This window comes from Kocuria atrinae C3-8, from assembly GCF_000286355.1.
Classification (GTDB): Bacteria; Actinomycetota; Actinomycetes; order Actinomycetales; family Micrococcaceae; genus Kocuria; species Kocuria atrinae_A.
In genome coordinates, this window is the sequence record NZ_AJXN01000024.1 from 1 (window position 1) to 52,696 (window position 52,696).

A 52,696-nucleotide genomic window follows, 5' to 3' on the forward strand; every position below is an offset into this window, starting at 1 on the left:
CGGTCCTCGCGGCTGCCTGAGCGTCGGGACGAGTCCACGAACACGCAGCGGGCCGTCTCCCCCAAGGCGGCGCGCCGCATGGGACGCGGTCTGTCCTTCACCGTGATTCTTTTGGGCGCACTGGTGGGCCTGGGGCTCATGGCCATCGGCTTCTCCGAGGGCTGGATCGTGGGCGCCACCCTGGCGCTCCTGGGCGTTGTTGGATACGTGATGGTTCAATTCCAGATCATCCCCCTGTTCCGCGACCCTGACGCGGTGGCGATCCACAGCCGCTCCAAACTGTGGCTGATCCCGGGGTTTCTGCTGCTGATCGGGCTCCTGGGCATCGGTGGGTCATTCCTGGTGGAGCCGATCATGGGCAGTTCCATCCCCGAGGGCCTGGTGGACGACTACATCCTGGCGTTCATCGTGGCCGGAATGACCATGGTGGTGGGATCGGTACTGGGGTTCGGACTGGTCGCGATGGCCATGCTCACCCGCCCCGATGACGACGACTCCCCTTTGCGCCCCACCGACTACGCCGAACAGGCACGCCAACGCGATCGGCAGCGCGACCGCGACAAGCGCCCCAACTACTACGATTCGGATTGGATCCGGCGCGGCCCGCGCGACTGATCCACACACCCTCGCCGGACCCGGCCAGAGAAGAAAGTTCCCCAGATCATGCAGACGCCCTCCTCCGCGAATACCGTGCCCTGGCTGACAGAGCACGAGGACGCCGCTTGGCGCAGTTTTCTGGCTCTGTCACAGGGCATGGAGCGCGCCATCGACCGGCAGCTCCAGCGGGACAGCGAGCTGTCGAGTTCCGAATACCACGTGCTCGTCCCCCTGTCCGAGTCGAAGGACGGCAGCCTGCCCTCCCGCGATCTACTACGCCACCTGGACTGGGAACGCTCCAGGCTGTCGCACATGCTGTCCCGCATGGAGAAGCGCGGCATGGTGTGCCGCAAACCCAGCCCGCAGGATGCCCGCGGGCTCATCGTCGAAATCACCGAGCACGGGCGTCAAGTGATCAACGGAGCCGCCCCCTCGCACCTGAACATGGTGCGCGAGGCTTTCGTGGACAATCTCAGCACCGAAGAAATGCAGGCGCTGGTGAACATGGCCTCCAAGGTTCTCCCGCGCCTGGAGAAAATGAACCTGATCTGATTTCCCATCTACCAGTGGGCATCCCGGGGATGTACCCCAGGGGATGCCCTGACCGGGTGAGACGATATCGCTCTTAAACAGGGGACGGGTCCTGTCGCTTGGGGGAATCGACAGGACCGTCGGACATCCCGAATCGGGGGAGATACGGGACGCCGGCCAGTCGGGGGAACTTCCGGGCGCGCTTGGGGGGATGCACCCGGGCCTCTTCGACTGACATCAACACTGTAGGCGTCATTTACATCCAGATGCAAGTAACAACCGCGGTGATTCTCATGACTTCACATTATGACTACTCAATAGTAGGAAATCCTGATACCGAGTCGCAATTGTTGCAGCATTCCAGCGAATCGCGGCGCGTACCGTGATCTGAAATCTCAAACTCCGCGCGACACGCCCAACGGCGACCACGCAAAAGCACCCCGATCCGAAGAATCGGGGTGCTTTTGTGAGAGCTCAGCGATCACGCGTGATCGCTACAGGCTGAGAGCTACTTACTTGCTCTCGTCCTCCTTGGCGAGCACGTAGTTGTACTCGACCTGGTTGCCTTCGCCGCCCTGGCGCCCCTTCACGTCCAGCATCAGCTCGGGCTTCACTGCCGAAGCAATGTCATCCTCGTTGTGCGGGTCGCCCGGGAAGTAGAGCTGCTGGGTAACCAGCTGGTAACCGGGAGCGGAGACCTTGATGTGGATGTGGGCCGGACGCCATGCGTGCCAACCGGCTGCGCCGATCAACTGGCCGCAAGCGCCGTCGGTCGGGATCTGGTAGGGCGCCGGCTGCGTGGTGTTGATCTCGAAGTGGCCGTTTTCGTCTGCCTTGACGGTGCCGCGGAAGAGCCACTCGGGCAGGCTAGGAGCGTACTGGGAGTAGAAACCGGCAGCGTCTGCGTGCCAGATCTCAACCTGTGCGTCCTTGATGGGGTTGCCCTCGGTGTCGGTGAAGTTGCCGTGGAAGAGCAGCGGGGTGCCCTCTTCGCCTTCGCGCATTTCCAAAGTTGCCGGAGTGGACATCTCGGGAGCGTTGGGGACGTAGTAGGGGCCCTCAATGGTGCCGACACTGCCGGGACGTTCCTTGGAGTTGACGTCCTCCACGGTGTGCTCGAGCCACACGTCGAGGAACAGAGGCCACTCGCCGTCGGTGCCGACCTTGATCAGCCACGCCTTGAGTGCGTTGTACTCCTCGTAGGTGACCTCGTGCTTGACCACGATGTCGTTGGCGGCCTGGATCAGCTCACCTGCGAGCTGGGAGACACGCTCCTTGGGAACATCGAGCTTGGCCAGCTTGCCGGACTGGGTGAAACGCTCAGTGGCGAGCGAGCCGGCCTCGACTGCGGTGCCTTCGTTTTCCTTGCGGGTTTCAGTCATGGTGACCTCCACTTTCTCATCATTGAAAAGCTGTACGCCCCGGGGGTGATGTGCGAGTCCACCGGTAGCAAGAGTGTGCAAACCTGTGGTGAGTGACACACCGTGACGCTTGTCTCAAGCTTACGAACCGAATCCATATCTTACAAATATGTAATCAGGGCTTATTGATTATGTAAGACGATCAGACACCCCCTTACCTCACCCTAGGGTTTACCCTGATGTGAGTGGGGTCACTAGAGGGAAGAATGAGACATACGCAACCTGTGGTTCACCTGCGGGTTTTAAGCAGTACCGCCCGCACCACAAGATGCGCCGGGTCCACCCGGTGCACCGAAGTCCAAGGAGTTACGTCATGACCGAAACCCTCAGCCACCTTCACCAAGTACTCGAAAACGCGCTCGTCGACGACCGCGAACAGGGCATCATCCGGGCCAACCGTGAGATCTTCACCGACCCGGAGATCTTCGAACTCGAGATCAAGCACATCTTCGAAGGCAACTGGGTGTACCTCGCTCACGAGTCCCAGATCCCCAACGTGGGCGATTACTTCACGACCTACATCGGTCGCCAGCCCATCGTGATTACTCGCGACAAGGAAGAGAAGCTCAACGCTCTCATCAACGCATGTGCACACCGCGGTGCCATGCTGTGCCGTCGCAAGACCGACAACCGCACCACCTTCACCTGCCCGTTCCACGGCTGGACCTTCCGTAACACCGGCGAACTGCTCAAGGTCAAGGACTCGCGCAACGCGGGCTACCCGGAGAACTTCAACAAGGAAGGCTCCCACGACCTCACCAAGGTTGCTCGCTTCGAGAACTACAAGGGCTTCCTGTTCGGTTCGCTGAACCCGGACGTCCTGCCCCTCGAGGAGCACCTGGGTGACGCCACCAAGGTGATCGACTCCATCGTCGACCAGTCCCCCGAGGGCCTGGAGGTGCTGCGCGGTTCGTCCACGTACACCTACGACGGCAACTGGAAGGTCCAGATGGAGAACGGCGCTGACGGCTACCACGTCACCGCCACCCACTGGAACTACGCCGCAACCACCTCGCGTCGTACCGCCGGTGACTCCACCAACACCACCAAGGCCATGGACGCCGGCAAGTGGGGCAAGGCCAAGGGCGGCTTCTACTCCTTCGAGCACGGCCACCTGCTGCTCTGGCAAGAGTGGGGCAACCCGCAGGACCGCCCGTTGTGGGACCGCCGCGACGAGCTCGTTGAGAAGTACGGCGAAGAGATGGCCAACTTCATGATCAACATCTCCCGCAACCTGTGCCTGTACCCGAACGTGTACCTGATGGACCAGTTCTCCTCGCAGATCCGCCACGTGCGTCCCATCAGCGTGGACAAGACCGAGGTCACCATCTACTGCATCGCCCCCAAGGGTGAGTCGGACAAGGCCCGCGCGCACCGCATCCGCCAGTACGAAGACTTCTTCAACGCGACCGGCATGGCCACTCCGGATGACCTCGAGGAGTTCCGCTCCTGCCAGAAGACCTACCTGGCCTCGGCCGCTCCCTGGAACGACATGACTCGCGGCGTTGCCCACGAGATCTCCGGTCCGGACGAGCAGGCTTCGGCACTGGGCATGGACAGCGTGATCGCCTCCGGTGTTCGCACCGAGGACGAGGGCCTGTACCCCGTGCAGCACGGTTACTGGAAGCAGGTCATGGAAAAGGCTGCGGAAGAGCAGGACAACGATCCGGCTTCTGCCTGATCCACGCCCGGCCATTCCCTGACACGACGAAAGATTGCGAGACCATGACTGAAACGTTGACCGAAGAACGCACGTCCACCATCGAAAAGGTGCGGGCCTTCCTGTACCGCGAGGCTCGTCTGCTGGACGACCGCGACTTCGATGCCTGGATCGAGTGCTACGACCCGAGCGCCTCCTACTGGATGCCCGCCTGGGACGACAACGGCGAGCTGACCGAGGATCCGCAGCGCGAGATCTCCTTGATCTACTACGACAACCGCGGTGGCATCGAAGACCGCGTGTTCCGCATCAAGACGGACCGTTCCTCGGCCACGTCCCTGCCGGAACCGCGCACCGGTCACAACATCACGGATGTCGAGATCCTGGAGCAGAACGGTGACGAGGTGAAGGTCCGGTTCAACTGGTTCAACCTTTACTTCCGTTACAACGTGACCGAGACCTACTTCGGTTACAGCCTGTACACGATCAACATGGCTGGCGAACAGCCCAAGATCATGGACAAGAAGGTTGTCCTGAAGAACGACTACATTCACCACGTAGTCGACATCTACATGATCTGAGTCCACTCGCTGTGACGGACGGTCCGGTGCCCGGCCCCCGCCTCAAGGGTCCGGGCACCGGTGCTGTCCGTACCGATTGGCCCATTCACACATCACAGCTATTGCGGTGAACGCACCCGTCCCATGACCACGGCTCACCGCTAGTAGGAGAAGATCACCCATGCCGAACCAGGTTGCACTAACTTTCGAAGATGGCGTCACCAAGGTCATCAAGGTCGATGACTACGAAACCATCATGGACGCGTCCTACAAGGCACGCATCAACATTCCTTCCGACTGCCGCGACGGCGCGTGCGGTACATGTAAATCCTTCTGCGAGTCCGGCGAGTTCGACCCCGGAGACTTCATCGAGGATGCTCTGACCGACGAGGAGTTCGAGAAGGGTTACATCCTGACTTGCCAGACCATGCCGGAATCGGACATGGCCGTGAATATCCCCGCGACCTCCGAGTCGGCCAAGACCTCGGCCTCCTCGTACACCTCGCGGATCACGCAGCTGGACCGTCATTCGGAGACCACCACGTCCTTCACGCTGGAAATCGACAAGCGCTCTGAACTGGCTTACCTGCCCGGCCAGTACGTGAACCTCAAGATCCCCGGTGCCGATGTGGAGCGCTCGTACTCCTTCTCGAGCGGCCCGAACACCGAGGCTGCGTCCTTCATGGTTCGTACCGCTCCCAAGGGCGCGATGTCCGAGTACTTGCGTGACCGCGCCGAAGTGGGCGATGAGATCACCCTGTCCGGCCCGTTCGGTTCCTTCTTCCTCCGCGACCCCAAGCGTCCGCTGCTGCTGTTGGCCGGCGGCACCGGTTTGGCGCCGTTGCTGTCCATCCTGGAGAAGCTCTCGGAGAATCCGCCGGAGCACGCCGTGCACCTGATTTACGGTGTGACCCGCGAGGAAGACATCGTGGGCTTGGACTGGATCGAAGAGTACAAAGCCAAGCTGCCCAACTTCACGTGGGACTACATCGCCTCCGAAGATGGCACCTCGGCCCCGCACACCGGTTACGTCACCCAGATCATCGAACCGGGTCACCTCAATGACGGCGACGTGGACATCTACCTGTGTGGCCCCCCACCCATGGTCAACGCCGTAGCCAAGTGGCTCGAGACCGAGGGCGTCGAGCCCGCCAACTTCTACTTCGAGCGCTTCGCACCCAAGGAGAAGACTGGAGGCGACGCCGAGACCGGCGCACCCGCCAGCCCCGAGGATGTTGCAGAGTCCGGCGATTCGATGTCCAAGTCCGAGGCAGTTTCCTCCATGGAAACCGGTCGCCTCTCCTTTGCCAAGGAAGATTCCTTCGCGCAGTTGGACGCCCGCATGGGTCTTGAGTTGGCCATCACCGAGCTCATGATGCCCAAGATCACGGACGAACAGGTCAAGAACCTGCGCCGCCTGGCCGAGGCCACCGCGGATTGCGTGGCAGGCTCCGAGGTCAAGAAGCCCGAGGACTTCGTTCGTTACAACGAGGAGTTCCACGAGTACCTCTTCACGGTCTCTAACAATCCCTCGTTGCTGGAGTCCTACCGTCGCTTGGACCTGACCGATCAGATGCAGGCCACGTTCGAGTCCGGAACCGTGATCTTCGATCGTGTCATCCAGGATCACGAGGACTTCGTCGAGGCCTTCGAGAAGAAGGACATCGAGCGCGCACGCGAGGTCATCATGCGCACGCCCGTGACGCCAAGGAGACCATGGAAGGCGCCATCGACAAGAAGGAGTCCGAGTGACCCATTTGCCCGAACCGTTCAATGCGCTGAGCCCGGGCCGTTTCAACGGCAAGGTGGTGCTGGTGACCGGTTCCGCCCAGGGCATCGGACAGCGGGTCGCAGAACGTATCGGCGCCGAAGGCGGCACCGTGGTTCTGGTGGACCGTTCCGAGTTGGCGGAGCAGGTTGCCGAGGGCATCAATGAGTTCGCCGCGAAGAATGGCTCCGAGGGATCTGCAAGCGCGGTGACCGGTGTCGATCTCGAGCAGTTCGCCGGTGCTGAGCAAGCTGTGTCCGCAACCCTGGAACGTCACGGTCGCGTGGACATCCTGATCAACAACGTGGGCGGTGCCATCCTGATGCGTCCGTTCGAGCACTTCGATGCCGAACAGATCCAGAAGGAGATCAACCGTTCGCTGTTCCCCACGTTGTGGATGTGCCGCGCGGTGCTGCCCGCCATGTTGGAAGCCGTTCCGGAACCATCGTGAACGTGTCCTCGAACGCGACGCGCGGTATCAACCGCGTGCCGTATTCGGCGGCCAAGGGTGGCGTCAACGGCATCACCCAGGCACTGGCCATGGAGACCGCCGGCCGCGGTATCCGCGTGATGGCCACCGCCCCGGGTGGCACCGAGGCTCCCCCGCGCAAGGTACAGCGCGGCCCCGGCCCGGAGGGCGAACAGGAGCAGGCGTGGGTCAAGGACGTGTCGATCAGGTCACCGACTCCACGTTCTTCAAGCGCTACGGCACCCTGGACGAACAAGCTGCACCCATCGTGTTCCTGGCCTCCGACGAGGCCTCCTACATGACCGGGTCGGTGGTCCAGGTCAGCGGTGGTGACATGGGCTGAGAGCCCCCACTGGTATCGCGCCGGTAAGTCGAACAGACTTACCCGGCGCGTACAGTATCCGCAGGTAGTGACCGCTACCCACGACCGTCAGGAGTGATTGTGAGCCAGTCCCCGCAACCCGTAGTGCCGACTCACGGCACCATGCATCGCGTGTTGATCGGACTGGATCCCGCTCTGGAACGCCTGGGCGATCTGCTCAGGGACTCCCGCCGCGGCCGTGTGAACACCGTGGTCATCAACGGTGAAGCGGGAATGGGCAAGACCTCACTGATCACCGAGTTCCTCACGCACGTCAGGAACGGAGCGCGCCCTCCCAGGATTCTCAGGGCCCAGGGAGATCAGTGGGAGGCCCAATTGCAGTTGGCCGGGTACAGCCAGCTGATCATGACGTCCCCCGTCCGTTCGGGCAAGGGCTACGACATCGACATCGCCCAAACTCCCGTGGGCTCCCAGGCGCTGAGTCCTGACCGGCTCATGAACCACGCGGCCACGCTGGGCACCCACCTGGAATCGCTACAGGAACGTTCCCCCGTGCTGGTGATCGTAGACGACGCCCACTGGATCGACGAGGCCAGCCTGCGCATCCTGTCCTTCGTCCTGCGCCGGTTACATGCCAAGAAAGTCATGTTCGTGCTGGCACTGGACCGTCAACAGGCGCAGGGAATGCCCGCCACGGTCTTGGACCAGCTCACCGGCCACGAGGTCCAGCAGATCACCTTGGAACCGTTGGATCCGCGCGGCACCCAAGAATTGGCACGACGCCGCTTCAACATCGACCTGACCTCGGCCTCCAGTTACGAGCTGGTCCGGCACACGCGGGGTAACCCCCAGCAGATCAACGAGTTGCTGCGCGAAATGCCCCGGGACACGTGGCATTCCTGGTTCCCCGATCTCCCGGCCAGTAGCCGCGTGCGAGCTCGCGTGGCCAGCATCATGGCCGCCGCCTCCGAGGACCTCATCAACGTGGCGGAGTCCGTGTCCCTGCTGGGCGACGAGTCGTCTCTCACCGAGATCGCCGAGGTGTGTGGCATCACGGATCAGGACCGCATGCTCGCCGCATTGGACGAGGGACATCGCGCCGACCTTTTGACCCTGGAACTGAACCAGGCCAGTAGCCAGGTGAAGTTCTTCGAGCCCTCCGCCGCCGGTGCCATTTATGAGCGCATGCTGCCCAGTCGCCGCGTGGAACTGCACCACCGAGCGAGCCGCGCCGTATTGGACGAATCCCGCAGGTTGGGGCACCTGGTGAGCTCGGCGCCGTCGGCGAATCCCGAACTGGCCGCCCGCCTCGAGGTCTTCGCGAGCGAGCAGGCCGCGCAGCGCCTGGCACGACGCCGCCAACGCCCTACTGTCCGCCTCGCGCCTGACCGACGACACCAGGCTGCGCAACAACCTGCTGCTGCGCGCCGTGGACGCGATCATCGGTTCGGGCAACATTGCCGAGGCCAAGGCCTGGCCGCCGCGGTGGACGACATGCAACCCTCCGCGCTGCGGTCATCGGTCCTGGGGTACCTGTCGGTGGTCACGGGCCAGAATCGCAGCGCCGAGAACCAACTCGGTGCCGCGTGGCGCAGTGTGAACATCAAACAGGAACCCGCGACCGCCGGTCAGATCGCCCAGCGTCTGGTGCTGCGCGGAGTGGCTCAATGGGACGGCCCGGCCATGATTTCGTGGGCCGAGAAAGCCATGTCCCTGACCGAGCCCACCACGCCGGCCTATATCGAGACCGAGGCGATCTACGGGCTGGGGCTGTTCGCGACCGGTCAACTGAAGGAAGCCCGCAAGGCCTACGCCAAGGCCTTCGAACGGTGCGAGGAGAACGCCCAGAAGCAGCGCATGGAAATGGGCGCGGGTTGGCTCGCGCTACGTACCGACGAGGTGGAATCCGCGCAGGCCCAGTTCGAATCCGCCGGACCCACCAAGTTCCGCGGCGGCTCGCTGCGCATTTCACTCTGGTCCGAAGCCTGGCTGGCTCGCACGCAACTGGTCCTCGGCCACTGGGACGCCGCCGCGGCCACCATTTCTCGTGCGGCCCCTCAACTGGAGACGGCGCAGATGGATATGTTGCGTCCCCTGCTGTACTGGACCGCCGCGGAGCTGTACTCGATGCGAGGCGACTGGCAACTCGCCCGGCATTACGTGTCCCTCGCCGCGGTCCCGGCGGACAGCTTCCTGTGCATGTCGGTGCCTTCCCTGTTGGCCAAGGCGCGTTTCCACGAGGCCCGCGGTGACTACGAGGGCTCGCTGGAATGTATGACCAGAGTGGCCGAACTGGATCCGTGGACCAACACCCGCGTCTCCTTCTGGTCGTGGCAGGACACCTACGTCAACGCCCTGGTCATGACCAACAAGCTGGATCGCGCCCAAGAATTCCTGGACGAGTTCGAGGCCATTGACCGCCCCGAGCACATCCCCACCGATCAGGCGCGCCTCAAATGGGCCCGCGGCCGATTGTTGGCGGCCCAGGGCGATCCCGACGCCGCCCGCGACTATTTCGAGGACGCCCTCCACGAACTCAGGGCCCTGAATCGGCCCTACCTGCACGCGCGCATCAGTTTCGCGTTCGGCCAGTCGATGCGCCGGGCGGGCAAGCGACGGTTGGCGTCCTCGGTCCTGCGAGCGGCCCGCGATCTCTACGAGATGTTGGGCGCGCACACCTACGTGCAGCGCTGCGATCGCGAGCTCAAGGCCACCGGCGTGGACCAGGGTGCGGCACCGGATCCTGCGGATCCAGTATTGGCCGCCGTTCAGCGTGAGCGCGTGCAGCTCACGCCGCAGGAAACCGCTGTGGCGGAACTCGTGGCCGGCGGCTCCACGAACAAAGAGGTGGCCAGCCACTTGTTCATTGCCGAGAAGACCGTCCAGTACCACTTGACCCGGATTTATACGAAGTTCGGCATACGCTCACGCAGCGAGCTCGCCGCGCGGTACCGCGACAACGAATAATCCCCGCCGCGCTCACCACGGAGGTGAGCGCAACGGGGATCTCCGTGCGACGTGCTTACTTGACGTCGGAGGGGTGCTTGGCCAGCGGAATCACGGTGATGTCCATGTACGGGAACAGCGGCAGGTTCTGCAGGATGTCGTGCAGTTCGCCGTTGGACTCCACATCGAACACGGAGTAGTTGGCGTATTCGCCCACCACGCGCCAGATCTCGGGCCACTTGCCCGAGCGCTGCAGTTCCTGGGAGTAGGCCTTTTCGGTGGCCTTGATCTCGGCGACCTCGTCGGCCGGCATATCGGTGGGAATGTTGACGTCCATGTGAACCAGGTACTTCAAGGAGTTCTCCTCACGTGTTGGGTTGTACTTGTTCGCCCGCCGCGCCCCTCGGGGACCGAGGTGCCGATGCTTCGGCCGACGCGCGGGCGAGATGTCGCAGGGCCGCGGTCACGGCCCGGCTGAAACTCAGTTGCTGCGGTAGTGCGCGAGCTTGTCCTCGTCGATCGCCGTGCCCACACCGGGGACGTCACGGACGAAGATCTTGCCGTCCTCGATGCTGAGCGGCTCGGCCAACAGGTCGTCGGCCATGTCCAGGTAGTTGGACAGCTCGCCCGCGCGCTTGGAGGTGTGTGCGAATGCAGCACCGAAGGTCACCGAGGCAATCGTGCCCACCTGGGTGTCGATCTGGTTACCCACGTACACGTCGATGCCCATGCCCTGGGCCATGCCCAGGATCTTGGTGGCCTCGGTGAAACCGGAGCGGGCGGTCTTGATGGCCAAGAAATTGGCGCCACCAGTGAGGATCTCACGCGCTGCGGTGCCCAGGTCCGGTGCCGATTCGTCCGCGGCGATGGGGATGGGCGAGTTGGTGACCAGGCGGCGTCGTCCGAGAACCTCGCGAGCGTCGTCGGGCTCCTCCAAGAACTCCATGCCCAGGTCCGCAGTCTGACGCAGCACCTCGGCGGATTCATTGGCGGACCAGCCGCGGTTCGCGTCCATGTAGAGGTGCGCCTCGGGGCCGAGGCCCTCTCGCAGCACGCGGGCAGCCTCGATGTCCAGCGAGATGGGGTGACGGCCCGTCTTGAGCTTGAACGTGTTGATGCCGTGCTTCTCGCGGAATTCCAGGGCGATCTGCAACAGTTCCTGGGCCGGCTTGAAGCCGAGCATGTGCGACACCGTCATGTGATCGGTGTAGCCGCCCAGCAGTGAGGACACCGGCTGGTTCAGGTACTTGCCGATCACGTCCCACACGGCGATGTCCACGGCGCCCTTGGCCGTCTGGTTGTGCACCGTGCGGTCCATGATGGTCTGCATGCGGTCACGGGCGAAGATGTCCAGGCCCGCCAGCTGGGGCGAGAAAATGTCCTCGACCACGGCGACGATGGACTTCTGCGTCTCGCCGTAGGTGTACGGGCGTGGCGGCGTGTCCGCGACACCCACGATTCCCTCGTCCGTGTGCACACGCACCAGGACGTGATCGGCCTCGTCCACCGAACCCGATGCGAAGTGCAGGGAACGAATGTAAGGAATCGAATAGGGGACCGCCTCGATGCGGGTGATTTTCATGCTTGGCCTTTCGTGCCAGGGTTTGCCTCGCTGACATCCATCACGAGGTTCACAAAGTTGTGCAAAAGGGTGGAGCGGTCTTCCCGGCGCCACGCCACCGCAAGCTCACTGTCGGGGGAATCTTCGAGGGGGGCGTAGACCACGCCCTCGAGCTGGAAGGAACACACGGCCTGCGGCACCACGGCCACTCCCCCGCCGGCTGCCACGAAGGACAGCATGGTGGAGGTTTCCTTGGCCACCTGGCCGATGCGGGGCTGGAATCCCCCGTGACGGCACAGCTCCGAGACCATCCGGTACATCACCGATTCCGGCGGGTACGTGATGAAGGGTTGTTCCTGTAATTCGTTGATGGCCACGGGGCGTCCTGTGGCCAGCGGGCTGTGCGAGGGCAGGGCCACCACGAGCTTCTCGCGGGTGACCACCCGGTATTCGATCTCCGCCGAGGCCACGGGCGGGCGCAACATGGCGGCATCCAGGGTGTGGTCTCGCAGACCCGCTTCCATGGCGGGGGTGAGCATTTCGCCCTGCAAGGTCATGGACAGCCCGGGCAGCGCTTGCTTCACGTGGCGCACGATCTTGGGCATCACGCCGTACGTGGCCGAACCGGAGAACCCCACGCGCAGCACACCGGTGGCACCGTTGCCCACCTGGTACACGTCCGCCTTGAGGGTTTCGACCTCATTGACGATCTTGCGACCGCGATCCAGCAATTCCTGCCCCGCCGCGGTGAGATCAACGCGACGCGTGGTGCGGTCCAGCAGTTTGACGCCCAGCTGTTCCTCGAGCTGGCGAATCTGCTGTGACAGGGGCGGCTGGGCCATGTGCAGCCGCTTGGCTGCGCGGCCGAAGTGACGTTCTTCGGCCACGGCTATGAAGTAGTTCAGTTGTCGAAGCTCCATGTGGTCCCGCTTCTTCCCGACATTGTTTCATTAGAATCGTATCTACAATCGGGCAGATTAGGAACATGTTTCTATAAAATCAACCGAATTTTTGGGATGCGTGCCACAGTCGCCGCCAACCGGCTCAGGTGCGGTCGCGCAACACGTGCTTCTGAATCTTGCCGGTCGTGGTGCGGGGCAGCTCGTCCACCACCTCGACCGAGGCGGGCAACTTGTAGCTGGCCAACCGCTCCTTGAGCTGGTCCCTGATGTCCTGTCCCGTCAGCTCCGGCGCGTTCGGGAAGAGCACCACGAAGGCCCTGCCGGTCTCGCCCCACTTCTCGTCCGGAACGCCGATGACCGCGGCTTCCTGCACTCCGGGGACATCCAACAGGCGTTCTCGACCTCCGCCGGGTATACGTTCTCACCGCCGGAAATGTACATGTCCTTGATGCGGTCCTTGATGAACAGGTAGCCGTCCTCATCCTCCACGGCGATGTCACCGGAGTGGTACCAGCCGCCCTCCAGGGCCTTGGCCGTTTCCTCCGGCTTGTTCCAGTACCCGCTCATCACGTTGGGGCCGCGCACGATGACTTCACCGGGATCCCCCGGGGCCACGGCATCACCCAGCGGATCCACGAGCTTGGATTCGGTGAAGAAGTGCTGGCGACCAGCGGAACCCAACTTGCTCACGCCGTCGCGCGGTTCGAGCATCCGCACCCCGGGTGCGGTCTCGGTCATGCCGAAGCCCTGCATCACGGCCACGTCCAGCTCGGCCCAGGTGCGCAACATGCGCTCGGGCAGGGGTGAACCACCGACCATGAACGCGCGCACGGACGAGAAGTCCGCGGAGTCGAATCCCTCCGCGTGGGACAGTGAATCCAGCATCGCCGGGACCATGAAGGAAGATGTCACCCCGGATTCCTGGATCTCACGCAGCACGTCCGGAGCCCGGAACTGCCGTTGAATGATGATGGTGCCACCCAGCATGAACGTGGGGAGGGCCATCATGTTGAGCCCTGCAATGTGGAACAGCGGCGCGACCGCCAGGTGCACCTCGTCCTGGCGCAGATCCTGGCCGATCAGGGCGTTGACGTACTGGTAGAACAGGTTGTTGTGGCTCAGCATGGCACCCTTGGGCTTTCCCGTGGTGCCGGAGGTGTACATGATCAGCGCCAGCTCGTCGAGGTCCAGCTCTTCGTCGATGATGTCTTCGCCGCCGGACTGCAGGAACGTCTCGAACTCCCGCCCGGGGCCGCCACCGTCAACGCTCAACCATGTGTGCACATCCATGAGCTCCGATTCCAGAGCCGTGGCGTTCTCGCGCTGATCTTGCCCGAAGGCCACCGTGGTGGCACCGGAGTCGCGCAGGATGTAGTCGACCTCGGCCCGCCGCAAACGAGGATTGACCAGCACCGCCGCCGCGCCCAGCAACCCGGCCGCAAAGAAAGTCTCGAGCAAGGACGGGTGATTGAACCCCACGTACGCCACCCGGTCACCGTGCCGCACTCCGGAATCGCGCAGCGCGTTCGCCAGTTTGCGGACCCGCAGTTCGAATTCCCGGTAGGTCACGGACTGCCCCTCGAACACCAGAGCGGTCGCGTCCGGACGGACCATGACGCGGCGAGCGGGCCACGTGCCAATTCCAAGGTTCACGGTTTTCCTCCTCAGCTCCCCGGGGAGCACAGCACTGCGACGGATGTCACGTGCAAACCATGGAATCGTCAATCGTTGCGATTGTCAATAGTTATTGATCGCACACAAATTCCCCCATCCCGCATCACGGCACCGCGTGATGCAATGGACACCATGACGGACCGGACACCCCACGCCAAGGACCAGACCAAACAAGAACTCACGCCGAACACCAGCGGTTCGTGGGCGAGCATCGTGAAGTCGCTGGTGATTCCCCGTCCCATTGCATGGATCTCCACGCGCTCCGCCTCCGGCGTGGACAATCTCTCCCCACACTCGTACTTCACCATGGTCTCTTCCGACCCGGCCATCATTCAGTTCGTCTCCACCGGGGTGAAGGACACCCTGCGCAATGTGCTGGAGACCCGCGAGTTCGTGGTCAACCACACCCCCATGGAGCTCTTCGAGAAGATCAACGCCACCGGCACCGATTACCCGCCGGAGATCAGCGAGTTCGACGCCGCCGGTCTCACCAGGGAGCCGTCCCGCACGGTTGCTGCGCCCCGGGTCGCGGAATCACCGGCGAGTATGGAGTGCGTCCTGCACGGCGAGCCCTTAGGCGTGGGCAACGGTTACGTGGTTTTCGGCGAGGTCCGGCACGTGGCCGTGAGGCCGCACGCGCTCGGCGAGCGCGGCCCGGACGCACGGCGGCTGGATCCGATCGCCCGCCTGGGTCACGACGAATGGGCCGGCCTGGGAGACATCCGCTCGATCCGGCGCATCCCGTACGACAGCATCAAACATCCCGTCGACGGCGATCCCACCTGACGCGCCACAGGACCCGACGCTGCACAGAGGCCGCGTCTGGTCCGAACAAGACATGACGACGCCGCCGCGAAAGTCTCGCGGCGGCGTCGTCAATCGTGGTGGTTACGGCTCGGAACCGGGCCGGACTGTCTTCACGACCGGACCCGCCGGACTCAGCGGTCCAGCAACTGCTCCTCAACGATCTTCTCCTTGACCGCGCGGCGCAGTGTCTTGCCGAGCATGGTGCGCGGCAGTTCATCCATGGCCACGATGCGCCGCGGCACCTTGTACCGGGTGACCTTGTCGTAGCAGTGTTCGCGCAGCTCATCCTCGTTGAGAGTGACCCCTGGAGCCAGGATTACGGCGGCCACCACGGACTCGTTGCCGTTGTCGTTAGGAATGCCGACCACCGCCGTGTCCTCCACTGAGTCATGGAGCTTGAGGGCGGTCTCCACCTCGGTGGGCGCCACGTTGAAGCCACCGGTGATGATGACCTCCTTGATGCGGTCCACCACGCGCAGGAAGCCTTGCTCGTCCACGGTGACGATGTCTCCGGTGCGCAGCCAGCCGTCCTTGGTGAGCAGCTTGGCCGTCTCTTCCGGGCGCTTCCAGTAGCCTGGGTGACCTGGGGTCCCTTGACCCACAGCTCGCCTTCCTCGCCCATGGCCACGTCCTGGCAGGTTTCCGGGTCCACCAGGCGAATGTCCGTGCTCGGGAAGGGGATGCCGATGGAGCCGGCCTCCCGGAGATCGCTCAAGGGGTTGCAAGACACCAGGGGCGAGCACTCGGTCAGACCGTAGCCCTCGATAAGCATGCCACCCGTGGCATCTTCCCAGGTCTTGACCAGCGGGACCGGCAGGGTCATGGCACCCGAGACCGCCACGCGCACTCCGGACAGGTCCTTACCCTGCTCCTTCGCCTCGTCCAAGACCTTCTGGTAGACGGGCGGCACAGCAGGCAGCACGGTGGGCATCGACTTCTTCATGGCCTTGAGGATCAGATCCGCGCGCACGGTGGGGAACAGGACGAGCTTGGCGCCCAGGGACATGGCAAACGTCATGCCCAGGGTCAGGCCGAACGCGTGGAAGAGCGGCAGCACACCGTAGACCACTTCCTCAGACGTGGTGCCGAGCCAGTGCTGGCCCATGACCGCGTTGGATTCCAGGTTTCGGTGGGTGAGCATCGCACCCTTGGGCGTGCCCGTGGTACCCGAGGTGTACTGCAGCAGGGCAACGTCCGTGGCCGAAGGACGCCGGTGATCGGCGCGAATGGGGTCGGCGCTGATCAGCTTGCGCCACGCAACGGTGCCGGGGGCAGCCTCGGTGAGCTCCGCACGCTGCTGCTTGAGCTTTTTGACGGGCAACTTGAGCGCGGTCCGCATCACGAAAGGCATCGCGGCGGTGATGTCCACGGATACGATGTGCTCGATATTGAGATCCTTGGGCATGGACGTGATGCGCGAGGCGATCTTGTCCCACACGATGGCCACGCGAGCGCCGTGGTCCTCGAACTGGTGCCGGAGCTCGGGTGCGGTGTACAGCGGGTTGTGTTCGACCACGATCGCGCCCAGGCGCATGGCTGCATAGAACGCCACGATGTGCTGCGGGCAGTTGGGCAGCACAATGGCCACGCGGTCACCGGCTTCCACGCCCATGAGGCGCAGCCCCTCGGCCGCGCGCTGGACCTGGTCACCCAGTTCCGCATAGGTCATGCCGGCACTGAAGAACTCGATGGCGGTCTTGCCGCCGTGGCGGGCCACGGACTTCTCGAGCATGTGGATCAGGGAAGTATCGGGGAGGTTGAGGTCTCGCGGGACATCGGGGCTGTAACTCCGGGTCCACGGACGGGTTGCCAAAAAATCTCGGGAGGTCTCGCTAGCCATGGTTTCGAGGTTACCCGTTCCCGTGGCGGCCCTCACAGCCGACCGTCCCTCTGCCCACGGCCAGGTCCACGCGTCCGGCACGGGTGAGTCGATAGACTTCGCACAGTTGATACCGCCGCTCCCATGGACGAATCGAGCCCCCATGTCACCCTCTTCTGCATCACGTGATCCGCTGGACAACGGCAACGCACCCTGGACCGATCAGCACACCGCCCCGATCGAGCCCACGGACGCGGAGAAGACCAGGCCGCTCCCCCACGCGGATGCCGCAGGGTCCTCACGTTCGGGCGTGGCGTCCGGGCGGTTGCACCGCCCCGATCCGGACACCGGCGTCATGGAGCCCATCGGCGACGAACACCTCACCCCGCAGGATGAGCGCGTCACCGCAACCGCCGCGTGGGACACCGTGCGCCCGGCGGTTCCGGCCGCCACTGCCGGAGCTACCAAGCGACTGACCTCGGACGAGATGCGTGGCGCGCAGAAGAAGCGTTTCGGCGGAATGCAATTGCTCCCGGGACTCTTCGGCTGGTTGGCGGCCCTGTCCGTGAGCGGGGTGCTCCTGCTGGCCTCGGGCCTGTTCGGCCCCCAGTGGGGCATCGAAACCACCAACGGAATCGGTCGGGCCCTGGACCACGGTCTGCTCAATCCCCAGGACACCGCGGGCTGGTTCGCATTGGCCGTGTTCGCGGTGGTCGAGTTCCTCGCCCTGCTGGCCGGAGGCTACGTAGCCGGGCGCATGGCGCGGTTCTCGGGCGTGGCTCAGGGTGTCAGCGTGTGGCTGTGGTCGTTGTTGGCACGCGCGATCGCCTCCGTGGCTGCACTGCTCTGGGCAGATACCGTGGGATTGGCACCGCACAGCCTGGCCGCGCAGTCCGTGATCGGTCCCATCCTGGGATGGGGACTCGTGGCACTCGCAGCGGTGGTGATCCTGGACCTCGTGGCGGCAATCCTCGGTGGCATGTGGGGCATGCGCTATCACCGTAAAGTCGACGCGTGGACCAGTTCGAATGTAATTAACAGCTAGACTCGCATCTGTAGGGGGTCCCGGGGGTCGGGATCACCCTGGGGAGTACTTGGAGGTCTAAGCCCATGCCGTCCACTCTTGTCGCCATTGTCGACGATCATGAAGTGGTTCGCGAAGGTGTCCGTCTGGTGTCCATGACATCGCAGGCGGACGTCAAACTCGTGGGCTCTTCGGACTCAGTTTCCACCCTTCTGGACCAATTGGGTCGCGATCCGGAAAACCCTGCGCTCACCGCGCACGGGGCGAAAAGGATCGAGTGCGACGTAGTCCTGTTGGACCTTTCACTCGCGGACCGGTCTCGACCGGCCACCAACGTGGAGCGCCTGCGCAGCGCCGGCATGAAGGTGCTGATTTTCAGCATCGGCGAGAATGCCGCGCTGATCCGCGAATCCTTGCGAGCCGGCGCCCTCGGCCTGGTTCGCAAGTCGGAGCCGCTCGAGCACGCCATCGAAGAGGCGCGAAACATCGCCGATGGCAAGCCCGTAATCACCAAGGAACTGGCCGCCGCGATCGACGGTGACGTGGAGTTCTCGCGCGCCGCCCTCTCACCTCGAGAGCAGGAAACCTTGCGCCTGTACGCCTCCGGGTTCGCTCAGGTTCAGGTGGCACGGCGCATGGGCATCAAGCAGTCCGCTGTGAAGACCAACATCGACCGCATCCGCGAGAAGTACGCGCGAATCGGGCGTCCCGCTCCCACCAAGATCGACCTGCGGATCCGCGCCATCGAAGACGGACTGGTCGAACCCGAAGCGGATATCACCACAGCCGAAAAGCACCTGTAGCGATTCCGCGCCACTGACCCAAGGTGCGGAATGAACAAACACGTCGCCCCCAGATCGGGCCGTAGCGGGACCTACCGAAAGGTCCCCACCCGGCTCCGACGGAAAAAGTTCTTAGCTGCCACATCCCCCCAAGAGCTCGGTCTCAACTCGTACCGCGCCTACTGGCTGTGGATGATCGGCATTGCGCTGCTCACCATCTCGATGTTCGTCGAGGCGCTGCCTATTCTGCGGCAGCAACAAGCGGCCTTCGCCCCTTGGTACACCGTATTCCTGGCTGCAATTCTGGTGATCTCCGCGCTACTTGTGGTGTTCGGCATCATGCATTCCGTGCAACCCTGGGTGCTGCTGACACTGGCCGCCGTGGTGGGTCTGGGCGTCTTGACCATGCCTCTGGCCTGGAACGGTGGGGTCTTGCTGCAGTACCCGTGGATCAGCGGCTTCATCATTGTGAGCCTGAGCAGCATCACGCTCGCGTGGAGTCCCTGGGCGGCGCTTCTCTACCAACTGTGCATAGAACTCGCCTACGGGCTGATCATGTTCCAACTCATTCCCGTGGACTCGCGCTCCGACTCCCTGGCCACGGTGATGTTCCTCCGGATCAGCTACGGACTGATCTCGATCCTCGTGGTCGTAATCTCCAAGCGCGCCGTGGAGAACTTGGACCAGGACTACACCGAAGCTCTCTCCCAGGAACTCGCGCTCACCCGTAGCCGCTCCGAAACGGCGGACCAGGAACGTATGGACCGGTTGATCCACGACAACGTGATGGCCGCCCTGCTGGATGCCTCACGTGCGGAAGGGCCCCTGGCCAAACGAACCCGTGAACTGGCCACGCGCGCTCTGGAAGTACTCGACGACGAGAACGATCGGTTGTCCGGTAAGACCACCACCATGGTGCACGTGCTCATGGACGAGCTCATGGAATCCTTGTCTCCCTGGCGCTCTCGAGTGCGCTTCAGCAACCTTCGCTCCCACATCCGACCCGTGGGTGAACCTCGCGTCTTCGTGCCCACGTTCGTGGCCCAGGCCTCACCCAGGCCATCACGGAGGCGGTGTCCAACAGCGCCCGGCACTCGGGTACGGACGTGACCTACGTGTCCATGGACGGCGGCCAGTGCCCGCCCACCCCCATCAATCCCGAGGCTTCTACCTACGCTTCACCATCCGTGACGAGGGTCGTGGCTTCGCCCTGCACGATGTGGACACCCAGCGCCTGGGCGTCGCGTGTCCATCGTGGAGAACATCGAAACGGTCGGAGGGGACGTGGAGCTGCGTTCCTCGCCCGGTCGCGGCACCGCGGTGATCCTCACCTGGCCCAAAGATGCGCTGTCATGAACAGCTCCGGGATCAGCCCCAAAGCTCTCACCGCACTGTCCCTTCTGGGCTTTTCGGGTTCATTCGTCATCGGAGTGACCGAGGTGGAATCCGCCCGGGACCCGAACGCGATGATCCTCTCGCTGGTGTTCTACGCCGGGGCCGCGCTGATCATCGCGGCCCCCCGGTGGGCCACCCAGCAAATGCCGCTGCTGTCCACCATGTCGGCCGTGCTGCTGTTCATGCTCGCCGCGGAACAGGGCTACGAAGCAACCGTTCCCGTGCCGATCGCCGGGCAAGCGCCGTGGTTCGCCATGGGGTTCACCGTGATGATCTTCGCCCTGTGCTTGCGGCAACGCTTCTGGTGGGCGGTGCTGTTGTGGGTTGTCATCACACTCATGTCCCTGCGCCGCTGGATCGTGGTCCGTGACAACTTAATCCCCACGGAGAGCTACACCGTGATGGCACTGGGGCTTTTCGTGGCCACGTGGGTGGGTTACCAGGAGTTCTTGCGGTTCAACCAACGTAAACGCGAGATCCGCCGCATGCTGCTCACCGCTCGTAGTAATGACGAGGCCGAACAGGACTCCAAGAACGCCTCGTACCAGCGCGTGCAGGATGTTCGCCGGCTCGCAGGTGGCCTGCTCGAGCGCATTGCCCGCGACCCGTCCGAAGTGACCGAGTACGACATCAACCAGTTCCGGCTCACCGAGGCGCAATTGCGCGACACCATTCGGGGACGTTCGATTGCCACGCCCTACATCCTGGAAATCACCCGTACCGCGCGCGATCGTGGCGTGCGGGTGGACATCCTGGACGAGCGCGGCCAGCCTCTGCCGCCCAAGGTCATGGAGGCCACCACCGAGCAGGTGGCCGAGGTCCTCAACCACGCCCAGTGCGGTGTGGTCACGATCCGTGCGTTCCCCAAGGGCGATCCCACCGCGGTGTTCATCGTGCACGACAATGACGACGAGGATGAAGATCCGATCGCGATCGAGATCGCCGATGTCACCGGCGAGGTCTCGCGCTTCTAGTACCGCCGACGACGCCGCAACGGTTCCGCGCGTTGCTCACCCACCCGGACGGCGCAGGCACGGGTCGTACAAGCTACGGCCCCACGACGCCGCCGCGGCGATCGCACTGCACGGATCCCTCGCGCCACGATGGAGGCGGGTATTTCTCCAGACCTTGAACCACGGGGCCCGTCCCGGCCCAGGGCTGCCTAGCGTGTGCTGCATGGAGACACTCACCGATTCCCAGCTCAACCCGTCCGAACCGTTCGACCCTTCGGATTCGGAAGATCACCCGCATGCGGCGTTTGCCGCCATCGGCTGCGCGGACGGGAAGTCACGGTGCCCGTGGGCCGTGGCAACCCCCGGCACCCTGATCGACCACGACCACGAATGGGCGGTGTCCCCGTGCACCCCCACCGAGTACTTCCAGGCATTGAGTATCGAGCTCTTCGACTCGGGTCTCGCGCGCTGGTCACAATCCGGTAGGCACCCCTCGTGGTACCTGTACATGGCGGATCTCGAGCCCTCACGGGTGGCTCGCCTGGATGACGACGACGTGGAGGATCTGCTCCTCAACCCGGAACTCATCCGCAATCGCGCCAAGATCGAGGCGGTGATCCACAATGCGCGGATCTGCGAGGACTGGTCGATGACAGAGTGGCAGGAACTGTTGGCCGAAGCGCAAGTTCCCGCCTTGGCTGAGCCTCCGGTGCGCTCCCTGGACCTTCCCGACAGCACACCGGAGTCCCGCAAGCTCTCCGGGTTGTTCCGGGAACGCGGGTTCAAGCTCATCGGGCCGGTTACCGCCCATCGGTGGTTGCAGCGCACCGCGCTGGCCCCCGGCCACGTCCAGGGCTGTTTCCGCGCGCAGGCGGTCCTGGCCTAGTCCAGCAACAGCGCGGGTTCCTCGAGGATGCGTGCGACGTCCGCCATGAACCGAGCGGAGAGGTCTCCATCCACCACGCGGTGGTCGAAGGAACCACCCAGAGTGGTGATCCAACGCGGGATCACCTCACCGTCCACGACCCACGGCTTCTGCTTGATGGTGCCGAAGGCCACGATGGCCACCTCACCGGGATTGATGATGGGCGTGCCCGTGTCGATGCCCAGCGCACCGATGTTGGTGATGGACAGCGTGCCGCCCTGCATGTCACCGGGCTGGGTCTTGCCCTGGCGTGCCGTTTGCGCCAGCTCGTTCAAGGCAATGGCCAGTTCGCGCAGGTTGAGGTCCTGGGCGTCCTTGATGTTGGGCACCAGCAAACCGCGCGGGGTGGCCGCGGCGATACCCAAGTTCATGTAGCGCTTGATGATGATCTCGGAATCGGTCCACGTGGCATTGACCTGCGGGTTGCGCGCAGCCGCCAGATCACGGCCTTGGCGAGGATCAACAGCGGAGTGACCTTGACACCCTCGAAGTGCGGGGAGGTCTTGAGTCGCTTGATGAACTCCATGGTCCGGGAGGCATCCACGTCCACGAAGATCGACACGTGCGGGGCGCTGAACGCCGAGCGCACCATGTTCTGGGCCGTGGCCTTGCGGACGCCCTTGACCGGGATGCGTTCGTCACGGGAGCGAGCGGGTGCGTGGGTCGAGGTCCAGAACGTGTCCGGGCCGTCCTCCACTTCGCGTAAGTGAGCGGCGTAGGCCAACAAGTCATGCTTGGTGACCTGACCGCCCTCACCCGTGGCGGTCACATCCGCCAGGTCGATACCCATTTCCTTGGCGGCCTTGCGGACCGGCGGCTTGGCCATGCTGGGACGGCGCGGGATGGACGCCTGCGCGGCGCCCGGTTGCTGGGGTGCGGTGTCGTCGAGGGAACGCAGCCAGGTCTCACCGCGATCGCGGAACTTCCCGGCCTTGTCCGCCAGGTCCTGTGCGGCGGTGCCCAGACCCGACTTGGAGAATCGGTCCGCCCAGCCGGCGGCCACACGAGCCGCGCCACCGCGAGCCGTTTCCTGGTCCTGCTGCGGAGCGGGCTTGCCCTGTTCGTCGAGGCCCTGGGGCTGCTCGGCGTCGATCCGCATGGCTGTGCGGGTGCGCTGGCGGCGTCGTACGGGATCGGCCTTGGGACCGGCGCCCACGAGTGCTTGGCCGGACTCGCTCGAATCCATGCTGCGCCCGGACCCGGAGGTGGATTCCTCCTGGGGGCCCAGCTGCTCGGGCGTGGGTTCGCCCTCCACGCCGTCCTTGGGCGCGGATCCCGTGTATCCGGGATCGGGCGTGCCGGACGGTGCGGACTCGGAATCGCCCACGGTGATGATGGGCGTTCCTACCTCGACCGTGGTCCCCTCGGACACCATGATGCTCAGAACGGTCCCCGCGAACGGGGACGGCAGCTCCACCACGGACTTGGCGGTCTCGATTTCACAGATCACCTGGTTCACCGTGACGGTCTGCCCCTCGGCCACCTTCCAGGACAGGATCTCGGCTTCGGTCAGGCCCTCGCCCACATCGGGCAACGTGAAAACCTGGGACATGAGTTCTACCTCCTGCGATACCGCTCGCGCGGGGCGGTTCGTGACTTAGGACGATTTAGTAGGCGAAGGATCGGTCGAGTGCTTCCAACACGCGATCCAGGTCCGGAACGTAATGCTCTTCAACGGCAGCCGGCGGGTAGGGCATGTGGAAAGCACCCACGCGCAGCACGGGAGCTTCCAGCGAGTAGAACGCCCGCTCGGTCACGCGCGCGGCGATCTCCCCGCCCAGGCCGCCGAACGTGGGCGCCTCGTGGGCGATGATCAGGCGACCGGTCTTCCGCACGGACGCCGTGACGGTGTCGAAATCGATGGGTGACAAGCTGCGCAGGTCGATGACCTCCACGCTGCGGCCGTCGTCCTGCGCTGCTTGCGCGGCCGCAAGCGCCACGGGAACCAACGGCCCCCACGCAACGATTGTGGCCTCTTGACCTTCACGGACCACGGCGGCGCTGAACGGGTCGCCCATGGGCTGATCCTCGTCCACCTCGCCCTTGAGCCAGTAGCGGCGCTTGGGCTCGAAGATGATGACCGGGTCATTGCACTCAATGGCCTGCTGCGACATCCAGTACGCATCCTGCGCATTGGAGGGCGCCAGGATACGCAGACCCGCCGTGTGGGCGAACAGCGCCTCCGGGGACTCCGAGTGGTGCTCGACCGAACCGATCACGCCGCCGTAGGGAATGCGGATGGTCACGGGGACGGTCAGGTTGCCGTCCGAGCGCGCATGGATCTTGGCCAGCTGCGTGGTGATCTGGTTGAACGCGGGAAACGTGAACCCGTCGAATTGGATCTCGCACACGGGGCGGTAACCCCGTTCGGCCAGCCCGATGGCCGTTCCCACGATGCCGGCCTCACCCAAGGGGGTGTCCAGCACACGATGAGCGCCGTAGCGGTCCTTGAGCCCTTCGGTCACACGGTAGACACCGCCCAGGGAACCGATGTCCTCGCCCATGAGCATGACCTTGGAGTTTTCCTCCATGGCCCGGGACAACCCCGCGTTGATCGCTTTGGCAATGGTCAGCTGCTTCACGCGTGAGCTCCTTCCGAGCCGGAGTCTTCCTGATCGTCCTGCGGTGCGAAACCGGCCTGGTAGTCCAGGTACTCGGCTCGTTCTGCATCGACCAGGGAGTGCGGGTCCGCGTAGGCCTTGGCGAAGTATTCGTCGAAGGTGGGCGGCACCATGGCCAGCACATCGGCACGCAGTTCGTCGGCCAGTTCACGGCCCTCGTTGGCCACAGAGTCGAAGAACTCGTCACCCACGTGGTGGGTTTCGCGCAGGTGCATCTCCAGCCGTTCGATCGGGTCCAGGGTGCCCCACTCTTCTTCTTCGTCCCGTTGGCGGTACTTGGTGGGGTCGTCCGCGGTGGTGTGCGCGCCCATGCGGTAGGTCTCCGCCTCGATCATCACGGGGCCTTCTCCGCGGCGGATCTTGTCGAGTGCGTAACGGGTCGCGGCCAGCACGGCCAGGATGTCATTACCGTCCACGCGCAGACCCTCGAAACCGTAACCGGCAGCGCGGGTGGCCAGCGGCACGCGTGACTGCGTGGAGAACGGCACCGAGATCGCCCACTGGTTGTTCTGCACGAAGAACAGCACCGGTGCGTCATAGGACGCTGCAAACACCATGGATTCGTGGATTTCACCCTCGGTGCTTGCGCCGTCACCGTAGTAGGCGACCACGGCCTCGGGGGTTTCGCTCACCTGCTCCCCCCCGTCTTGGGCGGCTTTGCGGTCCAGCGCGGTGCCCATGGCGTAGCCCACCGCGTGCGGCACCTGGGAGGCCAGCACCATGTGTAGAGGTTCACGTGGTGTTCGTTGGGGTCCCAGCCGCCGGCGGTGTGACCGCGGAACAGTTGCAGCAGCTCACCGGGCTTCACACCGCGATGGAAGACCACGGCGTGCTCGCGGTAGGACGGGTAGATGCGATCGGTGGGTTCGGTGGCCCACACGGAGCCCACCTGGGCCGCTTCCTGTCCGCGCAGCGGTACCCACAGCACGAGCTGACCCTGGCGCTGCAGCGACGTGGCTTCTTCGTCCACGCGCCGGGCCAGTGCCATGGAGCGGTACAGCCCCTTGAGCTCCACCGTGTCGATGTCCTGCACGAACGGCGAGAGTTTGGAGTCCTCATGGACCGTGCCTTGCTCGTCGAGCAACTGGAGCCTGGGCACCGTGCTTTCAACCGTCCCGGGGTGCGTCTTTGCTGCCATGGTTGGATTGTCCTTCCGAGTGGCCTAGTTGGTGCTGCTCATGGGCATGGTGCTGGGATACGGGAACTGCGCGCACAGCTCGAGCAACCGGGTGTTGGCCTCCGCCTCGCCGAAGCTCACGCGCACACCCTCGGACCCGAACCGGCGGACCGAGAGTGCGTGAGCATCGCACAGTTCGCTGAAGGCCTGGCTGTGTTCACCCAGCGGTAGCCACACGAAGTTGGCCTGGGTTTCCGGGTGCTGCCACCCGAGTTCGTCGAGTCCCGCCAGCACGCGTTCACGCTCGTCGACCACCTGCTGGACGCGCTCGTTGACCTGGTCGATGTTCTCGATGGATGCCACGGCCGCCAGCTGGGCAACCTGTGTGACGCTGAAGGCGGGGGTGGCTTGCCGCAGGTACTGGGTCACGTGCGGTTGGGACACCGTGTACCCCACACGCAGACCCGCGAGTCCGTGAGCCTTGGACAGGGTGCGTAGCGACACCACGTTGGGGTACTCGCGGTAGAAGTCGATGCCGTTGGCCAGCCCCTCGGCCCGCTGGAATTCCCAGTAGGCCTCGTCAATGACCACCAGCACCCGCGAGGGGATGCGCTGCATGAACTCGTGCACCTCCGCCGCGCGGAGGCTGGGCCCGGTGGGGTTGTTAGGGGTGCACAGCAGGATCACGCGGGTCCGGTCGGTCACGGCGTCCGCCATGGCTTTCAGATCGTGGGAGCCGTCCGGCAGGTTGGGAATCTGGACGCTCAACGCCCCGGCCAGTCCCACCGAAATCGGATACGCCTCGAAGGAACGCCACGCATAGATGACCTCGTCCGGTTGGCCGTCCTGGCCGGTTCCCGCGAACGCCGCCAGTAGCTGGTTCAAGGCGCCCAGGCTGCCCGCGCCGGCCACGATGTCCGCGGCGGGCACCGAGAGATAGCCCGCGAGCGCTTCGCACAACACCGTGGCTGCGGGGTCCGGGTAGCGGTTGAACAGGTCGAAGTCGTGGAGGGCCTGACGGACCGCCGGTACCGGGCCGTAGGGATTCTCGTTGGACGCCAGCTTGTAGGCCACCAACCCGGGGATCTCGGCAGCGGGCTTTCCGGCGGCGTACGCGGGAAGCTGAGCCAGTGCGGCGCGCGGACTGACCCGCTCCGCGTTCTGCTCGGCGCCTGAGGAATCGGCTGACGGCGTGGCGTTACTCATAGGCCCAATGCTAACTCTCGCTATCGATCCTCCGGGTTGTGGACAACGTGTTCTTCCGTGGCTTCGTATATGTAGGTTTCGGTGTTCGCGTCGGATCCCGCGGGCACTGCGGCACGTAAAGCGTGTTCATGTTTTTCCACTGCGGCGTGCCCCGAGTTGCTGATGCCCTGGGCCCCTAGCGTGTAGGTGTACATGTCGTGGGCTGCCACTCCGCTGAGGCTTCCCACGGTCGAGTACTGACCGTTGTACTGGGTGTCCACGCGCACCGTGGAACGGTTTTCGCCGTCCGGATTCGCAACGCCGTCCAGCGGCGGAACCATGTCGTCGTGATGCTCCACGGCCATCACCGATGTGTTCTCGGAGAACTCGAAACCGCCCACGGGTGCCCCGAAGGTCGTCAGCGCGTCCACCGAGTACAGCTGCTGGAACTGCTTGTTCGTGGCCAGGCCGGCAGCATCGATACCGCCCAGGCTGTGCCCCGTTAGCACCACCGAATCACCGGGCTGGATCCCGGCATCCTTCAACGCTTCCAGGGCGGCCGCTGGGCGGGAGGGAGATCGTCCAGCGAATCGTGGGGTTGCACCTTCATCCCCTCGACGATGCCCGCAATGTCATGAACGCCCTGACCGTCGTGCCAGACCTCTGTGCCGGTGAGCACCACTGAGAATGCCGCCGCCCGCTACTGTCGGTGGATTTCTGCACCATGACCGTGCTGTTCTCTCGGTCCTGCACGATGTTCTTGGCGTCCTTCAGCGCGCCCGCCGTACCCGCCACCGTCGCGGGAACCGCGCCGTCGAATTCAACGCCCCTGGGAAGCGGACGCTTGGCCAACCCCACCATCCCGTGGTCAGCCGCGTTCGTTGGCGTCATACCAGTCATCGTCTCCTTGGACTTCGGGCGCACCGCGTGACCGCGTACCGCCGGGTACAGCAGCCGCTCCGCCGGCGAGAGGCTTCTGCCGGTCGAGTACGGGGTCAGCCATTCGAATCCGGGCTTGCCACTCAGACCGTTGACGGCGGCACGCACCACCGGCCACGAGGCTCCCAGCTCAGCCTGAATCGCCGCTTCCTCGGAACCCGCCTGCGCTTCGGACTCGCCGATCCCCGTCAGTAGATTGTCCGCCCACACACGGGCGTACTGGCCCACCGTGAACTCGTCGCCCGGTCCGCCGCCCAGCACCGCGTAAGCCTCCGTTCCCCGCATGAACGCCGAGGGCACCGGGGTCTGCAGGGTTGAGTCGAGCACGTCGTCCAGCCCCACGCCACGGATCACCGCGTTCGTCCCCTCCGGGCCGCCACCGGCGACCAGCACCCCGAACGACGTGACTCGAACATTGGTCGCGAATTCGGTCGGAGAGTTGATGCCCGCCCGTTTCACCGCAGTACTGAACTCGTCCAGGCTCGTGCGCAGTCCACGTGTCGCGGGTCCGCTCAGGTTCCATCCCGGCAAGGTCAGGATGCCCGGCCCGAACAAGGATCCCACGCTGGCCTCGACCATCTCGTAGTGCTGTTGCGCGCTCGCCAGCCGCACGTGCGTGAGGGTCATGCGCGCCTGGGTCGCAGCGAGGGCGGCTTTCGACAACACCGACGACGCCGCCGCGGCCACCAGCAGCGGATGTCCCGTCACGCTCCACGCGGCAACTTCCAGGTCAGCTGCCGTGGTCCCCAGGAGCACATCACCCGCCCGTTCATTCACGCGGGTGAGAACCCCGGTGGCTATCGCGATGGCTTCTGTGCTGACCTCCAGCGTTCCCGGCCCGGTGCCGCCGGTCACCCGCATGGATTCCGTGGCGGACGTGATAGCGGCGCCGGTGTTAGCGGGGACGTTAGGGTGCTGCAACGGAGGCCGACCCCCCGAGTGTGTGCTGAACAGCGTGGCCTGGACGTCCTCGGCGCGCCCCGTGATCTCTCGTTCCACGTGAGTGCTCATCGCAGCAGTCCTCCGAGTCCGTGCCGGGGGATCGGCTGTCCCGCGTGCGCAAGCACTCCCAGTACCGAGGCCCCCAAGGTGCCCAGATCCAGGAACTGTTCCACCGCTCCGATCTGGCCCGAGAGTCCCGCGGCACCCGCGCGTAGCTCCGCCGCAACGTTTCGGTACTGCCGGGCCGCTCCCTGAAGGTCCGCCACCAGCTCGTCCAGCCGGTGTCGATAGGTCTGGGCAGCTTGCCCTTTCCAATCCGGGGTCTGAGCCGTACGGAGTTCCCCGGCCAACGTCATGAGTTCGTCCGCGGTGCGCTCATACGTGCTCGCAAGTACGACGAGACGTTCGTGCACCAGCCCCGCGACACCCGCGGGAGACGGCCCGGAAGGCTCGGCAGGAGCCGACGGCGCCGGGCCGCCCGGTGGAGCGAGTGACGACATGGCCTGTTCCTTCCTGACACGCAAACCACGGAGAACTTCACGCTAGAGCGCACGTCGGAAAGCGGGCGGCTGGACACCGCCGGTTGTGGATGCGCAACCCAAGCCCCGCGTACTCGCCCGCCCGTGGAGAACGGGCACCGCGGCGTCGTCGTCGAGGGACACCGAGCCGGAGCGTTCGCGAAGGCGTGGAAGAATGAGGACCATGTCGAAGACCCCACATACTCTCCCCTCCGGACGCGTGGCCCTGAGCCAGCAAACCCCTTCCATCGCGTTGGGCCCCTTGGACGGCCGCTATCGCCCCCAGGCCGGCATCCTGGTCGATTACCTCTCGGAAGCCTCGCTCAACCGCGAGCGCGTGCACGTGGAGGTCGAATGGTTCATCCACCTGAGTGAACAGCGCGCGCTGCCCGGTTTGGAACCCCTGAACCAGGAGCAGAAGGACGGTCTGCGGGCCATCGTCACCGACTTCGACGCGCAGTCCGTGGCGGAACTGGCCGAGATCGAGGCCGTGACCGTGCACGATGTGAAGGCCGTGGAGTACTACATCGGTCGCCGGCTGCCGGAGTTGGGTTTGGAGCACCTCAAGGCGCTCGTGCACTTCGCGTGTACCTCCGAGGACATCAACAACCTCTCCTACGCCTTGGGCATCAAGGACGCCGTGGAGGATGCCTGGTTGCCCGCCGCCCACAAGCTCGTGGCCGCGATCAGCGACATGGCCCAGGACGCCAAGCGACCCCCATGCTGTCCCGCACGCACGGTCAGCCGGCGACCCCCACCACGCTCGGTAAGGAACTCGCGGTCTTCGCACACCGCCTGAACCGGCAACTGAACCGCATTGCCAAGACCGAGTTCCTGGGCAAGATCAACGGCGCCACCGGTACGTTCGCCGCCCACGTGGCCGCGGCCCCGGACACCGACTGGCCGGCCATCTCCCAGTCCTTCGTGGAGGGCCTGGGTCTGGACTGGAACCCGCTGACCACCCAGATCGAATCCCACGACTGGCAGGCCGAGCTCTACTCGGACATCGCCCGGTTCAACCGGATCCTGCACAACCTCTGCACGGACGTGTGGTCCTATATCTCCATCGGCTACTTCCAGCAGATCCCGGTCGAGGGCGCCACCGGATCGTCAACCATGCCGCACAAGGTGAACCCCATCCGCTTCGAGAACGCCGAAGCCAACGCGGAGATCTCGTGCTCGCTCCTGGACACCCTGGGCGCCACCCTGGTGACCTCGCGCTGGCAGCGTGACCTCACGGACTCCTCGTCACAGCGCAACATCGGTGTGGCCTTCGGTCACTCGATGCTTGCCATCTCCAATGTGATCAAGGGCCTGGAGCGCCTGGACGTGGCCGAGAACCTGTTGGCCGAGGACCTCGACGAGAACTGGGAGGTGCTGGGCGAAGCCGTCCAGACCGCCATGCGCGCCGAGGCCATCGCCGGACGCGAGGGCATGGACAACCCCTACGAGCGGCTCAAGGAACTGACCCGCGGTCACCGCGTGGACGGCGAGCGCATGCGCGAGTTCATCGGCGGTCTGGGCCTGTCGGATGCCGCGGAGCAGCGGCTGAAGGGTTTGACTCCCGGCCAGTACACCGGTTTGGCCGAGCAGCTGGTGGATCGCTACGCGAACTGAGCCTCACGGCGCGACACAGCACCGCTGGAATCCTTACGGGTTCCGGCGGTGTTCTCGTTTCCGGGCTCCGCCACCCAACGCAGCACGTCCGCGGGTACGTTCGTCGTGATCTGTTGAACCCCAAGCGCCAGGCACAAGTGGGTGTCCACGAACGAGTCGACGGTCCACACCCGCAATATCGACCCGTTGGCCCGCCAGGTGATCACATCTTTCAGGTGATCTCGCACGAACTCGATTCCCGGCCCGGCTAGCTCCACCTCACCGTTGGCGATGATCGGAACGGCCGGCGGCACCACAAGGCGCATCCCCGCGCGATAGACCATGGCGGCGGCCGGCCCCACCCGCATGCTGTGGCGCACCGTGCTCACGGTGGTGTCCGCGACCAACTGGCACACGTGCCGGGGTGAGACGGACTGCAGAAGGTGGCGAACGCCGTCGGGATGGAAACTCATGATCGACACCTTGATGTTGCCCAGCCAGCCGGTCTCGGGGTCCCAGCACGGCGCATGAGCAGCACCAGCACAGCCTCTTCCAAGCCGTGCCCGAACGGGCTGGGGTGTTTGGTCTCAACCGCCAGGCCAATGGGTCGCCCCGCGGCCTCCAACAGATCCAGCAACTCGTCCAGGGTCAGCAACTGCTCCTCCAAGCCGCCGTGGGACGAAGGGATCGGCACGCCCTTCCAGGACGTGAAATCCAAATCACGCAGCTGAGCCAGCGTGTGCTGCGAAATGGGCCCGGCGCCGTCGGAAGTGCGGCCCAGTTGAGTGTCGTGGTGCAGGACCAGGTGCCCGTCGCGGGTGAGCTGAACGTCGCATTCCACCCCGTCAGCGCCGTCGAGCAGCGCCTGGACATAGGCCGAGCGGGTGAGTTCGGGGAACGCCGCGGAGGAGCCGCGGTGGGCGTAGACCAAGGGACGTTCGGTCGGTCGCGAGGTGGTCCGGGATCGGTCCGGCTGGGTGCCACAGGGAGAATGTCCGGGGGAGCCACTTGTGGTGAACACGCGGCCACCGTAACGCGCGGGGCTAAAGCCGCACTGAGCGACCGACGAAATGCGCATGACGGGAACGTGAACGCCCCGGGGCTCCATCACTCGATGGAACCCCGGGGCGTTGTGCATAATCAGCCGGTCTGGCTACTACTTCTTCTCGATCGACTCCGGGTCCTTGACCTTGGTGCCGTCCTTGAAGGCGTCGGCACGGTTGTTCAGGTCCAGGGCGGCCGGGAAATCGGCGGGGAACTCGCCAAAGGCTTCCTCGGTGGCCTTGATGACCTGGCGAGACATGGCCAGGTTGGCGCCACCGCCCACCACCGCGCCGATGCCGAACGGCAGGGCACGGCCCATCACGGCACCGGTCTGCTTGGCCAGGAAGCGCTTGACGAACATGTTGCGGATGGTGCGACCGGCATCGAACTTCTTGTCGCTGTCACCCTTGCCCAGCATGAGTCCCCACTTGTTGGAGAGGCCCCTGGACGGGCTCGAGTTGGCCAGCAGCTGACTCATCAGCTGGTTGCCGTCCTCGCCGAGCATCAGAGCCATGACCATGGTGCGGTTCTGCTCCTCGTTGTCCGGGAACACTCCGTGCAGTTCGGCCATGGCCTGCGCGTACAGCGCCGTGGCTTCCAGGTAACCGACCACGGCCACCGAAGAGAGCCCCAGGGACGCGATGGTGCCGATACCGGGAACCATGGCGGTGGCGCCCACGGCCCCGCCGCCCAGCGTCACCGTGCGCTGGTAGGTCTTGGTCAGTCGCTTGGCGATCTGCTCCGGGGTTTCGTTGGGGTGCTGCTCGCGTTCACGCTGCAGCGCCTTGATCACCATGGGGCGCTGGGCGCGCAGCACATGGTTCAGGAATTTGTTGACGCCCGGCTTGGGCTTGCCGTCCTCGTCAAAGGCCTTATTCAGCGGGTTCATGGCCATAGCGGTGCACTCCTTAAGGCTTGCTCATCGAATGGGGCGGTTCTCGCTTGTCATTCGGGTCAACTATTCCACAAGCTCGCTGATCACCGCGCGGGCGTTCGCTATCCGACGACGCCGCCGGCCCCGGTTCGCCGCGCCCCTCACCCGGAGGGGTGGTCGGCTACGCGCTCGCGAACTCGTCCCACGCGTGCAGTTTGCGCAGCAGATCCGTTTTCTTGATCGCGTGACCCGACATCCGCCCCAGGATCGAGGACAGCGCCTCGATGGTTTCGATGATGAACGGGCCCTTGTTGAGCATCACGCACTCCGCCCGTTGCCCCTCGGCGGCATCCGTGACCTCCGCGCGGGAAGGGATCCCCTTCTTGGCCAGGCTCTCGAGCACCTGGGTGGCCCAGATGACCGGAACGTGGGCGGCCTCGCACAGCCACAGGATCTCCTGCTGAACTTCCGCGAGACGCTCGAAACCGGTCTCCACCGCCAGGTCGCCGCGGGCGATCATGACCCCGGCGTCCTTCCAGCGCATGACCTCCAACAGCATCTGCGGCAACTGCTCGAACCCGCCCACCGTCTCGATCTTGAGGGTCACATCCACCTCGGTGGCGTCCAAGCGAGTGAGTTCGTCCAGCAGGTCCGTGACGTCCGTGCGGGTGCGCACGAACGACATGTTCACGATGTCCGCGTGCCGCGCCACGAACTCCAGGTCCTTGCGGTCCTGAGCGGTCAGGGAACGGATCTGCAGATCGGTGTCCGGGAAGTTGATGCCCTTCTCGGCCTTGAGGTTGGAGCCATTGGGCCCGGTGTGCAGGACCTCGATGTCCATACTGTCCGGGGTCACGGTGCGCACCACGCCGCCGATCTTGCCGTCGTCGAGCCAGACCCGGTCCCCCGGTTCCACGTGTTCGAAGGCCTCGGGCAGGGTGCAGCCGATCGTGAACGGGGACTTAGTCACCGCAGGCACCGGTTCCAGGCTGCGCACCAGACGCAGGGTGTCCCCGATATTCAGGCGCAGCGCCTGTTCGGTTTCCGGAAGCTCACCCAGGGTTGCTTCGTCGCCGTTGCCGGCCTTGAGCACCAAGTCGGTGGCGAAATAGACGGTCTTGGAGAATTCCACCAGCACACCGCCGTCCTCCACGGCCACCACTCGCAAGGACCGGCCCGAGTCACGAGCGTCCCGGAGCCGGATCCGCTCCCCCACCGTGCGTTCCTTCAGCCACGTTTCCGGGTTCACGGGCACGGACGGGATCAGGTCGTCGTGCGGCGATTGCCCCAACCAGAGCCGGGCTCGCTCGGTGACATGTCCCGTGGCGTCGCGCTCGGGTTTGATCTTCTCGACCCGCGGCCCCGGCTCGATGGGACCGGTCCGCACCTTGGGGCCGCCCAGGTCCATGGAGACGCGCAGGTCCTTGTCCAAGTCCGACGCCGCCGCGCGCACGTGATCGATCATCCGCGCCCATTCTTCGGGGCCGTCGTGCGCGCAGTTCACGCGCGCCACGTTCATTCCGGCGGCCACCATCTCGCGGACCAGAGCGGCGTCGTTGGCGGCCTCGGAAGGCAAAGTGACCATGATGCGCGTTTCGCGATCCGCGGGGCTGTTGCCGAGCAACTGCACCGAGTTGCGCTCCAGGACTTCCTGGCCGGTGCCGTGATCTTCACCGGGGTCGATGCCCACATCCAGCATGTCCAAATTGGGTTCGGACCGCCCCGCGATGGCGGCCAGGCTCAACAGCACCGCCTTGAGATGGTCCTCCACACCGGCCTCCATGCGGCCCAGTGACGAGAGACCGAGGTCCGAGAGGTCCGCCTGCAATTGCCGGACGTCCTGGCTGCGGACAGCGGTGTAATCGACCAGATTCACCGCGGACCAGCGGTGCCGGGGCTGCACCCGGTTGATCCGTTCCAACTGCGCGGACCGCGCGGTTCTGACCACGCGGAACAGTTCCTCCACCGTGTCCATGGCGTGCGACGCCGTGTCTCGGCGCTGCTGGAGTACGTGGTCCGGCACTTGGCTCATGATCGTTTCAACCCCCTGGTCCAATGGTGTTCGACCACCGTAGTAACGACAGATTTACGCGAGGTGAACAGGATGCCGATCAGTGCCGGGAGAACTCACTGAATTGTCCGGTGACGGGCCCGTAGTGCGCATCCACGGTCATCACGACTCCCGGCGTATCACTCGAGTTCAGTGATTTGAGGAGCTCCTGCAAGGCCCACCGTGGGCCTTCCACCTCGATCGTTACGGTGCCGTCCGAATTATTGGTCGCGTGGCCCACCAGCCCCAACTTCTCCGCATGACGCCAGGCCCAGTAGCGGAACCCCACACCTTGCACGGTGCCGTGAATCACGGCGGTCATGGACAGGGACTCGTTCAGGTCAAGTTCTTCGCGTTCGCGACCGTCCGAGGGGCGCGGGTGCAGTGATGGCATCTCCATAGGCCCAGATTAGGAGATACTTCTGAAAGAACACATTGCTGATGTTCCACAGACCCCGCGAAAGGACGCTCCGCCCCATGTCCGAAGACACCGTACTCAGCGCTCAGGACCGGCTGGAGATCCTGGAGACCCTGCATTTCCTGTCCCACGTGGTCGACAACCGCGAATGGGATCACCTGGCGGGCGCGGTCACCGAGGACGTGGAATTCCTGTCCCCCAAGACCGACGCCCCTGAATCCGTGGCGGACCTGGCGCCCACCATGACGCTGCCCGGGCCCGCGGGAATCCGGCAGGGCTACGAACTTTCACAGTTGGCGCAGTACGGCAGCGTGCACGTACTCAACACCGTGATCGAGCCCATCGACCAGGACACCGCAGTGACGTGGAGCCGCTTGATCATGGTGTCCTTCGATCAGCGGGCGGTCGGTGCAGATGCCGTGGACACTGTGGTTCGCACACCCGTTGGCTGGCGCATCTCACGCCGCGTGGTTCACGCGCGCAATATGCTGCGCGAACCGCAACGTCAGGGCGGTGGTTACGTGCCAGGTCCCTACACGTTCATGCATTTCGACGAGGCCATCCTCAGAGCCCAGCAAGGAGCTGCAGCCACCGACGATCACGGTAACGGCGGGCAGACCCGATGAACCGCTCCCGGTGGGAACACGTGAGCTCCGAAGACGCCGTACAGATCCACGACACTTTGGCTCGGTACGCGCATTGCATCGACAATCGCGATTGGGACCGGCTGCCCAGCATTTTCACCGCCGATGCGCGGTTCGGCTCGCCCGGCAACTACACGGCCTCCCGTGACGAGATCTCCGAGCGGATTGAACGGGTCACCCCGTACCACCCGCACTTCACCACGGATACGGTGATCGCGCGGCTCCCCGCCGATTCGGACGGCAGGGAACGCGCGCGATCATGGAGTAAATACTTCATCGTGCGGCATGACGGGTCACTGGCCTCTGGCGATTACCTGGACGAATGGATCCGCACCGACCAGGGGTGGCGGATCTTCCAGCGCCGGGTGTCCCGAGGCCAACGCTGGGAGAACGACCCCGGGGCCCCTCCCAGCGCGACCTGCAGATGAAGGATTTTCTGGCGGCTACCTCCTAGGAGAGGTCTGCCAACGCCTCGGTGATCACCGTGTCACCATCCGCGAAGTCGATCTTCCGTCCGACCGTGGTGTCGGGAGCGGAGAGAGCTGCCGCAGCGACCAAGGCGACATTTCCGCGCGCCGTGTTGGCGGCGCCGTCGTCCTGGCCGGGCTCGGTGGTGATCATGCCGGTGGTCTCTTCGTCCGTGAGCGTGCCCGGACCCAGGATGGTCCACTTGAGCGAGCTGGCGCGCAGGTGATCGTCCGCATCCGCCTTGGACTGGGCGTATGCGTAGAACGGATCGTCCTCGGGGATCCCGTGGTCCTGGCCCGCGCCGATGTAGGAGACCATTACGTAGCGATCCACGCCGGCGGCCTGCGCGGCATCCATGGAGCGAATGGCGGCGTCGCGGTCCACCGCGTAGGTGCGCTCGGGGTCACCGCCACCTGCGCCGGCGGACCACACGACGGCGTCCTGGCCGTTGAGAAGTTCGGTGAGGCCATCCGTGTCGAGGGTCTGTACGTCCGCCACAACAGCGTTCGCGCCCGTGTCTTCAACGTCCTGGACCTGCGATTCGGAACGGATCACCGAGTTCACACGATGCCCTTCGCCCGTCAGAATCTGGCTGAGCTGGAGGGCCACCTTTCCGTGGCCGCCGATGATCATGATGTCCGACATGGGTTAGTCCTTCCGTAGACGGTAGTACTTCCGTGCCGTGGCTGTTCCGTTGATTCGGATGGCGGCCCACACTGCTACGAGCAGGAGGGCGACGACCACGGCGGGTGCCACTGTCCATAGCGCGATGAGTACCAAGATCATTCCCACTAGGGCCGGAATCATTGGCCAGCCGTACTGCACCATTTCCACGGCCATGTAGTCCTGCACCCTCAGATGGGCGCTGTCCCGGGGCAAACGACCGGTGCGGGCGCTCGCTCGTACCCCCTTGGATCCGGCGGAACGTTCTTCCATCATTCCCACGCGGGGCACCTGGTCCACGCGCATGAATGAGAGGATCACCCCGCCCAGAGAGGCCACGGCCCCTGCCAGGAGCACCGGCCATTGCCAGGCGGTATCAAAGAGTCCCGTTCGGTCCAATAGATCGTTGAACAGCACTCCCGCGATTCCCGCGATCAGTGCAACGGCCCCTACCACTGCCAGGCGTCGCTTCCAGACTTTGTCGACCCACGCCAGTGACGGAATAGGAACGTTGGGGCGGTCGGCTCCCGTGAGTCTGTATTCCTGTGCCATGGCGTGTCCTCTCTATGAGTGTCCGTTGGGCGCCGCCATTTCTTTGTACAACCGTGTCACCACGGCGTGCAGGTCGGCGCTGTCGTGTTCCACCAGCGCTTCTGTCAGCACTCCCAACAGACCGTGAATCATGAACCGGTCCTGCAGGTTGGAGGTGCTGGGCTGGTGTTGCTCGTTACGTAGGTGGCGGCACGCGGCGGCCAGCTGCACCACCAGTGCGTTGCCGGCCAGGTAACCGCCGGGGCCGGAGAGCACAGCGGTGTAATAGTCCCTGTACTCGATCATATGATCGGCACGGTGTGCGCAAGACGTTCCAGAACATCACCCTCGCCGCTGAGGGTGGCGCTCTTCAGGGACAGCTCGGCGCGCAACAGGTTCACGGTGGTTTGCAGCAGGACCTGGTCGCGCGACCCGAAATTCTCGTACACGGCCTTGCGGCTGACGCCCGCGGCCTGCGCGATTTCTGTCATGCCCACGTGCGATCCGCGGCGGGCGACAAGATCGACCGTGGCGTCCACCACCGCTCTTCGCGTTCGTTCTATTCGTCGATCCATGGGAGTCTCCAAAATCCGATGAGAAGTTAAATAGTACGCCTACTTCCCATTTAACGGCATCCCCTGACTCCCGAGCACCCCTCAAGGGGTGGAATCTCCCGGATTATGGCGTCATATCACCGGTGACCACGAACACCAGACCCTCGCCGTCGAACTCGACCGACCCGGGTTCACCGGAGTACAGAAGCGAATGTCCCGCAGAGATTTCGTGGGCCTGACCCTCCGATTCGGGAATCCTGGCGGTCACTCCGCCCTCGGCCACGAGCACCACGGAGGTGCCTCTGATGCGGCGGCGAACCGCATGTTTGCGATGCACTTGGAACGCGACCAGGCTCAAGCTGGCATCCCACAGGGGGTAGTCGACCGAGCCGTCCGGGCTGAAGTCAGGGTCCATGATCTCGATCGGAGTTTGCTGCGGCGCCAGGACGGACAGCAGCTCGGGCACGTCCATGTGTTTCTCGGTCAGGCCCGCACGCAAAACGTTGTCCGAACAGCCCATGATCTCCACGGCGGTCCCGGATACATAGGCGTGCAACTGCTGGGGAGGGGTGTGCATGGCCTGCCCCGGGTACAGGTGGACCAGATTCATGCACAGGGCCACGAGCATCCCGGGGTCCCCCGGGTAGTGATGATTGAGCAAATCGATGAGGTAAACCGCCCGCTCCAGCTGGGTGGCCTTGGGGCACAGTGTCACAAAGTCGTCATCGGCTTCGGGCAGGTGCGCCAACCGGGTCCCCCGCAGCCGCGCCGCCGCATCCACACAGGCGCGAATGGAGTCCGCGGCATGCTCGTCAGAGAGGGTCAGCGCGGCACGCAGGCTGAGGGTTGGTTGGCAGCCCACGCGAGCCAGTCCAGGCGAAGTTCGTGAGCAAGTTCACGCAGTTCCGCTCCGGTTTGCTGCCCCGCGAGAAGCCACATGCTGGTGAGCGCAACCACAGTTTCCGGCTTGGCGCGGTCGTCCTTGTAGTTACGACTCGGGGAATCCAGCGGAACCTGTCGATCATTGTCCCGCGCAAAGCCGGCCTGTGCCTGCCGGGTCGAGGGGTGCACCTGGATCGATAAGGGTGCCGCGATGGCCAGAATTTTCAGCAAGAACGGCAGATCGGGCAGAACTTCCGCCAGGCTCTTGGCCCGTTCTCCCATGTCAATGTGGGAAGGCGCGCTCGGATGCGCTCCCATCCACAGTTCGGCCTCCGGCTGGTCGCTGGGGACAGGCCTACCCTGCATGGTGGCCAAAACCGATCGTGAGCCCCACGCGTAATTCTGAATCGGATTGTCCATCCGAAAGAACTCTGCCATGCAGATCATCCAACCACAGCGCGCTTGAGGATTCGTGAGGGCTTCGTCCGCTCTTTCGCCCTCCTCACGTAGAATTCGGCCTTGTGACCATAGATCTTTCTTCCTCGTTCAAGGCCTACGACGTGCGCGGCATTGTGGGCTCCACCATCACTACGGACAGCGTGCGAGCCACCGGAGCGGCCTACGTGGACGTGCTCGGTCTGGCCGGCACCACCGTGGCCGTGGGCGGCGACATGCGCCCCTCGTCCCCGGAATTCATTGACGCATTCGCACAAGGTGCCATGATGCGCGGCGCGGATGTGATCAAGATCGGCAACATCTCCACCGATGAGTTGTACTTCGCGTGCGGCACGCTCAATTGCGCCGGCGTGACGTTCACCGCAAGCCACAACCCCGCGGCCTACAACGGCATCAAGATGTCCATGGCCGGCGCTGTCCCGGTGTCCTCGGAGACCGGGCTGTTCGAGATTCGCGACCTCGCCCAGCAGTACCTGGATTCGGGCGACATCCCGCAGGCGGAGCAGCAGGGAACCGCATCCAGCCGGGACGTGCTCGCCGATTACGCTCGCTACTTGCGTGAACTGGTCGACCTCAGCGGGATCCGCCCGCTCAAGGTGGTCGTGGACGCCGGCAACGGCATGGCCGGTCTCACCACGCCCGCCGTCCTCGGCGATGCCGAGCTTGAGGCGCTTCCCCTGGAAATCGTGCCCCTGTACTTCGAATTGGACGGCACGTTCCCCAACCACCCCGCTAACCCGCTCGAGCCCGCCAACCTGGTCGACCTGCAGGCCGCGGTGCGCGAGCACGGTGCGGATATCGGATTGGCCTTCGACGGGGACGCTGATCGCTGCTTCGTGGTGGACGAGCGCGGCGAGCCCGTCTCGCCGTCGGCCATTGCCGCCATCGTGGCCGAGCGCGAAATCGCCCGGGCCCAGGCGGAAGGCAACGAGCAGCCCGTGGTCATTCACAACCTGATCACGTCCAAGGCCGTGCCGGAGCTCGTGGAGGCCAGCGGTGGCCGCGCCGTGCGAACCCGCGTGGGCCACTCCTTCATCAAGGCCGTGATGGCTTCCGAGAAGGCGGTGTTCGGCGGCGAGCACTCCGCGCACTACTACTTCAAGGACTTCTACAACGCGGACACCGGAATGCTCGCGGCCATGCACGTGCTGGCGGCCCTCGGCGAGCAGCAGGGCACGCTCAGCGATCTGATGGAACGCTACGACCCGTACGTAGCCTCCGGGGAGATTAACTCGGAAATCGAGGACAAGGCGGCCGCCGTGGATCGCGTGCGGGCTCACTTCGCCGAACAGGATCCGGCCGTCACGGTCGAGGACATGGACGGCACCACCTTCACCCACCCGGGCGAAGCTGGTGGTTCAACCTGCGCCCGTCCAACACCGAGCCGTTTCTGCGCCTGAACGTGGAGGCGCCGGACACGGCCACCATGGAGCGCGTGCGGGACACCGTGCTGGGCCTGGTGCGCCAGGGCTGACGTCCGCACCCACTGTCGAGACGCCGACGGCGCGCACGAGAATTCTCGTGCGGCGCCGTCGTACGTGATGCTCGGTGTCAGAACAACGAGGTGAGGCTCAGGAATCGGCCTTGCGGGCCTCGTCGTGGAGCATCCACTGGTCGGGGCCGAAAATTTCGTAGTGGATGTTTCGGCCCGGGACACCCTTTTCGATGAGCTGCGAGCGCAGACCCTTCATGAAGGCAGGGGGCCGCACATGAACGCGGTGGTGTCCTGATCGAAGTCCAGGTCCACCTCCGAAATGTTCATGAAACCCTCGTAATCGCCATCCCCGGGGGTCTCCATCCACGTGATCATCCGACCGTTGGGCAGGCTGTCCACAAGACGCTCCATGATCTGGCGACCCGGCCAGCGATCCTTGGAATGGTCCGCGTGCAGCACGGTGACCTTGCGCTGGGAACCCTCTTTGGCCAATCGGTCCAAGAACGCGACGATCGGAGTGGTGCCGATGCCGGCGGAGCCCAGCACGAGCGCGCCGTGCCCCTCGTCCAGGACCACGTCACCGTAAGGGTTGGAGATCTCCAGGACATCGCCCACGTTGATGTCCTCGTGCAGGATGGGCGTGACCTCACCCTGCGGATCCTTGCGGATCACCACTCGGCGGTGGCCCTCCTGCGAAGGAACCAGGGTGAACTGGCGGGGCTGGCGGATGCCGTCCTTCACCTTGACCTGAATGGTCACGTACTGACCGGGGATCGAGCGGGTCAGCGGGGTGTCATCCGCGGGTTCGAACTCGAACGCAACCACGCCCTCAGCGATGTCCTCCTTGGAGATCAGCGTGAACGGCGCGAACATCACGTCATTGGCCTGCTGACCGTAGAGGCCCTTCTCGAGCTTGATCAGGCATCCGCCATGAGCCAGTAGACCTCGTCCCATGCGGCCACGACCTCGGGAGTAGCGGCGTCGCCCAGATCAGCGGCGATGGCGCCGAACAGGTGCTCGTGAACGGTGGGGTACTCCTCGGGCAGCAAGCCCAGGGACGCGTGTTTGTGAGCCACGCGGGAGAGCACCTCATCCGGATAGGAGTCCGGATTATTCAGCAGGTGAGAGGCGAAGGCCGCAATGGAGCCAGCCAGAGCCTGCGGCTGCGTGCCGTTCTTCTGGTTGGAGCGGCTGAACATGCCGTCCAGCAAATCGGGACGGGCGTTGAACATGGACTTGTAGAACTCAGGGGTGATCGCGGGGATCCGTTCGGCGATGACACCAATGGTTTGCTCAATAACGGGACGAGACTTCTCAGACAGCACGGCTGCTCCTCAGGTTGGAAACCTTGCGCTATGCAATCTAGCAGCTCAGATACAAGTTATGTAGCTCTCACACCAGGGCATCGCTCGGCGGGGCCAGGCCGATAGTGACCGCCACCCTGCCGGCCTGACGTTCATTGACGAGATCGGCGATGGTCACGGCATCCAGTTCGCAGTAGAAGGCTTCCCGGGCCCGAGCAAGCGCCGCGCGAAGCTTGCATCCGTGGTTGAGCGGGCAGGACGCCTCATCCGCCTCGCACTCGACAATGGCGGTATTGGCCTCGAGTTCCCGCAGCACGGAACCCAGACTCGCAGCGAGTCCAGATTCGGTGAGACTCACGCCGCCGGCGCGACCGCGCTGGGAGGCGAGCAAACCCATGGAGCGCAGCTTGGCCACGGTCTTGGTCACGTGGTGATAGGGGGCCCGACACCCTCAGCAATGCGCTGAGTGGACAGCAGAGTGCCCTCAGGCAGTCCGCCCATCAGGAGGAGCACCCGCAGGGCGATGTCAGAAAAAGCGGTCAGCTTCACGATTCGGCCCCTTCAGTGGTTACGGATTCATTAAACGCTGCCAACCTAGGAATAACTGTTACTTACTGCGGAAAATTCCCGTTCGTCGAGTCGTCCCCCATTTAGCTGACACCTCATTGCACTATGGTCCACACTTGTGTTTTTCCCTGGGCGGCCCTGTTACCCGCTCGTATACTGGAAAAGCTGCAACCCCCCGGGCTTGGGGGTCCAGGGGTGCGACAGCAGGCTGGAACCAATTCAGTAGGGGGATTCAGGTCATGGCCTTTTCACTGTGGCCTTCTCGCAAGACACGTGTCGAAGACCGGCCTATCCAAACGCCTGTCGACGCACCACAAACATCTAGTAGGGAGACAATCGATATGTCCCAGTTGGACAACTCCATTCAGGAACTGTTGAGCATCGAGGGCGCCACCGGCGCCGCCGTGGTGGATATTTCCAGCGGCATGGCACTGGCCTCCGGCGGCAACCCCGGCTTCGACCTCAATGTTGCCGCAGCCGGTAACTCCAACGTGGTCCGCGCCAAGCTGCGCACCATGAAGGACATCAACCTTCGCGGCGAGATCGAGGACATCATGATCACCCTCGAGAGCCAGTACCACCTGATCAACGTGCTCAACACCGAGGAGACCAGCGGCCTGTTCGTCTACCTCGTACTCGACCGCAACACCGCGAACCTCGCACTCGCTCGTCACAAGCTGAACACCGTGTCCAAGCGCGTTGCTATCTGATCCACCCCAGAATTGGTGAACCCGGGATTATCCACCCGGACCGTTCACACGACTGCGGCCCGTACTGACAAGTACGGGCCGCAGTTCTTTTTTGTTTGTGTCTTGGTGAGCAGCGTGAAGATCGTGAAGCGCACGGAGGACCCCGCAACACACGTCAGGTACCTTTAGAACCCTTCCAGCAGCGAGTTGAGGCCCTCTTGGCCCACCAGATGCATGGGAGGGTTCTAGCGGCCCTCTAGGTGCGAGGTGACGCGACAGAACCGACGTGAGGCGGCGGCGTCGGCCACCGGACGCCAGGTACCGCCCTAACGTCAGTCGTGAGCGGGAGTCTCCTGCGGGACGTCCTGGGCAACGCGCCGTTTGCGCACCGCTCGCGCGGGCAACTCCTCGCCCGTCACGGCCGCCATCAAGGTGTCCTCGGTGGCTTGGTCGTTGAACTGTTCGCTGACGATCTGCCCGTCGCGCATGACCAGGATCCGGTGGCACCACTGGAGCAGCTCGGACATCTCCGAGGAGATCAGCAGTACTGACGTGCCCTTGGACGTCAGGTCCGTGAGCATCTCGTAGATGTCGCCCTTAGCGCCGATATCGATGCCGCGCGTGGGGTGGTTCAGGATCAGGATGTCGCAGTCGGTGGTCATCCAGCGGGCCAGCGCAATCTTCTGCTGATCACCGCCGGACAGCTTGCCCACCTGACCCTGAATGTCATGGGTCTTGATGTGCAGGGCCTTCACCTGGGCGACCACTTCGCGCAGCGCGGTGACCTCACGAATGAATCCGGCGTCCGGGTCCGGGTCGTCATTGCGGAGCCTGCGGGCCACGGACTCCTCGTGGGCTTCGTTCAATTCGTCGTCGTTGTCGGACAGGTAACCGATGCCGAGCTCCACGGCATCCTGGGCCGAATTGATCTTTACGTCCTTGCCGGACACCTGAAGCTGGTCGTACGAACCGGGGTGAACACCCACCAGAGCACCGACCAGCTCGTTCATGCCGGCTCGGCGAAGCCCCGTGAGGCCCAGGACCTCTCCGCGCTTGAGGGTGAGGTCCACGCCGTTCAGGCCGCTGTCGGTGCTCAGGCCACGGACGGAGAGTGCTTCATCCTCATGATCATGACCGCCCGGTCGATCCCGCTCGGGGAGCTCACGTTCCAGCATGGAGAACACGATCTGATCGGCACCCACTTCACGGGGCACGAATTCTTCCTTGATCGCGCCCTCGCGCATGACCACGATGCGATCGGCCAAGGAGCGCACCTCGTCGATTCGATGCGTGATGTAAATGACGCCGCGGCCCTGGCTAGCCAGCTGACGCGTGATTGCGTGAACCGTGGCCACCTCGTGGTCGTTGAACGTGGCGGCAACCTCGTCCATGAGCACCAAATGAGGGTCTTCCATACGAACCCGCAGCACCTCTACCAGCGCCTTCTCAGCGCGCATCAGAGAGGAAATGTGGGCCTCGGGGTCCAGATCCGCCCCGGAGTCCCGCAGCACTTCTCGTGCGCGCTCCAACAGCGCTTCACGGTCTCCGTGGGCTCCTCGTTCGAACCCCGCGATGGCTTCGGCCACCGTCAGGGAACCGTTCATCGCGAAGCGCTGCTGCACGGCACCCACGCCCGCAGCCCGGGCGTCCTGTTCATTCTGTGGGGCAAAGTTGTCCCCACACAGGGTCATGGTGCCGCCGTTAGGGCGCGCGAGCCCGGCAAGCAATGAAATCAGAGTGGATTTACCCGCGCCGTTTTCCCCTACCAGGCCAACAATCTCTCCGGCCCCCACCGTGAGATCGATACCCTTCAGGCTCGTAAATGAGCGTGATTCTTGGTCAGACCGGTGACCTGCAAAATGTTTTCCAAGGACAGCCTCTCCCCTGCTATTCCGCGCGGTCTCATCTTTTTCCATAACGGAGTTTCCCCGAACGGACCGCACAGTAGCTAACTAAAACACACATGGAAACGCCGTGCACGCCACTCATGTCATGAATAGCGTGCACGGCGTCACTACATATGGGGACACTTCCCGTTAGGGCGTGTCCGAGCAGGTCAGGAGCTCTTGAGGCGCTCCTCCAAGCCGGCGCGCTGTTCCAGGATGACCTCCGGAACGTCACCGAGCTTGTGGAACCACTCGTCGATACCGGGCAGCTCACCAAGCCACTCGTCCTTGTCGACGCGCAGGGCGGCGTTGAGCTCTTCGTCGGAGATCTCCAGGCCGCTCAGGTCCAGATCCTCCTTGGTGGGAACGATGCCCACGGGAGTTTCCTGACCGCCGGCAGTTCCCTTGAGGCGCTCAACGATCCACTTGACCACGCGCGAGTTCTCGCCGAAGCCGGGCCACGCGAAGCCACCGTCTGCGGTGCGACGGAACCAGTTCACGTAGTAGATCTTGGGCATGGCGTCCTCGCCAACGCGTGCGCCGGTGTCCAGCCAGTGCTCCAGGTAGTCATTGGCGTTGTAGCCGATGAACGGAAGCATGGCCATGGGGTCGCGGCGCACCACGCCCACGGCACCCTTGGCGGCTGCGGTGGTCTCAGAGGACAACGTGGCGCCCTGGAAGACACCGTGCTCCCAGCCGAAGGACTCGGACACCAGGGGAACAGTGGTCTTGCGGCGACCACCGAAGATGATGGCCGACAGCGGCACGCCTTCGGGATCGTCGTACTCCTCGGCCAGGATGTCGACCTGCTTGATGGGAGTGCAGAAACGGGAGTTCGGGTGCGCGGCCGGGCGGCCGGACTCCGGAGTCCAGTCGTTGCCCTTCCAGTCGGTCAGGTGCTCGGGAACCTCGTCGGTCATGCCTTCCCACCACACGCCGCCGTCATCGGTGAGTGCCACGTTGGTGAAGATGGTGTTACCGCGTGCACACCGCGCATGGCGTTGGGGTTGGTGGACCAACCGGTGCCCGGTGCCACACCGAACAGGCCGGCCTCGGGGTTGACCACGCGAGCCTGGCCGTCCTTACCGAAGCGGATCCAGGAGATGTCGTCGCCGACCATCTCGGCCTTCCAGCCGTCGATGGTGGGCTCAAGCATGGCGAAGTTGGTCTTACCGCAAGCGACGGGAACGCCGCAGCAATGTAGCGGGAATCGCCCTCGGGATCGGTGACCTTGAGGATGAGCATGTGCTCGGCCAGCCAGCCCTCGTCGTGAGCAATCGCGGAAGCGATGCGCAGCGCGTAGCACTTCTTGCCGAGCAGCGCGTTGCCGCCGTAGCCGGAGCCGAAGGACCAGATGGCGCGGTCCTCGGGGAACTGCACGATGTACTTGGTGGTGTTGCAGGGCCAGGGGACGTCTTCCTCGCCCGGCTCGAGCGGAGCACCCAGGGAGTGCAGTGCCTCCACGAAGAAGGCGTTGTCGCGAGTCATCTTGTCCAGCACCGGGGTGCCGATGGTGGCCATGATGCGCATGGAGCACACGACGTAGGCGGAGTCGGTGATCTCCACGCCGTACTTGGGGTCCTCGGCATCCAGGCTGCCCATGACGAACGGAATCACGTACATGGTGCGACCGCGCATGGAACCGGTGAACTTCTTCACCAGGGTTTCCTTCATGACGGCGGGGTCTTCCCAGTTGTTGGTGGGACCGGCGCCCTTGGGCGTCTTGGTGCAGATGAAGGTGCGTTCCTCGACACGGGCCACATCATCCGGATCGGAGAAGGCGGCGAAGGAGTTGGGGAACTTCTCCTCGTTCAAACGAACGAAGGTGCCGGCGTCCACGAGCTCGGTGGTGAGCTTGTTCCACTCTTCTTCGGAACCATCGGCCCAGTGAATGGCGTCCGGCTGGGTCATTTCCGCCATCTCGCGGACCCACTCCAACAGTCGCGGGTGCGTGGTGGGTGCGTTGTCGAGCGCTTCACGCACAGCCTGATTGAGTCCGGTCGATTCGGTGCTTGCAGTGGTGTTGTCAGCCATTGACATGTCTCCTCGTTGAGGCCGTCTTGCCGCGCCCATGGTCGGCGATGCTGCTGCCCGTCGATCAGGCTCTCAACGACATCGTTGGATCTGATCCCGGGGGACTAGCTCCGGCAGGGTTTTGCGTGTCTCCAGAGTCTATCGCGGCCAGGCCGTGTCCCGTTGAGGGTTACATCACACCGGTAGCAGGCGTATCGAATTTTGCACTTGGGCAGGACCGGTGTAAGTTATTACCCGTTGCAGCCGAGCACATCGGTTGTTGCAAATGCGCCCGTAGCTCAACGGATAGAGCATCTGACTACGGATCAGAAGGTTGGGGGTTCGAATCCCTCCGGGCGCACCAAGTGGAAAAGCTCCGTATCGGTTTCGATGCGGAGCTTTTTGCTTGCCTTCCCCCACTGCTTAGGTGTTCTTCTCGTGGCTGCTTCCCCTCGCTCCTCCTTGCGCTCCACAGCGCTCGCGGCTCTCGCATTGATCGGGGTCCTCGCTGGTTGCGCCCCCGTGGATGCACCGCCTTCCCCTGGCCCGTCGGCGGCTACGAGCGAGGCGACGTCGTCGGCGGTCTCGAGTACGACGCCGCCCGCGCCCGTTCCCGAGCCCAGCGAACCCACGCCGTCGGAGATCCCGAGGCCGAGGCCGAAAACAGCGAGGCGAATCAGAGTCCCGCTCGTGCTGCGCTGGGCGAGCTGCCCGTGAAGGGACGCGCCCCCAAGACCGATTACTCGCGGGAGCAGTTCGGCGTGCGCTGGGCTGACACGGACCGTAATGGTTGCGACACACGCAATGACATCCTGCGTCGTGATCTCACGAACGTGGCCGTGGCTACGGGAACCCAGGGATGCAAGGTGCTGTCCGGCAATCTGACCAGCCCCTTCACCGCTGCCCACGTGGACTTCGTGTCCGGCGCGCAGACCAGCGCGGACGTGCAGATCGATCACGTGGTGGCCTGTCCGACGCATGGCAGAAGGGTGCCCAGAATCTGAGCCCCGACCAGCGCGAGGAATTCGCCAATGACCCTTTGAACCTCCTGGCCGTGGACGGTGCCAGCAACTCGGCCAAGGGAGACGGTGACGCCGCCACCTGGCTGCCGCCGAACAAAGAATTCCGATGCGAGTATGTGGCCCGACAGATCACGGTGAAGCAGCGGTACGAACTATGGGTCACGGACGCGGAGAAGCACGCCATGGACCACGTGCTCAGCCAGTGCCCGGATCAGCCGCTCATCACCGCTCACGTGGTTCCGGAACTACTGAGGCACCGGCCGCCCCCGCTCAGCCGACCCCTCGCGAACCCGAGGTTGTGGAGCCTCCTATCTCGCAGGCCCTTCCCATTCCGGCACCTCCGGCTCCGGCACCGCCTGCACCTGCACCTCCCGCACCCCCGGCCCAGGCCGACGTCTATTTCCCAAGGTGCGCCGACGCCCGTGCGGCGGGCGCCGCCCCGCTCTACGCCGGCCAGCCCGGCTACCGCGCAGGTCTGGACGGCGACGGTGACGGTGTGGCCTGCGAGCCTCGCCGCTGATTTCCTGGGGCTGCTCTCGACAGTCCGCCCACCGAGTGGTTGTCTGATCACTGAACGGGGGCAGCCCGCCTCCATCAGTACAGAGGAGCACCCCGTGATCACTGGAACCCTGGAAACCATCGACGGTGCCGAGAACATCGTGCTGACCCGTGATGTACCCGCCCCCATAGAGAAGGTGTGGGATGCCTTCACCGTGTCCGACCAGCTGGCCTGTGGTTCGGTTCGTGGAGCGGAGACCCGGAGTCCGGTGAGGTGGAGGTCAGCATGGCCTTCGAGGAAGAGGCAGGATCGGAACCGTACGTGATCGTCGCGTGCGATAAACCCCGCCATCTGCGCGTACACAACCTCCATGAGGATCCCGCGCAGATCTGGACCGTTGACGTGCAGTTCTCCGAAACCGAGGGCGGCACACACGTGAAGTTCGCCATGCCGCTACCGCCGGGCATGGAAGTGAAGTACGTGGGCGCGGGTTGGGAGTACTACTTGGACCGCATGGTCGAGACCGTGGAAACGGGTCAGGTCAGCACCAAGGAGTGGCCACCTTACGAAGCGCTCATGGTCGAGTACGAGGCCGAACTCGGCTGACCCGCTGATAAAACATCGTCAGCCGCGCGGCACCTCGAAGTCCACCAAGCGAGCGTCGCCACCGTCCAACTCTGCCCAATCCCCCGGGACTTCCAGCACGGCGATTCCCGACGTCGGAAAGCCACCGGAAACGTCCATCATCGCGTCCGTATCGGAATCGCGCGATGCCAGGCGCAGTACCGTGTCCAGCACACCGGCATGTGCGCGACCACCAACAGCGTCCGCACGGTTTCCGGGGCATGATTGATCGCGGCAATGATGGCCGTTTCATGAGCGTTGTACAGCTCATCCACCAGCTGCGGTGTGGGCGCCTTCTCCCCGAGTTCACTGCACACCCACGTGACGGTCTGGCGCGTCCGCAGCGCGGAGGACACCATGATCATGTCCGGGGTGTACTGCTGCGCAAGCCACTCCCCCGCCGCGGCGGCGTCATTCGCGCCTCGGGGCATCAGGGGACGGTCATGATCCAGTGCACCGGGCGGGTAATCCGCCTTCGCGTGCCGCATGATCACCAGGTGCTTCACATCGTGGCGTGCCATACCCACCAGTCTGGCACGCTCCCTCGCCTGCCTTAACCACGCTGACGCCGCCCGGTCGCCCTTGTGAGGCGAGCGAGCGGCGTCGTCGTGATTGAAAAGCTACGAAAAAATCAGATCGAGTATTCGGGAGCTGCCCACACGACCACTTCGGGGTGGTCGTAGAAGCGGTAACCCTGACCGCGCACGGTGCGCACGGTGTTGGCCAGGCGGCCGAGCTTCGACCGCAGGCGACGCACGTGAACATCGATGGTGCGCTCGGAGGGGACTTCCTCGGCGTCGTCCCAGAGGTTGTCCAGCAGCTCGAGGCGACCCACGGTGCGGGTGCCGTTCTCGACCAGGTAGTTGAGGAGCTCGAATTCGCGGTGCGTCAGGTTGAGCAGATCACCGTCCAGGAAGACCTCGCGGCGGGACAGATCAATCAGCACGCCTACGCGCTGGTGGTCGATGGTGGAACCCGAGGCCGGAGTGGGCAACGGAACCATGGGCTCGATCACGGGATCCGCACAGGTGGGATCGCCCAGTGCGCTGCGCACGACCTCGAGGTCGGTGCCCTCGGCGTTGATCGGAGCGAGCGCGACGGCAGCATAGGAATCGGACTCGGGGACGAGCTGGTTGATGTGATTGCGCACGTCCTGCACCAGCTGCACCAGGTTGATACCGCGATCCGCTGCAGCCTGCTCATCCACGCCTACGTAGATCACGAACGCGAGCCTCGGTGGGCTGCTGCTCAGTGACGGAATGGCGTTCCAGGCGAGCGTCCTGCGACTGATCTCCGGTGAGCGAGCGCAGGGTGCGATAGTCCTCGACGGAACCTGCCACGCGATGTGGCCCCCGCGAACGCATGACGGCCTGCGCGGCGCTCATGCGATGCCGCTGAGAAATGTGGACGTAGCCCGGTGCACCTGACATGTGAGTATCCCCTGCCTCGTGAAACACCGAATCCGTGAGTTTCCTGGAAGCGGTGTACTCAACATCGTGTGTGACAACACGCGGACTGGCAAGTAACAAAGCCGCACATTTCTCACATAATGAGACAGGGTGCCTTAAATGTAGTCCAAATCACATTTGGAGGGCCCTTGCCAGCAGGGCAACACAAGGCCAACCGTTCCCCCAAAAGCGCAGAAAACCGCGCATTCCCGGGTTTTTGATTCGGAGCCTGAGCGTATGAATCAGAATTTTCGATCCGTGTCAAGAACCCGGGACGCGCGGTACCACTAAGTTGGGAAATGCCCCGATGAAGGACGTATCAGTCCACCACTCCGTACAGGCGATCTCCGGCATCTCCCAAGCCGGGCACGATATAGGCGTTCTCGTCCAGACGCTCGTCAATGGCAGCCAGCACCAGGTTCACCTCGGCGTCACCGAGTTCTTCTTCGAGCTTGGCAATACCCTCCGGTGCAGCAGGAGGCACACGCAGGTGATCTGCTCGGCGCCGCGGCGGTACAAGAACTTGATGGCTTCGCGCAGGGTGCCACCGGTCGCCAGCATCGGGTCCAGGACGTACACCTGACGACCGGTCAGATCCTCGGGCAGTCGCTCCGCATAGGTGATGATGTCCAGCGTTGTGTCATCCCGGGCCATGCCCAGGAAGCCGACCTCCGCGGTGGGGATCAACCGGGTCATGCCTTCGAGCATGCCCAGGCCCGCGCGAAGAATGGGGACGACCAGCGGGCGGGGGCGGGACAGACCCACACCCTGGGTTTCTGCCACCGGAGTCTGAATGGTGATGGGTTCCACCCGGACCTCGCGGGTGGCCTCGTACGCGAGCAGCGTGACGAGTTCCTCGACCAATTGTCGGAACACGGGTGAGGGTGTCGACTTGTCGCGCAGAACGCTGAGCTTGTGGGCTACCAGGGGGTGATCCAAAACGGTGACTCGCATACGGTCAAACTAGCACCGGCCGCCGAATTTCAGCCCTGAGCGGGGCCGGGCCAGCACGATGTCATGTGTGAAATTTCCACCCGTCGTAGGATGCGTGGCCTATCGTCGATACGAAAGACTTGAAACCAATCGCACTGGTACATCAGCTGAAGCCCCCGAAAGGAACAGCCTCTTATGACGGCTCCGGTCCTCGAAACCGAGAATCTGGTCAAGATATATGGCAGAGGGGAAACCAGGTTCGACGCTCTCAAGGGCGTGAACCTGCAGATCAACGAGGGCGAATCCGTAGCCGTTGTTGGTAAGTCCGGTTCGGGCAAATCCACCCTCATGCATTTGCTCGCTCTGCTTGACGCCCCCACCCACGGCGTCGTGGCCCTCAAGGGTCAGCCCACCAACAACCTGGACGCCAAGCAGCTCAACGAGCTGCGCAACTCAGCGTTCGGCTTTGTGTTCCAGCAGTTCTTCCTCACCCCCAACCAGACCGTTCTGGAAAACGTGACGCTCCCCCTCAAGATTGCCGGCGTCCACGCTGCAGAACGCAAGCGTCGCGGCATGGAGGCACTTGAGCAGCTGGAAATGGCGGACAAGGCCTCCAACAAGGCAACGGATTTGTCCGGTGGTCAGAAGCAGCGCGTGG

General features: G+C 64.1%; 46 protein-coding genes, 1 tRNA gene and 13 pseudogenes. 27 read left to right on the forward strand and 33 right to left on the reverse strand.

Going from position 1 to position 52,696, the window contains the following annotated elements; translation table 11 throughout:
- Both YO9_RS0103060 and YO9_RS0103065 read left to right on the forward strand, forming a co-directional pair.
- A pseudogene (locus YO9_RS0103060) lies at positions 1 to 615 on the forward strand (hypothetical protein); the annotation flags it as partial.
- Between the two features lie 48 nt (positions 616 to 663).
- Complete coding sequence (locus tag YO9_RS0103065) at positions 664 to 1,149, forward strand: MarR family winged helix-turn-helix transcriptional regulator (RefSeq protein WP_016996193.1); 486 nt, start codon at positions 664 to 666, stop codon at positions 1,147 to 1,149.
- 491 nt (positions 1,150 to 1,640) lie between these two features.
- On the opposite strand, the gene catA is transcribed toward YO9_RS0103065, so the two are convergent.
- A complete protein-coding gene (gene catA, locus YO9_RS0103070) occupies positions 1,641 to 2,510 on the reverse strand; it encodes a catechol 1,2-dioxygenase (protein ID WP_223286019.1) in 870 nt (289 codons plus the stop codon).
- Positions 2,511 to 2,862: 352 nt separating this feature from the next.
- Here catA and benA point away from each other — a divergent pair, with 352 nt between their 5' ends.
- The 7 genes and pseudogenes from benA (at position 2,863) to YO9_RS0103095 (ending at position 10,295) form a co-directional block, all read left to right on the forward strand.
- The gene (gene benA / locus YO9_RS0103075; RefSeq protein ID WP_016996195.1) at positions 2,863 to 4,230 is read left to right on the forward strand and encodes a benzoate 1,2-dioxygenase large subunit; all 1,368 of its coding nucleotides are present in this window, start codon (positions 2,863 to 2,865) and stop codon (positions 4,228 to 4,230) included.
- 44 nt (positions 4,231 to 4,274) lie between these two features.
- On the forward strand, positions 4,275 to 4,790 hold the full coding sequence (benB, locus tag YO9_RS0103080; protein WP_016996196.1) for a benzoate 1,2-dioxygenase small subunit: 516 nt from the start codon (positions 4,275 to 4,277) through the stop codon (positions 4,788 to 4,790).
- A 160-nt stretch (positions 4,791 to 4,950) separates the two neighbouring features.
- Positions 4,951 to 6,705 (forward strand): benzoate 1,2-dioxygenase electron transfer component BenC, encoded by a 1,755-nt coding sequence (gene benC, locus YO9_RS0103085; protein WP_223286020.1) that lies wholly within the window; start codon positions 4,951 to 4,953, stop codon positions 6,703 to 6,705.
- Positions 6,629 to 6,988 (forward strand): SDR family NAD(P)-dependent oxidoreductase, encoded by a 360-nt coding sequence (locus tag YO9_RS20480; RefSeq protein WP_317259729.1) that lies wholly within the window; start codon positions 6,629 to 6,631, stop codon positions 6,986 to 6,988. The genes benC and YO9_RS20480 overlap by 77 nt, the downstream gene beginning before the upstream one ends.
- Before the next feature lie 2 nt (positions 6,989 to 6,990).
- Positions 6,991 to 7,086 (forward strand): annotated as a pseudogene (gene benD / locus YO9_RS20485) (1,6-dihydroxycyclohexa-2,4-diene-1-carboxylate dehydrogenase); the annotation flags it as partial.
- A 104-nt stretch (positions 7,087 to 7,190) separates the two neighbouring features.
- The gene (locus YO9_RS20490; protein WP_016996197.1) at positions 7,191 to 7,349 is read left to right on the forward strand and encodes an SDR family oxidoreductase; all 159 of its coding nucleotides are present in this window, start codon (positions 7,191 to 7,193) and stop codon (positions 7,347 to 7,349) included.
- A 99-nt stretch (positions 7,350 to 7,448) separates the two neighbouring features.
- Complete coding sequence (locus YO9_RS0103095) at positions 7,449 to 10,295, forward strand: helix-turn-helix transcriptional regulator (RefSeq protein WP_223286021.1); 2,847 nt, start codon at positions 7,449 to 7,451, stop codon at positions 10,293 to 10,295.
- A gap of 55 nt (positions 10,296 to 10,350) precedes the next feature.
- Here YO9_RS0103095 and catC read toward each other — a convergent pair whose 3' ends face one another.
- From catC to YO9_RS0103115, 5 genes are all read right to left on the reverse strand, one after another.
- Positions 10,351 to 10,629 (reverse strand): muconolactone Delta-isomerase, encoded by a 279-nt coding sequence (gene catC / locus YO9_RS0103100; RefSeq protein ID WP_016996198.1) that lies wholly within the window; start codon positions 10,627 to 10,629, stop codon positions 10,351 to 10,353.
- Positions 10,630 to 10,755: 126 nt separating this feature from the next.
- The gene (locus YO9_RS0103105; RefSeq protein WP_016996199.1) at positions 10,756 to 11,856 is read right to left on the reverse strand and encodes a mandelate racemase/muconate lactonizing enzyme family protein; all 1,101 of its coding nucleotides are present in this window, start codon (positions 11,854 to 11,856) and stop codon (positions 10,756 to 10,758) included.
- Complete coding sequence (locus YO9_RS0103110) at positions 11,853 to 12,755, reverse strand: LysR family transcriptional regulator (RefSeq protein ID WP_016996200.1); 903 nt, start codon at positions 12,753 to 12,755, stop codon at positions 11,853 to 11,855. Before YO9_RS0103110 ends, YO9_RS0103105 begins: the two co-directional genes overlap by 4 nt.
- A gap of 124 nt (positions 12,756 to 12,879) precedes the next feature.
- The gene (locus YO9_RS16540) at positions 12,880 to 13,110 is read right to left on the reverse strand and encodes an AMP-binding enzyme (protein ID WP_262925556.1); all 231 of its coding nucleotides are present in this window, start codon (positions 13,108 to 13,110) and stop codon (positions 12,880 to 12,882) included.
- Positions 13,017 to 14,390 carry an AMP-binding protein gene (locus tag YO9_RS0103115; protein ID WP_223286023.1) on the reverse strand — a complete coding sequence of 458 codons (1,374 nt, stop codon included), beginning with the start codon at positions 14,388 to 14,390 and terminating at the stop codon, positions 13,017 to 13,019. The genes YO9_RS16540 and YO9_RS0103115 overlap by 94 nt, the downstream gene beginning before the upstream one ends.
- A gap of 153 nt (positions 14,391 to 14,543) precedes the next feature.
- Between YO9_RS0103115 and YO9_RS0103120 the strand changes: the two genes are divergently transcribed.
- On the forward strand, positions 14,544 to 15,197 hold the full coding sequence (locus YO9_RS0103120; RefSeq protein ID WP_223286024.1) for a flavin reductase family protein: 654 nt from the start codon (positions 14,544 to 14,546) through the stop codon (positions 15,195 to 15,197).
- A gap of 152 nt (positions 15,198 to 15,349) precedes the next feature.
- On the opposite strand, the pseudogene YO9_RS0103125 reads toward YO9_RS0103120, so the two are convergent.
- Positions 15,350 to 17,058 (reverse strand): annotated as a pseudogene (locus YO9_RS0103125) (long-chain-fatty-acid--CoA ligase).
- Positions 17,059 to 17,200: 142 nt separating this feature from the next.
- On the opposite strand from YO9_RS0103125, the gene YO9_RS0103130 reads away from it, so the two are divergent.
- The 5 genes from YO9_RS0103130 to YO9_RS0103150 all read left to right on the forward strand — a co-directional run bounded on the left by YO9_RS0103130 (position 17,201) and on the right by YO9_RS0103150 (position 22,077).
- A complete protein-coding gene (locus YO9_RS0103130; protein WP_016996203.1) occupies positions 17,201 to 18,082 on the forward strand; it encodes a YrzE family protein in 882 nt (293 codons plus the stop codon).
- 65 nt (positions 18,083 to 18,147) lie between these two features.
- Positions 18,148 to 18,864 carry a LuxR C-terminal-related transcriptional regulator gene (locus YO9_RS0103135; protein ID WP_016996204.1) on the forward strand — a complete coding sequence of 239 codons (717 nt, stop codon included), beginning with the start codon at positions 18,148 to 18,150 and terminating at the stop codon, positions 18,862 to 18,864.
- Between the two features lie 30 nt (positions 18,865 to 18,894).
- Complete coding sequence (locus YO9_RS0103140; protein ID WP_223286025.1) at positions 18,895 to 19,953, forward strand: MFS transporter; 1,059 nt, start codon at positions 18,895 to 18,897, stop codon at positions 19,951 to 19,953.
- Between the two features lie 242 nt (positions 19,954 to 20,195).
- Positions 20,196 to 21,212 carry a hypothetical protein gene (locus YO9_RS0103145; protein WP_016996206.1) on the forward strand — a complete coding sequence of 339 codons (1,017 nt, stop codon included), beginning with the start codon at positions 20,196 to 20,198 and terminating at the stop codon, positions 21,210 to 21,212.
- Positions 21,213 to 21,414: 202 nt separating this feature from the next.
- On the forward strand, positions 21,415 to 22,077 hold the full coding sequence (locus YO9_RS0103150) for a DNA-3-methyladenine glycosylase I (RefSeq protein ID WP_016996207.1): 663 nt from the start codon (positions 21,415 to 21,417) through the stop codon (positions 22,075 to 22,077).
- Here the strand turns inward: YO9_RS0103150 and YO9_RS0103155 are convergent.
- From YO9_RS0103155 to YO9_RS0103185, 7 genes and pseudogenes are all read right to left on the reverse strand, one after another.
- Positions 22,074 to 23,668: pseudogene (locus tag YO9_RS0103155) on the reverse strand (dihydrolipoamide acetyltransferase family protein). The gene YO9_RS0103150 and the pseudogene YO9_RS0103155 sit on opposite strands and share 4 nt — an antisense overlap.
- Positions 23,669 to 23,723: 55 nt before the next feature.
- Positions 23,724 to 24,698 (reverse strand): alpha-ketoacid dehydrogenase subunit beta, encoded by a 975-nt coding sequence (locus tag YO9_RS0103160; RefSeq protein ID WP_016996208.1) that lies wholly within the window; start codon positions 24,696 to 24,698, stop codon positions 23,724 to 23,726.
- Positions 24,695 to 25,875, reverse strand: a pseudogene (locus YO9_RS21285) (thiamine pyrophosphate-dependent enzyme). The gene YO9_RS0103160 and the pseudogene YO9_RS21285 overlap by 4 nt, the downstream one beginning before the upstream one ends.
- A gap of 24 nt (positions 25,876 to 25,899) precedes the next feature.
- Entirely contained in the window at positions 25,900 to 27,060 is a 1,161-nt protein-coding gene (locus tag YO9_RS0103170; RefSeq protein WP_016996209.1) for a histidinol-phosphate transaminase, read from the reverse strand.
- Positions 27,061 to 27,080: 20 nt separating this feature from the next.
- Positions 27,081 to 27,584 carry a lipase family protein gene (locus tag YO9_RS0103175; protein ID WP_016996210.1) on the reverse strand — a complete coding sequence of 168 codons (504 nt, stop codon included), beginning with the start codon at positions 27,582 to 27,584 and terminating at the stop codon, positions 27,081 to 27,083.
- Between the two features lie 61 nt (positions 27,585 to 27,645).
- Positions 27,646 to 28,989 carry a hypothetical protein gene (locus YO9_RS0103180; protein ID WP_016996211.1) on the reverse strand — a complete coding sequence of 448 codons (1,344 nt, stop codon included), beginning with the start codon at positions 28,987 to 28,989 and terminating at the stop codon, positions 27,646 to 27,648.
- A complete protein-coding gene (locus tag YO9_RS0103185; RefSeq protein WP_016996212.1) occupies positions 28,986 to 29,420 on the reverse strand; it encodes a WXG100 family type VII secretion target in 435 nt (144 codons plus the stop codon). The genes YO9_RS0103180 and YO9_RS0103185 overlap by 4 nt, the downstream gene beginning before the upstream one ends.
- Positions 29,421 to 29,622: 202 nt before the next feature.
- Between YO9_RS0103185 and purB the strand changes: the two are divergent.
- Positions 29,623 to 31,055, forward strand: a pseudogene (gene purB, locus YO9_RS0103190) (adenylosuccinate lyase).
- On the opposite strand, the pseudogene YO9_RS0103195 reads toward purB, so the two are convergent.
- From YO9_RS0103195 to YO9_RS0103210, 4 genes and pseudogenes are all read right to left on the reverse strand, one after another.
- Positions 31,043 to 31,965 (reverse strand): annotated as a pseudogene (locus tag YO9_RS0103195) (glycerophosphodiester phosphodiesterase). The pseudogenes purB and YO9_RS0103195 sit on opposite strands and share 13 nt — an antisense overlap.
- Before the next feature lie 225 nt (positions 31,966 to 32,190).
- Positions 32,191 to 32,973 carry a hypothetical protein gene (locus tag YO9_RS0103200; protein WP_016996213.1) on the reverse strand — a complete coding sequence of 261 codons (783 nt, stop codon included), beginning with the start codon at positions 32,971 to 32,973 and terminating at the stop codon, positions 32,191 to 32,193.
- 160 nt (positions 32,974 to 33,133) lie between these two features.
- Positions 33,134 to 34,984 carry a pyruvate kinase gene (locus YO9_RS0103205; RefSeq protein ID WP_031272580.1) on the reverse strand — a complete coding sequence of 617 codons (1,851 nt, stop codon included), beginning with the start codon at positions 34,982 to 34,984 and terminating at the stop codon, positions 33,134 to 33,136.
- 79 nt (positions 34,985 to 35,063) lie between these two features.
- Positions 35,064 to 35,396, reverse strand: coding sequence for an acylphosphatase (locus tag YO9_RS0103210; RefSeq protein ID WP_223286026.1), 333 nt, complete (start codon positions 35,394 to 35,396; stop codon positions 35,064 to 35,066).
- An 83-nt stretch (positions 35,397 to 35,479) separates the two neighbouring features.
- Between YO9_RS0103210 and YO9_RS0103215 the strand changes: the two genes are divergently transcribed.
- Positions 35,480 to 36,046 (forward strand): nuclear transport factor 2 family protein, encoded by a 567-nt coding sequence (locus YO9_RS0103215; RefSeq protein WP_016996216.1) that lies wholly within the window; start codon positions 35,480 to 35,482, stop codon positions 36,044 to 36,046.
- 20 nt (positions 36,047 to 36,066) lie between these two features.
- Positions 36,067 to 36,492 carry a nuclear transport factor 2 family protein gene (locus YO9_RS16545; protein WP_223286027.1) on the forward strand — a complete coding sequence of 142 codons (426 nt, stop codon included), beginning with the start codon at positions 36,067 to 36,069 and terminating at the stop codon, positions 36,490 to 36,492.
- 22 nt (positions 36,493 to 36,514) lie between these two features.
- On the opposite strand, the gene YO9_RS0103225 is transcribed toward YO9_RS16545, so the two are convergent.
- The 6 genes from YO9_RS0103225 to YO9_RS0103245 all read right to left on the reverse strand — a co-directional run bounded on the left by YO9_RS0103225 (position 36,515) and on the right by YO9_RS0103245 (position 39,600).
- A complete protein-coding gene (locus YO9_RS0103225; protein WP_016996218.1) occupies positions 36,515 to 37,177 on the reverse strand; it encodes an SDR family oxidoreductase in 663 nt (220 codons plus the stop codon).
- Between the two features lie 3 nt (positions 37,178 to 37,180).
- Entirely contained in the window at positions 37,181 to 37,747 is a 567-nt protein-coding gene (locus YO9_RS0103230) for a hypothetical protein (protein WP_016996219.1), read from the reverse strand.
- A 12-nt stretch (positions 37,748 to 37,759) separates the two neighbouring features.
- Positions 37,760 to 38,032, reverse strand: a complete 273-nt coding sequence (locus YO9_RS16550; protein ID WP_016996220.1) for a hypothetical protein — start codon at positions 38,030 to 38,032, stop codon at positions 37,760 to 37,762.
- Positions 38,029 to 38,265, reverse strand: coding sequence for a TetR/AcrR family transcriptional regulator (locus YO9_RS16555; RefSeq protein ID WP_223286028.1), 237 nt, complete (start codon positions 38,263 to 38,265; stop codon positions 38,029 to 38,031). The genes YO9_RS16550 and YO9_RS16555 overlap by 4 nt, the downstream gene beginning before the upstream one ends.
- Positions 38,266 to 38,404: 139 nt before the next feature.
- A complete protein-coding gene (locus tag YO9_RS0103240; RefSeq protein ID WP_016996222.1) occupies positions 38,405 to 39,142 on the reverse strand; it encodes a cupin domain-containing protein in 738 nt (245 codons plus the stop codon).
- Entirely contained in the window at positions 39,103 to 39,600 is a 498-nt protein-coding gene (locus YO9_RS0103245; RefSeq protein ID WP_223286029.1) for a type I phosphomannose isomerase catalytic subunit, read from the reverse strand. The genes YO9_RS0103240 and YO9_RS0103245 overlap by 40 nt, the downstream gene beginning before the upstream one ends.
- Positions 39,601 to 39,683: 83 nt before the next feature.
- On the opposite strand from YO9_RS0103245, the pseudogene YO9_RS0103250 reads away from it, so the two are divergent.
- Positions 39,684 to 41,092 (forward strand): annotated as a pseudogene (locus YO9_RS0103250) (phosphomannomutase/phosphoglucomutase).
- A gap of 97 nt (positions 41,093 to 41,189) precedes the next feature.
- On the opposite strand, the pseudogene YO9_RS0103255 reads toward YO9_RS0103250, so the two are convergent.
- The 3 genes and pseudogenes from YO9_RS0103255 to YO9_RS20505 form a co-directional block, all read right to left on the reverse strand.
- Positions 41,190 to 42,378 (reverse strand): annotated as a pseudogene (locus YO9_RS0103255) (globin domain-containing protein).
- Positions 42,379 to 42,445: 67 nt separating this feature from the next.
- Positions 42,446 to 42,784, reverse strand: a complete 339-nt coding sequence (locus YO9_RS0103260) for an RrF2 family transcriptional regulator (protein WP_317259727.1) — start codon at positions 42,782 to 42,784, stop codon at positions 42,446 to 42,448.
- Complete coding sequence (locus YO9_RS20505) at positions 42,781 to 42,906, reverse strand: hypothetical protein (protein ID WP_317259728.1); 126 nt, start codon at positions 42,904 to 42,906, stop codon at positions 42,781 to 42,783. Before YO9_RS20505 ends, YO9_RS0103260 begins: the two co-directional genes overlap by 4 nt.
- 359 nt (positions 42,907 to 43,265) lie before the next feature.
- On the opposite strand from YO9_RS20505, the gene YO9_RS0103265 reads away from it, so the two are divergent.
- Complete coding sequence (locus tag YO9_RS0103265) at positions 43,266 to 43,634, forward strand: roadblock/LC7 domain-containing protein (RefSeq protein WP_016996225.1); 369 nt, start codon at positions 43,266 to 43,268, stop codon at positions 43,632 to 43,634.
- A 311-nt stretch (positions 43,635 to 43,945) separates the two neighbouring features.
- Here the strand turns inward: YO9_RS0103265 and YO9_RS0103270 are convergent, their stop codons facing one another.
- Both YO9_RS0103270 and YO9_RS0103275 read right to left on the reverse strand, forming a co-directional pair.
- Complete coding sequence (locus YO9_RS0103270) at positions 43,946 to 45,529, reverse strand: sugar ABC transporter ATP-binding protein (RefSeq protein WP_223286030.1); 1,584 nt, start codon at positions 45,527 to 45,529, stop codon at positions 43,946 to 43,948.
- A gap of 140 nt (positions 45,530 to 45,669) precedes the next feature.
- Positions 45,670 to 47,533, reverse strand: a pseudogene (locus tag YO9_RS0103275) (phosphoenolpyruvate carboxykinase (GTP)).
- Between the two features lie 267 nt (positions 47,534 to 47,800).
- On the opposite strand from YO9_RS0103275, the gene YO9_RS0103280 reads away from it, so the two are divergent.
- The 6 genes and pseudogenes from YO9_RS0103280 to YO9_RS16580 all read left to right on the forward strand — a co-directional run bounded on the left by YO9_RS0103280 (position 47,801) and on the right by YO9_RS16580 (position 49,639).
- Positions 47,801 to 47,876: transfer RNA gene (locus YO9_RS0103280), tRNA-Arg, on the forward strand.
- 148 nt (positions 47,877 to 48,024) lie between these two features.
- Positions 48,025 to 48,516, forward strand: a complete 492-nt coding sequence (locus tag YO9_RS16560; protein WP_223286031.1) for an HNH endonuclease family protein — start codon at positions 48,025 to 48,027, stop codon at positions 48,514 to 48,516.
- Positions 48,513 to 48,659, forward strand: a pseudogene (locus YO9_RS19605) (GmrSD restriction endonuclease domain-containing protein); the annotation flags it as partial. The gene YO9_RS16560 and the pseudogene YO9_RS19605, both read left to right, overlap by 4 nt.
- A 77-nt stretch (positions 48,660 to 48,736) precedes the next feature.
- A complete protein-coding gene (locus YO9_RS16570) occupies positions 48,737 to 49,054 on the forward strand; it encodes an excalibur calcium-binding domain-containing protein (protein ID WP_223286032.1) in 318 nt (105 codons plus the stop codon).
- A gap of 94 nt (positions 49,055 to 49,148) precedes the next feature.
- Positions 49,149 to 49,358 carry a hypothetical protein gene (locus tag YO9_RS16575; protein WP_223286035.1) on the forward strand — a complete coding sequence of 70 codons (210 nt, stop codon included), beginning with the start codon at positions 49,149 to 49,151 and terminating at the stop codon, positions 49,356 to 49,358.
- Positions 49,319 to 49,639, forward strand: coding sequence for an SRPBCC domain-containing protein (locus tag YO9_RS16580; protein ID WP_016996228.1), 321 nt, complete (start codon positions 49,319 to 49,321; stop codon positions 49,637 to 49,639). Before YO9_RS16575 ends, YO9_RS16580 begins: the two co-directional genes overlap by 40 nt.
- Before the next feature lie 18 nt (positions 49,640 to 49,657).
- Here the strand turns inward: YO9_RS16580 and YO9_RS0103295 are convergent.
- From YO9_RS0103295 to upp, 4 genes and pseudogenes are all read right to left on the reverse strand, one after another.
- A pseudogene (locus YO9_RS0103295) lies at positions 49,658 to 50,178 on the reverse strand (SixA phosphatase family protein).
- A 110-nt stretch (positions 50,179 to 50,288) separates the two neighbouring features.
- Positions 50,289 to 50,879 (reverse strand): winged helix-turn-helix domain-containing protein, encoded by a 591-nt coding sequence (locus YO9_RS0103300; protein ID WP_016996229.1) that lies wholly within the window; start codon positions 50,877 to 50,879, stop codon positions 50,289 to 50,291.
- Complete coding sequence (locus YO9_RS21290; RefSeq protein WP_223286033.1) at positions 50,857 to 51,087, reverse strand: hypothetical protein; 231 nt, start codon at positions 51,085 to 51,087, stop codon at positions 50,857 to 50,859. The genes YO9_RS0103300 and YO9_RS21290 overlap by 23 nt, the downstream gene beginning before the upstream one ends.
- A gap of 337 nt (positions 51,088 to 51,424) precedes the next feature.
- Positions 51,425 to 52,059, reverse strand: a pseudogene (gene upp / locus YO9_RS0103305) (uracil phosphoribosyltransferase).
- A 174-nt stretch (positions 52,060 to 52,233) separates the two neighbouring features.
- On the opposite strand from upp, the gene YO9_RS0103310 reads away from it, so the two are divergent.
- Positions 52,234 to 52,696 (forward strand): ABC transporter ATP-binding protein (locus tag YO9_RS0103310; protein ID WP_016996231.1); only part of this gene is annotated, 463 nt, incomplete at its 3' end.

What these genes read in the sequence shown, in the direction of transcription:
- YO9_RS0103065 (WP_016996193.1), top strand. Translation starts at nt 664, where the DNA reads ATGCAGACGCCCTCCTCCGCGAATACCGTGCCCTGGCTGACAGAGCAC.
- catA (WP_223286019.1), bottom strand. Translation starts at nt 2,510, where the DNA reads ATGACTGAAACCCGCAAGGAAAACGAAGGCACCGCAGTCGAGGCCGGC.
- benA (WP_016996195.1), top strand. Translation starts at nt 2,863, where the DNA reads ATGACCGAAACCCTCAGCCACCTTCACCAAGTACTCGAAAACGCGCTC.
- benB (WP_016996196.1), top strand. Translation starts at nt 4,275, where the DNA reads ATGACTGAAACGTTGACCGAAGAACGCACGTCCACCATCGAAAAGGTG.
- benC (WP_223286020.1), top strand. Translation starts at nt 4,951, where the DNA reads ATGCCGAACCAGGTTGCACTAACTTTCGAAGATGGCGTCACCAAGGTC.
- YO9_RS0103105 (WP_016996199.1), bottom strand. Translation starts at nt 11,856, where the DNA reads ATGAAAATCACCCGCATCGAGGCGGTCCCCTATTCGATTCCTTACATT.
- YO9_RS0103110 (WP_016996200.1), bottom strand. Translation starts at nt 12,755, where the DNA reads ATGGAGCTTCGACAACTGAACTACTTCATAGCCGTGGCCGAAGAACGT.
- YO9_RS0103120 (WP_223286024.1), top strand. Translation starts at nt 14,544, where the DNA reads ATGACGGACCGGACACCCCACGCCAAGGACCAGACCAAACAAGAACTC.
- YO9_RS0103130 (WP_016996203.1), top strand. Translation starts at nt 17,201, where the DNA reads ATGTCACCCTCTTCTGCATCACGTGATCCGCTGGACAACGGCAACGCA.
- YO9_RS0103135 (WP_016996204.1), top strand. Translation starts at nt 18,148, where the DNA reads ATGCCGTCCACTCTTGTCGCCATTGTCGACGATCATGAAGTGGTTCGC.
- YO9_RS0103140 (WP_223286025.1), top strand. Translation starts at nt 18,895, where the DNA reads ATGAACAAACACGTCGCCCCCAGATCGGGCCGTAGCGGGACCTACCGA.
- YO9_RS0103145 (WP_016996206.1), top strand. Translation starts at nt 20,196, where the DNA reads ATGAACAGCTCCGGGATCAGCCCCAAAGCTCTCACCGCACTGTCCCTT.
- YO9_RS0103150 (WP_016996207.1), top strand. Translation starts at nt 21,415, where the DNA reads ATGGAGACACTCACCGATTCCCAGCTCAACCCGTCCGAACCGTTCGAC.
- YO9_RS0103170 (WP_016996209.1), bottom strand. Translation starts at nt 27,060, where the DNA reads ATGAGTAACGCCACGCCGTCAGCCGATTCCTCAGGCGCCGAGCAGAAC.
- YO9_RS0103180 (WP_016996211.1), bottom strand. Translation starts at nt 28,989, where the DNA reads ATGAGCACTCACGTGGAACGAGAGATCACGGGGCGCGCCGAGGACGTC.
- YO9_RS0103185 (WP_016996212.1), bottom strand. Translation starts at nt 29,420, where the DNA reads ATGTCGTCACTCGCTCCACCGGGCGGCCCGGCGCCGTCGGCTCCTGCC.
- YO9_RS0103200 (WP_016996213.1), bottom strand. Translation starts at nt 32,973, where the DNA reads ATGGCCATGAACCCGCTGAATAAGGCCTTTGACGAGGACGGCAAGCCC.
- YO9_RS0103205 (WP_031272580.1), bottom strand. Translation starts at nt 34,984, where the DNA reads ATGAGCCAAGTGCCGGACCACGTACTCCAGCAGCGCCGAGACACGGCG.
- YO9_RS0103210 (WP_223286026.1), bottom strand. Translation starts at nt 35,396, where the DNA reads ATGCCATCACTGCACCCGCGCCCCTCGGACGGTCGCGAACGCGAAGAA.
- YO9_RS0103215 (WP_016996216.1), top strand. Translation starts at nt 35,480, where the DNA reads ATGTCCGAAGACACCGTACTCAGCGCTCAGGACCGGCTGGAGATCCTG.
- YO9_RS0103225 (WP_016996218.1), bottom strand. Translation starts at nt 37,177, where the DNA reads ATGTCGGACATCATGATCATCGGCGGCCACGGAAAGGTGGCCCTCCAG.
- YO9_RS0103230 (WP_016996219.1), bottom strand. Translation starts at nt 37,747, where the DNA reads ATGGCACAGGAATACAGACTCACGGGAGCCGACCGCCCCAACGTTCCT.
- YO9_RS16550 (WP_016996220.1), bottom strand. Translation starts at nt 38,032, where the DNA reads ATGATCGAGTACAGGGACTATTACACCGCTGTGCTCTCCGGCCCCGGC.
- YO9_RS0103245 (WP_223286029.1), bottom strand. Translation starts at nt 39,600, where the DNA reads ATGGCAGAGTTCTTTCGGATGGACAATCCGATTCAGAATTACGCGTGG.
- YO9_RS0103265 (WP_016996225.1), top strand. Translation starts at nt 43,266, where the DNA reads ATGTCCCAGTTGGACAACTCCATTCAGGAACTGTTGAGCATCGAGGGC.
- YO9_RS0103270 (WP_223286030.1), bottom strand. Translation starts at nt 45,529, where the DNA reads ATGGAAAAAGATGAGACCGCGCGGAATAGCAGGGGAGAGGCTGTCCTT.
- YO9_RS16580 (WP_016996228.1), top strand. Translation starts at nt 49,319, where the DNA reads ATGGCCTTCGAGGAAGAGGCAGGATCGGAACCGTACGTGATCGTCGCG.
- YO9_RS21290 (WP_223286033.1), bottom strand. Translation starts at nt 51,087, where the DNA reads ATGTCAGGTGCACCGGGCTACGTCCACATTTCTCAGCGGCATCGCATG.